Here is a 55,957-nt window from a genome sequence, read left to right on the forward strand (position 1 = left end):
GAGGAAGCTGATCGTGCCGGCCGACGCGTTCGCCGTGAAGGCGAGGCTCTCACCCTTCCAGGACTTGTCCTGACGGGCCTGGCGGACAGCCGACTGCAGCGACTCGACAGCCTTGGTGATCGACTTCAGGCCGTTGTCGGCGGCTTCGAGGGTCTTGATGCCGTTCGACATGCCGTCGAGCAGGGCGCCGAGATCGTTCGAACGCGAGTTGAGCGAGGCGGCCGTGAAGAAGTTGGTCGGGTTGTCGAGGGCCGAGTTGACCTTCTTGCCCGAGGCCAGGCGGCCCTGGATCGTCTCGCGACCGGAGGCGATGTTCTGGAGAGCGAGGAGGTTCGAACGAACGCCGCGCGAGATGGTGATGTCAGACATTTCAGATCCCTTTCCTAGGGTCCCCTGCTTCTGAGGGGAGGACGATGACGCCTCCCGATCCTGGGAGGGCCTTCAGTTCTCGAAGGCATGGCGACTGTCCTCGACGCGACTTAAGGAATGCTTTTTTCTGGTCTGAACTTTGACAAACCGGAATTAATGGTAAACAGAACCAAAATACTACTATATTAACTGAACATTAACCTTGACAAATTACTTACAAAACCAATTCGAGCCCTCAGGTGATTCATGGCCGACATCGTCGCAGACACCGCCCTCCCCGCCCTGGCCGATGGCCCCGGGGCGCAGGAACTTGGCGTCCTCCTGCAGCTCGAGGACGTAGACACGGTGGGCAAGAGCATCGCCTGGCTGGTCCAGGAAATGCTGCTGAAGGGTTTTGACGCCATCAGCCATGCCGATCTTGCTGCGCGGGTGGAGCTGATCCTCGCCGCCATGCCGAGCGCGCGACCGCTGATCCTTGGCATGCAGTTCGCGATCATGGAGGAGGATTTCGCCCTCGCCTTCGATCACGCGGCGCTGCTGGTTGAGCGGGAAAGCGAGCTGATGGCCAGGGCCCTCGCGGCCAAGGCCGGCGGCGGCACCCGCACCTGAGCCCGGTCCATCGGGCGGGGCACCGTCCGGCTCCGGCATCCCTCATTTACCATGCGTTTACCATGTCCGCCCATCCTCCGCCCCATGCGGACCAGGGGCCATTCATGCGGGTTGTGATTCTCGCGGGCGGACGGGGCACGCGGATCTCGGAAGAGACCGACGTGAAGCCCAAGCCCATGGTCGATGTCGGCGGCCGGCCGATCCTGTGGCACATCATGCGCCACTACGCGGCCCAGGGTTTCGACGACTTCGTTATCGCCGCCGGCTACAAGGCCGACGTCATCAAGCGCTTCTTCCTCGACGAGATGCGCCTCGCCGGTGACCTGCTGGTCGATACACGTCACGGCCAGGTCACCCGCACTGGCCCGGTCTTCGACAACTGGCGCGTCCGCATCGTCAATACCGGCCTCGACACCAATACCGGCGGACGCATCCTGCGCCTGAAGCCCCACCTCGACGGCGCGCCCTTCCTCGTCACCTATGGCGACGGCGTCAGCGACGTGCCCGTTCAGGCGGTGGTCGCACAGCACCAGGCCCAGGGCCATCTCGCCACCATCACCGCCGTCCATCCGCCCGCTCGCTTCGGTGGCATCCGCTTCGAGGGCGAGGACGTCTCCGGCTTCGTCGAGAAGCCGCAGATCGGCGAGGGCTGGATCAATGGCGGTTTCGCCGTCTTCGAGCCCGGCGTCTTCGACTATCTCGCCCTCGACGGCGACGACGGCTCGCTGGAGGTGGCGCTCTATGAGCGGCTCGCCCGCGACGGCAAGCTCGGCGCCTATCGCCACGACGGCTTCTGGCAGTGCGTCGACACGCTGCGTGAGCTCCGCCTGCTGCAGGGCCTGTGGGACTCCGGCAAGGCGCCCTGGAAAACCTGGATCGACGAGCCCCGCCGCTCCGTCGCCGCAGCGTGAGGCAAGCCATGAAGATCCTGCTCACGGGCCATGCCGGCTATGTCGGCACCGTCGCCACCGCCGTTCTGACGGAAGCTGGCCATGAGGTGATCGGCCTCGACACCGGCTATTTCGTCCCCTGCCACACCGAGGGCCTGGAGCCCGTGGACCCGGTGCGCACCATCGCCAAGGACGTGCGCGACATCACGGCCGAGGATCTCGCCGGCTTCGATGCAGTGGTCCATCTCGCCGCCCTCTCCAACGACCCGATGGGCGACCTCGCTCCCGAACTCACCGCCGCCATCAACCGCGACGCCACCATTGCCCTTGCCCGCATCGCCAAGGCCGCCGGTGTCACGCGCTTCGTCTTCGCCTCCTCCTGCTCCATCTATGGCGCCGGCAACCCGGACCTGCTCCTCGACGAGAGCGCGCCGGTCAATCCGCTCACCGCCTATGCCGCGAGCAAAGTGGAGAGCGAGGCGGGGCTGCTTGCCCTCGCCGACGACAGCTTCACCCCCACTTTCATGCGCAACGCCACCTGCTACGGCCTGTCGCCGCGGCTGCGCACCGACCTCGTCCTCAACAACCTCGTCGTCTCGGCTCTCTCAACCGGCGAGGTGAAACTGCTCTCCAGCGGCCTGTCCTGGCGCCCGCTCCTCCATGTGCGCGACCTTGCCCGCGCCGCGGCTGCCATCCTCGCCGCCGATGCCGACACGGTCCGGGGCGAGGCCTTCAACATCGGCCAGAACAGCGAGAACCACCTCGTCCGCGACATCGCGACCATCGTCGCCGAGGCAGTGCCGGGTTCGCGCGTCACCTTCGCCGAGGGCAATACGATCGATCCGCGATCCTATCGCGTCGATTTCGGCAGGTTCGCCGCCGCCTTCCCCGACTTCCGCTTCCTCCACACCGCGGCCTCCGGCGCCAAGGAGCTGGTGGCCGCCCTCGCCGGCCGCACCACCGCAGACGACCTCAGTGGCCAGCGCTATGTGCGCCTCGCCCGGCTGAAGAGCCTCATGGCGGCAGAAAAGCTCGCCGAGGACCTCACATGGCGCACGGCGCGCGAGACCACCCCGCTCGGCGTCAAGCGCGAGCGCGTGCCGGTGGCTGGGCCCTCCATCACACAGCGCGAGGTCGACCTGACGGCCGAGGCGGCGCGTCACGCATGGTTCGAGAACCACGCCAAGTACAACCAGCGCTTCGAGGCGATGGTCGCCGCACAGACCGGCCGCAAGCACGCCATCTCGCTCGCCCACTGCACTTCGGCCATCCACCTCGCCCTGGTCGGTCTTGGCATCGGTCCGGGCGACGAGGTCATCGTGCCCGAATGCACCTGGGTCGCAACCGCCTCGCCGGTGGTGCAGATCGGCGCCAACCCGGTTTTCGTCGACATCGATCCGGTCTCCTGGTGCATGTCGCCGGCGAGCCTTGCCGCCGCCATCACGCCGAAGACCAAGGCCGCCATCGTCGTCGATCTCTACGGCGGCATGCCGGACTGGGCGCGCCTTGAGACCATCGCCCGCGATGCCGGGATCATCCTCATCGAGGACGCGGCGGAAGCCATCGGCTCGCGCTTCCGCGACAAGCCCGCCGGCGCCTTCGGCCGCGCCTCGGTCTTCTCCTTCCACGGCTCCAAGACGGTCACCACCGGCGAGGGCGGCATGCTCGTCACCGACGACGACGCGCTGGCCGAGCGGGTGAACATCCTGCGCGACCAGGGCCGCCATCCCACATCCCGCGCCCTCGTCACCGAGGAGGTCGGCTTCAAGTACCGGATGTCGGCCATGCAGGCCGCCATGGGCATCGCCCAGATGGAGCGCCTCGACGAGCTCATCGCCATGAAGCGCGACATCTTCCGCTTCTATGCCGAGGCCCTCGACGGCACGCCGGGTCTGACGCTCAACGCCGAGCCGCCACACGTCTTCAACACCTACTGGATGGTCACGGCCGTCCTTGATCCGAAGCTCGGCCTCCTCAAGCAGCAGGTCGCGGCCGAACTCGGCGCTGAAGGCATCGACACCCGGCCTTTCTTCTATCCGCTGAGCTGGCAGCCGGCCTTCCGGAGCCAGCCATCGGCGGCGGGCGCGAGCGCCCGCAATACCAACGCCTATGGGATCTCGCCGACGGGCATCAACCTGCCGAGCGGCTACAACGTCACCCGTGACGTCGCCGCCCGCGTCGCCCGCGGCCTCAAGTCCATCCTCGCGCGCCACGCCCGCCGCGTCGCCTGATCCGGAGCCGCTTCATGGCCGCCAGCGCCGTCGCCTCGACCACGATCGCCCCCGCAGAAGCGCGGCGGCCGCTGGTCACCATCGCGCTGCCGACCTACAACCGCGCGCAATATCTCGACCGCTTCTTCACCCACCACATCCAGGCCTTCGAGGCCCGCGGGATCGATTTCGAGATCCTCGTCTCGGACAACCGGTCGACCGATGACACGCCTGCCATCGTCGCGCGCTGGGCCGCGGCCGACCCGCGCATCCGTTCCGTGCGGCAGGTCGAGAATATCGGCGCCTACGGCAACTTCCTCTACACCTGGCGCCAGTCGCGCGGCGAGTTCGCCATATGGGTCGGTGACGACGACCTGCTCGTGCCGGACGTCGTCATCTCCTATCTCGGCCGCCTCGCTGCCGATCCCGACCTCGTCATGGTCCAGGCGCCGTGGATGCTCATCGACGAGACCCGCGACAATGCGGAGATGGGCACCTTCTACCGCATCGCCGGGGAGCGCCTCTTCCGGCAGGGCGAGCACGCGGCCTGCCTCGACTACATGCTGACCCACCACATCTTCCCCGAATGGTTCATCATCCGGACGAGCGTGGTTCACGACGTCATCGAGCCGGTCACCCCTTACGCCTTCCACTATTTCGCCCATCTCGCCCGCGCGCTCACCGTCGGCTCGGTGCTCTTCGCGCCGGAGCCCTTCGCCCGCGTCACGGCCATCTCCAAGGGCGGCGTGAACCATTCCGGCAACAGCGAGACGATGGACGGCTGGGACCGCTTCCGCGGCGGCGTCGAGTTCTTCGCCTCCTTCATCGAGCCGGCCCCGCTCGCGGACCCCGTGGCCTCGGGGCCCCTGCTCCGCCGTTTCCAGGATTTCACCATTCAGCGGATGCAGGTGGCCATCAAGCTGCACATCTTCGCCGGCAACTGGAGCCACGCCTATCATCTCGACCGCCGCGTCCGCGCCTATGGCCAGCCCGGCTGTCACCCCGACATGCGTCCGGTCGTGGCCGGCCTCTGCGCCCTGGAGACGCTGGTGGCGGAAGCCCGCGCCCAGGCCCGCCATCTCGTCGTGCTGGACGACCTCATCGCCGATGACACGCTGGAGAGCCTGACGCCCAAGGTTCGCGAGGCCTTCATCCGCCGCCGGGACCCGCGTGCCGCCTCGCCGACGCCCAAGGCCTTCGCGCTGATGTCGCCGCCCTCCGCCGACCTCCTCGGGCCGGACGACATCGTCATCGACCTCCACGCCGCCTTCCGGCGCACGCCCGCCTGACATGAGCTGGACGCTCGCGGGCAATTCCGGCGCGCGGCTCGTCATCCGGCCGACGCCCTGGGACGCTCGCGCCCTCGGCCGGCCGACCCTCGACATCACGGAGGCTGCGCTGGCAGGCGATGAAGGCATCACCGACGATGCCGATGTCATCACCGCCTTCCACCGCCTCTGCGGCGAAGAGCAGGCGGGGCTGGTGACCTGCCGCCTGCCCGCCGAGCGCCGCGCCGCCATCGCCCGGCTCCAGGCCATCGGCTTCCGCTATGTCGAGACGGTCCAGACCCTGCGCTTTCCCAACCTCGCCCGCTTCGCGCCGTCCTGCCGGCCGGCGCCGTTGCGGACACCCACCGCCGAGGATCACCCCGCTTTGATCGCGCAGGCCGCCGAGACCTTCCATTTCGGCCGCTTCGCCGAGGACCCGGCCATCCCGGCGGAGGTGAACCAGCTCCGGCAGGTCGACTGGATGGAAGGGCTGCTCGCCGGCCGCGCGACGGTGCTCGTCACCGGCGCCGCGCAGCGCCCTGGCGCCTTCATGGCCTTTACGACCGCGGACGGCTCGGCCGACCTCGTGCTCGGCGGAACGCAGCCCGACCAGGCCGTGCTCGCCCTGCCCTTCTGGACGGCGGTTCTGTTGCACCTTAAGGACCAGGGCGTCCGCCGCATCGACACGGTCGTCTCCGCCGCCAATATCGGTGTCGCCAACCTCTATGCCCGCCTCGGCTTCCAGCTGACCGGCACGCTGGTCGGCCTGCACCTGCACCGCCCCTGACACCGGCGCCGAAACGAAACGGGCGCCTACAGGCGCCCGCTCCCCTGTCTCAGCCAGGTCGCCTCACTGCGGCGCCTGGGTGTTCTGCTGATTGAGCAGGTCGGTGATCCGGCGCAGCGTCACGCGCCGGTTCTCCGCCGAGGGCCCCTGCGTCTGCACCTTAAGGTTCTGCTCGCCATAGCCCTGGGTGGTCAGGTTCTCCGGCGGGATGTTGTAGGTCTGGGTCAGGGCCGTCGCGATGGACTGGGCGCGCCGGTCCGACAGCGACAGGTTGTCGACATCGTTGCCCACCGCATCCGTGTGGCCCTCGACGAGGAAGACCTCGTTCGGATTGGCGGTGATGGCCCGGCCGAGCGCCGCCGCGATCGTGTCGAGGCGCCGGACCTGGTCGGGCTTGATTTCCCACGACCCGGTATCGAAGGTGATCGTGTTGACGTCGACGCTGCGGGTATAGGCGCGCACCGTCGGGCTGTAGCGCACCTCGTCGAGCGTGTAGCGGCGCGGCGGACGCTGCACCAGCGGCGCACTCAGCGTCTCGTAGATCACCTCCGGCGTCGCCTCCTCGGCATCGACGATGTAGCGGTTGCGCGGGAACGAATATTCCGGAGGCGGCAGCTCGATGATCTGTTCCTCGAAGGTGCGGGGACGCGGCCGGAACGAGTTGTCGATCAGGATCACCTCGCGCCCGTCGGGATAGCGGCGGATGCGGCGCACCAGCTCGCCACTCTCGTCGGTGACGGTGATGACACGCACGCCGTCCGGCCGGTCGAAGACCGACACCATCTCATTGCCGCGGCGCTCGGAGCGGAAATTGCCGCCGAGCTCGCGGAAGCGCGCGGTCTCGTCGTGACGGATGAAGGTGCCCTCGCCGTCCCGGATGATGGTGCGGCCGGGCTCGTGAATGACCGTGACGCCGTCCTGGGTGAACTCGCGGCGACTGTCGCGGATCTCATCGACACGCTCGGCGCGCGCGCCCCGGCTCAGCATGAAGCCGCCGACAAGGCCGGCGCCGATGCCGATGGCGGCGGCACCCGCCGGGCCGATGCGCGAACCGCGCCGCTGCTCGGGCGGCCCCTGGCGCGGCGGCAAGCCGGTAAAGCCTCCGGGCACGCCCGTACCGGGCTGGCCGGGCTGGCCCTGGAAGCCGCCGGGAGCCCCGGGTCCACCGGGCCGCTGCTGGCCAAAGCCCTGGCCCGGAATGGCGGGAGACGGAGCCGGACCACCGGTCTGCGGCTGGTTGGGAAGACCGGGCGGCTGGGCCGGACCGCCGATCTGCGGCTGACCGGGCTGGCCGGGCGGCCGGGCGGGACCACCGACCTGCGGCTGGCCGGGCTGGCCGGGCGGCTGGGCGGGACCACCGATCTGCGGCTGACCGGGCTGGCTGGGCGGCTGGGCGGGACCACCGACCTGCGGCTGGCCCGGCTGGCTGGGCGGCTGGGCGGGACCACCGACCTGCGGCTGGCCCGGCTGGCCAGGAACGACGCCAGGCGGGCGCTGTCCGATCGGCGGCTGGCCGGGCGGCAGGGCCGGACCACCGGTCTGCGGCTGACCGGGCTGGCCGGGCGGCTGGGCGGTGCCACCGACCTGCGGCTGGCCCGGCTGGCCGGGAACGACGCCGGGCGGGCGCTGGCCGATCGGCGGCTGGCCGGTCGGCGGCTGCTGCGCGCCACCGGTCTGCGGCTGGCCCGGCTGGCCGGGAACCACGCCCGGAGGGCGCTGTCCGATCGGCGGCTGGCCGGGCGGCTGGGCCGGACCACCGGTCTGCGGCTGGCCCGGCTGTCCTGGAACCACGCCCGGCGGGCGCTGTCCGATCGGCGACTGCCCCGTCGGCGGCTGCTGGGCGCCACCGGTCTGCGGCTGAGCGGACTGGCCGGGGACCACGCCCGGCGGGCGCTGCCCGATCGGCGGCTGGCCGGTCGGCGGCTGCTGCGCGCCACCCGTCTGCGGCTGACCGGGCTGGCCGGGGACCACGCCAGGCGGGCGCTGGCCGATGGGAGGCTGGCCGGCAGGCGGCTGCTGCGCGCCACCGGTCTGGGGAACGGCGCCCGGACGCTGCACAGGCGGCTGTGCCGACTGGCCGGGCGAATTGCCGCCGAAAGGCGGGCGGCCGTCCTGCGGCCGGATGGCACCCGGCGTTGGGCGCTGGCTCTCGCCTGAGGTGGCGGGCGGGACGGGACGGCCCTGCTGCGGCTGCCCCAGGCCCGGGCGCGGCGGCTGGCCGGCGCCGGGCTGCTGACCCTGGCCTGGCGGCTGGCCGGTGAAGCCGGGGCTGCGCGGCGGCTGCGCACCGGCCGGGGGGTTCACCCGCGGCGCCGTCGGCTGGGTCGGCTGGGCGATCGGTGGTGCGGTCCGTTGGGGCTGCTGAGACTGGACCGGGGGCGCAAGCCGCTGCTGCTGCGGCGGCTGGGCCTGGACGGGCGGACGCTGCTGAATGGGCGGACGCTGCTGGATGGGCGGCGCCTGCCGCTCCGGCTGCACCTGACGCTGCGGCTGCTGCATCGGGGCGACGGGCGGGCGCGGCTGCTGAACCTGACCGCCACCGCCCATGCCGCCCTGGGGCGGGCGCGGTTGCTGGACCTGACCGCCGCCACCGGGCGCGCGGCCCTCCGGCGGACGGCCCGGCTGGCCCTGTCCTCCCGGCCGCTGCTGGCGCGGATCGCGCTCCTGCTGCGGGTTGAGCTGAGCGACCTCAAGGCGCCCCGACGGCAGGGTCTCGGCGAGGCCGGGAGCCATGGCGAGAACCGGCAGGAACGTGCCGGCCAGCAGGGCGCGCTTCAGGGCGTTCATCAGTCACTCCACGGAATCAGCGACGGCCCGAAAGCCGCTCGGCCCCCATGGCAACCGCAAATGACGGCACAATCGCGACGCTCGCAAGGGAACGGCGCGGCATTTGGCTTAAACGCCGTTCATCTGCCGCCGTTCCGCAGGACCGCCGTCAGGCCGTCAAAGCGGTTTCTTCAGCCACTTGCCGATGACGCCGACAATGCCTTCGCGGAAAACGAGCACGCAGATCACGAAGATCACGCCCTGGACGATGGTCACCCAGGCGCCGAGGCCGGCGAGGAAGTTCTGCATGGAGATGATGACCGCGGCCCCGACAATGGGACCGAAGACGGTGCCCATGCCGCCAACCAGGGTCATCAGCACGACCTCGCCGGACATGCTCCAGTGCACATCGGTGAGGGAGGCAAGCTGAACCGCCACCGCCTTGGTGGCGCCCGCAAGGCCCGCCAGCGACGCCGAGAGCACGAAGACCGCCAGCTTGTACTGGTTGACCCGGTAGCCGAGCGACACCGCACGGGCCTCGTTGTCACGGATCGCCTTCAGCACCTGCCCGAAAGGCGAGTGGATGATGCGGTAGATGAGCAGGATACCGGCCATGAAGATGGCGGCGACCAGATAGTAGGTCACCGTGTCATTCGACAGCGGCAGGACGCCCAGCAGCGCGTTGCGCGGCACGGCCTGGATACCGTCTTCGCCGCCGGTGAAGCGCGGCGTTTGCAGCGAGAAGAAATAGACCATCTGGGCGAGCGCCAGGGTGATCATGGCGAAGTAGATGCCCTGGCGACGGATGGCGAGCGAGCCGAAGGCGAGGCCAAGGATGGCGCCCGAGGCGGTGCCGAGGAGGATCGAGGCCTCGGGGGTCAGGCCCCAGTGCTTGGCGGTGTAGGCCGAGACATAGGAGGCGAAGCCGAAATAGGCGGCATGGCCGAAGGACAGGAGGCCGCCATAGCCGAGCATCAGGTTGAAGGCACAGGCGAAGAGCGCGAAGCACAGCACCTTCATCAGGAAGAACGGATAGCCGATCACCGGGATGAAGGGCAGCACCACCAGCAGCGCCGCGAGCGCGATGAACAGCGTCCGGTGCAGTGCGGCGTGATCGGCGGCCTCGGTGGGGCTGGCGGGGGGAGCGGCGATGGAGATCTCGGCCATCAGGCGGCCCTCCCGAACAGGCCGGCCGGCTTCACGAGAAGCACGATGGCCATGATAATGAAGATGACGGTGGCGGAGGCTTCCGGATAGAAGACCTTGGTCAGGCCCTCGATCAGCCCGAGGCCGAAGCCGGTGACGATGGCGCCGAGGATCGAGCCCATGCCGCCGATGACCACCACCGCGAAGACGACGATGATGAGGTCGGCGCCCATGTTCGGGTTGACCGAATAGATCGGTGCGGCGAGCACGCCAGCGAAGGCGGCAAGGCCGACGCCGAAGCCATAGGTCAGCGTGATCAGCAGCGGAACATTGATGCCGAAGGCCTGGGTCAGGGTCGGGTTCTCGGTGGCGGCGCGCAGATAGGCGCCGAGCCGCGTCTTCTCGATGACGAACCAGGTGGCGAGGCAGACGACCAGCGAGGCGACGACCACCCAGGCGCGGTAGTTCGGCAGGAACATGAAGCCGAGGTTCTGGCCGCCGCGCAGCTCCGCCGGGATCTGATAGGGCAGGCCGGAGGAGCCGAACTGGTTGCGGAAAAGACCCTGGATGATGAGGGCGAGGCCGAAGGTCAGCAGCAGGCCATAGAGATGGTCGAGATGGTAGAGCCGTTTGAGCAGCGTCCGCTCGATGATGACGCCGGAGATGCCGGCGATGATCGGGGCGAGAAGCAGGGCCGGCCAATAGCCGACGCCCGCCCAGTTGAGCAGCATCCAGGCGATGAAGGCGCCCATCATGTACTGGGCGCCGTGGGTGAAGTTGATGATGTTCAAGAGGCCGAAGATCACCGCGAGCCCGAGGCTCAGGATGGCGTAGAATGAGCCGTTGATCAGGCCGAGCAGGAGCTGGCCGAACAGGGCTTGCGGCGGAATGCCGAGAAGCTCGAACATCGATGCGGACCTGGCTGAGGCGGACCTGGCTAAGGGAGGTGGGAAGCGCCGCGGACGGCGCTTCCCGGATCAGGCTTTAGGCGCGGACCAGCGGGCAAACGCCAGCGTTCAGCGGCCGGAAGGCCTCCTCGCCCGGAATGGTGGCGAGCAGCTTGTAGTAGTCCCAGGGGCCCTTCGACTCCGAGGGCTTCTTGACCTCGAAGAGATAGGCCGGATGGATCTTGCGGCCGTCCTGGCGGATGGTGCCCTGGCCGAACAGCGGATCGTCGGTGCCATTGGCCTTCATCCAGGCCATGACCTGCGCCGGGTCCTTGCTCTTCGTGGCGGCGACGGCCTTCAGGTAGTGCAGCGTCGAGGAATAGACGCCAGCCTGCACCATGGTGGGCATGAAGCCGTTGCGCTGCGCGCCGAAGCGACGCGACCAGGCGCGGGTGTTGTCGTTGAGATCCCAGTAGAAGGTCTCGGTCAGCACCAGGCCCTGGGCCGTCTGCAGGCCGAGGGCGTGCACGTCAACGACGAAGACCAGGAGGCCGGCGAGCTTCTGGCCGCCCGCAGTGATGCCGAACTCGGCCGCCTGCTTGATCGAGTTGACGGTGTCGCCGCCGGCATTGGCGAGGCCGATGACCTTGGCGCGCGAGGCCTGGGCCTGCAGCAGGAAGGACGAGAAGTCGGTGCCGGGGAAGGGCGTGCGCACGCCGCCGAGGACGCGGCCGCCGGCGCGCTGCACCACGGCGGTGGTGTCACGCTCCAGCGCATGGCCGAAGGCATAGTCGGCGGTGAGGAAGAACCAGGTGTCGCCACCGGCCTTCACCATGGCGCCACCGGTGCCCTGCGACAGCATGTAGGTGTCGTAGGTCCAGTGGATGGTGTTCGGCGAGCACTGCGCGCCGGTGAGGTCGGAGGTGGCCGAGCCGGAGTTAAGGTGGATGCGGTTCTTCTCGCGGGTGATCTGGTTGACCGCGAGGCCGACCGAGGAGGTCGGCACGTCGGTGATCACGTCCACGGCGTCGTTGTCGTACCACTGGCGGGCGATGTTGGCGCCAACGTCAGGCTTGTTCTGGTGGTCGGCCGAGACGATCTGCACGTTGATGCCGTTGGCGGCGGCGCGGAAATCCTCGACCGCCATGCGGGCGGCGATGACCGAACCCTCGCCGGTAAGGTCGGCATAGAGACCGGAGCGGTCGTTCAGCACGCCGATCTTGACGTTGATGGGCTGCTGGGCCTGGGCCATCGAGCGGGCCGAGAAGGCGGTGGCGGCGGCACCCGCCATGAGCGAGCGGCGATTCATGCGGAAGGTCATGGTCGTCTCCTCCAGAGAGAACAGATGGGTCGGTTGTTCTTGTTGTTGCGGGCTTACACGCCGAGATGGGCGTGCAGCTTGTCGATGTTCTGGTCGAGTTCGGCATTGAGGATCATGTCGACGACACGCCCCTGCTCGACCAGATAGTGGCGGTCGGCGACCGTCTGGGCAAAGCGGAAGTTCTGCTCCACCAGGATGATGGTGTAGCCCTCGCGCTTCAGCCGGGCGATCGTCCGGCCGATCTGCTCGATGATGACGGGGGCGAGGCCCTCGGTCGGCTCGTCGAGCAGCAGGAACTTGGCGCCGGTGCGCAGGATGCGGGCGATCGACAGCATCTGCTGTTCGCCACCCGAGAGCTTCGTGCCCTGGCTGGTCAGCCGCTCCTTGATGTTGGGGAAGAGCTCGAAGATCTGCTCGACGCTCATGCCGCCGGGCCTGACCTGCGGCGGCAGCATCAGGTTCTCCTCCACCGACAGCGAGGAGAAGATGCCGCGCTCCTCCGGCACATAGCCGATGCCGAGCTTGGCAATGGCGCGCGACGACATGCCGATGGTCTCGCCACCCTCGAAGGTGATGGAGCCCGTCCGCTTGCCGATGATGCCGATGATCGACTTCAGCGTCGTCGTCTTGCCGGCACCATTGCGGCCGAGAAGCGTGACGACCTCGCCCTCGCCGACGTCGAGATTCATGCCGTGCAGCACGTGGGATTCGCCGTACCACGCGTTGAGGTCGCGGACGGCGAGCATCGGCCGGGGGGCCGTGGTGGCGGCGGGCGTTGCGAGGGCGGCGTCAGCCATGACCGGCTCCGATATAGGCTTCGATCACCCGCGGGTCCTTCGACACGGTGGCGTAATCGCCTTCCGCGAGCACCTTGCCGCGGGCGAGCACCGTGATGCGGTCGGACAACGAGGCGACGACCGAGAGATTGTGCTCCACCATGAGGATGGTGCGGTTGGCCGAGACGCGGCGGATGAGCTCGGCGATGCGGTCGACGTCCTCGTGGCCCATGCCGGCCATGGGCTCGTCGAGGAGCATCATTTCGGGATCGAGGGCGAGCGTCGTGGCGATCTCGAGGGCGCGCTTACGGCCATAGGAGAGCTCGACCGCCTGGTGGCGCACGAAGTCCTTGAGGCCCACCGCCTCGACCAGGCGCTCGGCCTCGGCATCCAGCGCGGAAAGAACCGCTTCCGAGGTCCAGAAGTCGAAATTGTCGCCGCGCTTGCGCTGCAGCGCGATGCGCACATTCTCCAGCACCGTCAGATGCGGGAAGACGGCGGAGATCTGGAAGGACCGCACGAGGCCGAGCCGGGCAATGTCCGCCGGCTTGGCTTGGGTGATGTCCTGCCCCTTGTAGGTGATCGTTCCCCGGGTCGGGATGAGGAACTTGGTCAGCAGGTTGAAGCAGGTCGTCTTGCCGGCGCCGTTCGGGCCGATAAGCGCGTGGATGGAGCCCCGGCGCACGTCCAGGTCCACCTCGCTGACAGCCGTAAAGCCTTTGAAATCCTTCGTCAGACCACGGGTCTGGAGGATGATCTCGTCCGACGTTCCCACCATGCACTCTGTTCTTTTGCCGTGCGTTGGCGGCATTGCTGCATGGTGCAGTCAGCATAGTCAATCGAAAACCTGACTGGCACGTCATGTCCTAAGGACAGAGGGTGCGGCCTCTCCGCGCAGCTGGGGCGTCACGGCGAAGCGCGGGCCGCGCACCGGGCGCGCGGTGCAGATCATCGCTCAGGCCATGCGCTGACGGCCAATGGAAAGGGCGTCCCGCCGGGGCGCCCTTTTCGCATGGGCTGTCGCCGCCGCCCGTCCTTGCGCCGGCCCGGACCGCGTCCGACACTTGATCGCCCGCCGGAAGAGCGGATGCGAGGAGGTGCGCATGTGGGAGCCAAGCCCGATCTATCCCGACCCGTCCATCGAGATCCTCGATCCGCGGTTCCTGAAGTACCGTCTGTTCAATGCCGCCGTCGAACGCCTCGCCACCGGACTGCGCTGGGGCGAGGGTCCGGTCTGGCTCGGCGACCAGCGCTGCCTTCTCGTCAGCGACATCCCCAATGACCGCATCCTGCGCTGGGACGAGGAGACCGGCGCCGTCACGGTCTTCCGAAAGCCCAGCCACAAGGCCAATGGCAATACCCGGGACCGGCAGGGCCGCCTCGTCACCTGCGAACATGGCGGACGGCGGGTCATCCGCACCGAATATGACGGGTCCATCACTGTGCTGGCGAGCCATCACGAGGGCCGCCGCCTCAACTCCCCCAACGACGTCGTGGTGAAGTCGGACGGTTCCATCTGGTTCACCGATCCGCATTTCGGCCTGCTCAGCCATTACGAGGGTGAGCCGGCTGAGCAGGAACTGCCGCAGAACGTCTATCGCATCGACCCGGACGGCCTCGGTATCGCCGCCGTTGCCGAGAACGTCACAGGCCCCAACGGTCTGTGCTTCTCACCCGACGAGCGCACCCTCTACCTCGTCGAGTCACGTGCCACGCCCCATCGCCTCATCGTCGCCTATGACGTCACGCCGGACGGCCGTGGCCTCGCCAATCGCCGCGTCTTCGTCGATGCCGGCCCCGGCGGCACGCCGGACGGCATCCGTTGCGACGTCGACGGCAATCTGTGGTGCGGCTGGGGCATGGGCACGCCGGACCTCGACGGCGTCATGGTCTTCGCGCCCGACGGCACCGCCATCGGCCGCATCCGCCTGCCTGAGCGCTGCGCCAATGTCTGTTTCGGCGGCCGCCACCGCAACCGCCTGTTCATGGCCACCGGCCGCGGGCTCTATGCGGTCTATGTGAACACCCAAGGGGCGCCCGGCGGCTGAGCCCCTGAAACGGAAACCGCCGCGCCCCTTGCGGAGCGCGGCGGCTGAACCGGTCCTGCGGCCTGCGTCAGAGGACGCGGCGCGGATCGAACGTGTCGCGCAGGCCATCACCGATGAAGTTGATGGTCAGCACGGTGATGAAGATCGCCGCGCCCGGGAACAGCGCCCAGTGCGGCGCATAATCCAGGAAGTCCTTGGCATCGAAGAGCAGGCGACCCCAGGTCGGGATATCCGGCGGGAAGCCGAGGCCGAGGAAGGACAGCGTCGATTCCGCGATGATGGCGGCAGCGACGTCGATGGTCGCCGCGACGATCACCGGCCCCATGGCATTGGGCAGGATGTGCCGCACCACCTGGCGCATCCGCGAGGCGCCGAGGGCGTGGGCCGCCTCGACGAACTCCTTCTCGCGCAGCGACAGGAACTGGGCGCGCACAAGCCGGGCGACGGGCATCCACCTCAGGCCGCCGATGACGACGACAATGAGGATGAAGACGCCCATCTCCACGCCGAAGGCATCCTTCAGCACGTCGCGGAACAGGTAGATGATGAGCAGCAGCAGCGGCAGCTGCGGCAGCGACAGGAACAGGTCCGTCACCCACATGAGCGCCGCGTCCACCGGACCGCGCGAGATGCCGGCGATGGCGCCGACCACCACGCCGACGATGATGGCCACCAGCATGGCGGCAAGGCCCACCGCGAGCGAGATGCGCCCGCCATAGATCATGCGCGCCAGCAGGTCCTGCCCCAGGTCATCCGTGCCGAAGGGGTGCTTCGGCGACGGCGGCGCGAGGCGCGCGGTGAAGTCGATCTCGTTGATCGGCACCGGCCAAAGCCACGGGCCGACGATCACCGCGAGGATGATCGTCCCGAGAATGACGCTGCTTGTCACCGCCAGCTTGTGGCGGCGGAACTTGCGCCAGGCGTCGAGCCAAGGTGGGACGTGTTCGGACCGAATGACGGCTCCGATCTCGGCCACCGGATCAACGGAAGGCGATGCGGGGGTCGAGCCAGCCATAGAGGACATCTGCAAGGAGGTTGAAGAACACGACGAGGCACGCGAACACGAAGGTCACGGCCATGATGACGGGAGTATCATTGGACAGGATGGCGCTGATCAGCAGCGAGCCGATGCCCGGCACGCGGAAGATCTGCTCGGTGACGATGGCACCGCCGAAGACGGTGGGCATCTGCAGCGCGACCAGCGTCACCACCGGGATGAGCGCGTTGCGCACCACGTGCTTGACGATGACGCGCTTCTCGCCGAGGCCCTTGGCGCGGGCCGTTGTGACGAAGTCAAGCCGGATGACGTCGAGCACCGCCGACCTGACATAGCGGGTGTAGGACGCCGCCTGGAACAGGCCGAGCACCATGACCGGCATGATCGCCTGCCGCACCTGTTCCCAGTACCAGCGCCAGCCGGTCGCATCGATGTCGGACCGGTAGACGAAGGGCAGCCAGTCCAGCCAGATCGAGAAGACCAGGATGAAAAGCAGGCCGGTGAAGAAGGTCGGCAGCGAGAAGCCGATGAAGGCGAAGGTGTTGGCGATCTGGTCGAACACCGAATACGGCCGCGTCGCCGCATAGATGCCGACGGGAAGCGCGATGGCGAGCGCCAGAACCTGCGACGAGCCGATCACGAAGATCGTCGCCGGCAGGCGCTGCAGGATGAGATCGTCGACATTGACGCGGCTGGCGAAGGAGAAGCCCCAATCGCCCTGCAGCATCGCCGTCAACCAGCGGATGTAGCGGATGTAGACGGGATCATCGATGCCGAACTTCTCCCGAAGCGCGAGGCGCACTTCGGGAGGAATGTTCGGGTTCGTGGCCATCTCCTCGAAGGGATCGCCGGGAGCCAGCGCCAGCACCGTGAAGAGCACGATGCTGATGCCGAACAGGCTCGGAATGGCGATCAGCAATCGCCGGAGGAGGTATGTACCCATAAGTGAACTGCCTGGTTCCTCTTGAGCGGGACCTGAGGTGTTCCGGCCTTAGGAGGGCCGGAACCACGCATTCAGGAGCCACAGGTCGAGGTCCCAGCCCGAAAGGGTGGGCGTGAGCCGGTTGCTGCAGGCAGCCATGCGGGTGCGGGCGAGGACGGGCAGCAGGATGTTCTCACCGCAGAAGATGTCGTTCATGCGGATGAACAGCGCGGCGCGACGGGCCGGATCCAGGGAGTTCTGGGCCTCCTTGAACGCGTCATCGGCTTCCTTGCTGACGAAGCGCGAGATGTTCCGCCCCTGCCACTTGTTGTCCTTGTTTGCGATCTCCCACGAGACCAGCTGGAGCATGAACCGCTCGGGGTCCGGCTGCAGCATGGTGGTCGTGTACATCTGGATGTCGCAGTAGAACTTCGAATAGGTATCCGGATTCGCGACATCGGAGGAGAAGAAGACCGAGGCCGTCACCGACTTCAGCTCCAGGTCGATGCCGGCGCGCTGGGCGGCCTGCTTGATGATCGCCTGGGTCTTCTGGCGCGGCGCGTTGATGGACGTCTGATAGACGAACTTCAGCTTCTTGCCGTCCTTCGCGCGGATGCCGTCGGAGCCGCGGACCCAGCCGGCGTCGTCGAGGATCTTGTTCGCCTTGTCGACGCTGAACTCGTACTTCATGTTCGGCGAGGTGAACTTCGCCGGAGCGTTGACGAAGTTCGCCGTCGCCCTGCCGCCGCGGCCGTAGATGAACTTCTCCACGGAATCACGGTCGATCAGCAGGTTGAGCGCCTGGCGCACGGCCGGTTCGGTCAGCGTCGGGTGCTTGGTCTTCATGCTCGAACGCTCGCCGTCGACCTCGGTCCACGGATCGGTCACGTTGAGCATGATGAATTCGATGTTGCCGCTGGCGACCGGGATCGCCTTGCCGCGACCGCCGCGCTCCATGCGAAGGAGGATCTCGTCCTCCACCTGCATGTTCCAGGCATAGTCGAATTCGCCGGTCTGGATGACCGCGCGCGCCGCCGACACTGCGTCACCGCCGCCCTTGACCTCGAGCGTGTCGAAGAAGGGCTGGTTGGCGATGTGGTACTCGGTGTTGCGCTCGCCGCGCAGCATGTCGCCCGGCTTGAAGTCGACGAACTTGTAGGGGCCGGTGCCGACCGGCCTGAGGTTGGCCGGCGCGTCGCGCGAGGCGGCGCCCTTGAACGGCTCGAAGATGTGCTTCGGCAGGATCATGCCGGCGGCGCCGACATAGGCGTCGGCCCAGAACGGGGTCGGCTGCGCGAAGGTGATCTTGACCGTGAAGTCGTTGACCTTCTCGACCTTGATGTTCTGGTAGGTGCCGATCGTCGTGGCGGCCGTGGCAGGGTCGCCGGCATACTGCCAGGTGAACAGCAGGTCGTCCGCTGTCAGGGGCTTGCCGTCATGCCACTTCACGCCCTGCTTGAGCTTCCAGGTGACGGACAGACCATCGGCGGACACGGAGCCGTTCTCGCGGCTCGGAATCTCGGCGGCGAGGATCGGCACGAGGTTGCCGTCGGTGTCCCAGCCGGCGAGCGGCTCGTAGAACACGCGCGAGGCTTCCTGGTCCTTGGTGCCGATGGCGAAATGGGGGTTCAGAAGGGTCGGCGCCTGCCACAGCAGGATCTTCAGCGGGCCACCGCCGCCGGCCCTGGTCGGGGTGTAGCGCGGCAGCGACTGGGCGCGGGCGACACCGTGGAAGTCGAGGATGTGCCACGACATCGGCGCGGCGACACCGACGGCGAGCATCCGGTTGACGAAGTCGCGGCGGGAGAGCTTGCCCTCCTTCACCTCGGCGACCATGCCGCGAATCTCTTTTTCCTTCATTGCCCTCACTCCTCGCGCGCCTATGGCGAACCACTCTGTCGGGCCGACTTCGCAGGGGTCGGCTCACGAAGCGGGGATCGGAGCGTTTTCGGTTGCGGAAGTCAACGCGGATTCGCGTGATCTCCACGGCAACGGCACAGTCTGACCGCAATCACGGCAAGCTGCACAAAGGCTGCGGGTATTCTGCCGAAGGGGCGGGCACAGGTGGTGCGACGCGCTGTCTCATGCCGCTACGGCACGTGGATACCGGCCCCATCGAGCCTATTCCGCCGCCTCCGTGAGGTCGGCGAGGAAGCTTCCGGACTGTCGCGCCCAGAGCTGGGCATAGAGGCCGCGGCGGGCGATGAGGGCGTCATGGGTCCCCTCCTCGACGATCCGTCCGCCGTCGATCACGACCAGCCGGTCCATGATCTTCAGGGTCGACAGCCGATGGGCGATGGCAAGCACGGTCTTGCCCTCCATGAGGTCACCGAGGCTCTCCTGAATCGCCGCCTCCACTTCGCTGTCGAGGGCCGCCGTCGCCTCGTCGAGGACCAGGATCGGCGCGTCCTTGAGGATGACGCGGGCGATGGCGATGCGCTGGCGCTGGCCGCCGGACAGCTTGACGCCGCGCTCGCCGACATGGGCCTCGTAGCCGCTGCGCCCGGCACTATCGCGCAGGCCGGGGATGAAGCTGTCGGCATGGGCCTGGCCCGCCGCCGCCTCCAGCTCCGCCTCGCTCGCATCGGGCCGCCCGTAGAGAATGTTGTCGCGGATCGAGCGGTGCAGCAGCGATGTGTCCTGCGTCACCACCGACACGGCCTGCCGGAGACTCTCCTGCGTCACCTCCCGCACGTCCTGGCCGTCGATGCGGATGGCGCCGGCCTCGACGTCGTGGAAGCGCAGCATGAGGTTGACCAGCGTCGACTTGCCCGCGCCGGACCGGCCGACAAGGCCGACCTTCTCGCCGGGCCGGATCGACAGCGACAGGGTGTCGATCACCGGCCGGTCCTTGCGGCCATAGCCGAAGGTGACGCGGTCGAAGACGATGCCGCCGCCGGTGACCGCGAGGGGGCGCGCCTCCGGCGCGTCGCGCATGGTGATGGGGCGCGCGATGGAGCCCATGCTTTCCTGCACCACGCCGACATTCTCGAAGATGCCCTGGATCTCCGCCGCGACCCAGCCGGACATGCTGATGAGCTGGATAGTCAGCGGCAGCACCATGGCGACCGCGCCGATCTCGACGCGGCCGGCCTGCCACTGCACCACGGCAAGCGTGCCGACCGCCGCCAGGAGCGCAGCGTTGAGCAGGTTCAGGAGCACCGTGAACAGGGTGTTCACCCGGTGCTGGGCGAGGAACGCCGTGTTCATCTCCAGCATGGCGTCGCGGATGTAGCGATCCTCGTCCGCCGTGCGGGCGAAGAGCTTCACTGTCTGGATGTTGGTGTAGCCGTCCACGACCTTGCCGGTGACGGCCGAGCGCTTGGCGGAGGCCTCGCGCGAGCGGTCGCGCAGCTTCGGCACCATGGCGGTGAGCAGCGTCACATAGAGCACGACCCAGACGAGGATCGGCATGGCGAGGCGCCAGTCCTGCGCCAGCATCAGGGCGGTGGCGGCGACGCCATAGAACAGGATGTGCAGCACCGACCGCATGGTGGCGAGCGCCGTCTCGCGCACGCCGCCGCCCGCCTGCATCACATGGTTGGCGATGCGGCCGGCAAAGTCGTTCTGGAAAAAGCCGAGCGACTGGCGGATGACGTGATGGTGGCTCTGCCAGCGCGTCAGCGTGTTGAGGGGCCCCGAAATACCGTGGTTGGAGATGGCGCGCTGGACGAAGAGGATGGCGGGACGCGCCACCAGCACGACGAACAGCATGGTCGCGAAGGTCGGCCAGGTCGTGTCGAAGAGCTGATCGCGCGGCGTTTCCGTGAGGATCGCGACGAGCCGGCCGATGAAATAGGGAATCGCCGTCTCGACCAGCGCCGCCGCGATGCCGACGACGAACAGCGCCGCGAAAAGCCATTTCGCCTGCGAAATGAAATACCAGAAGAAGGCGATGAGTCCCGGGGGCGGGCCCTCGCCGGGCGGCGCGGCGACAGGATCGACGCGGGTTTCGAGATAGCGGAGCATGAACACCTTGGGAAAAACGGCGGCTGCCCCTGCGGCCGGGCCGGCGGGACGAAGAATCGGACGCGTGTGATGAGCTTCCAATGTGGTGCGGCAAGGGTGCGGCGTCGACCCCTTTGCGGCCTTCGCTCACGGATTGCTGACATGCCCCGGCAGCACCCCGAACGCCGAAAGCCCCGGCCGTGTGGCCGGGGCTCCGAGGCATCTGCACTGAAGGGGACGGATCAGTGGCAGACGCGGATGGTGCGGCGCTCCGGACCGTAGGGGCCGTCGACCCAGCGGCGGGTCAGGTAGCAGTCCGAGGCGTAGCCGTAGCCGGCATGGGCGCGGGACGATGCGAGCGCGCCGCCGATGATGAGGCCGGTGGCGAGGCCACCGACGCCCCAGGCGAGGTGGCGGCGATGCCAGGGGCCGGCCTCGGCCTGGGAGGAGATGCCGACCGTCAGGGTGGCGGCGGCGGCGGCGGCGAGAGCGAGGGTCTTGAAGCGGTTCATGGCGGTGGTCCTTCTGGAAGGGGGCTCCTGTCGCCCCGGATATCCATGGGTTGCGCTGACCGCCGAAAAGGTTCGGGCCCGCCGCGATTTTTTTCGCAGGCGGGCCCAGGAGGCTGAAACGAGGGAAAAGCGAGATCAGGCCGCGGCGACGAGCCGGCCGAAATCGGCGACCTCGCTGATATGGTGGTCGGCATCGCCGAACAGGGTGTCGATCATGGTCAGCCGCTTGAAATAGTGCCCGGCCTTGTACTCCATGGTCATGCCGATGCCGCCATGCAGCTGGATGCCCTGCTGGCCGATGAACTTGGCGGAGCGGCCGATCTGCACCTTGGCGGCGGAGGCCAGCGCCCGGCGCTCGCGGGCATCCTCGGTCGCGGCGGTCATGGCCGCGAACATGGCCATGGAGCGCGCCTGCTCCAGCGCCACGAACATCTCGGCGGCGCGGTGCTGCAGCGCCTGGAACTGGCCGATATTGATGCCGAACTGCTTGCGCTGCTGGAGGTAGTCGACGGTGACGTCGGTGAGTTCGCTCATTGCCCCGACCGCCTCGGCGCAAAGCGCCGCGATGGCCTCGTCGGCCACGGCCTCCAGCACGGGCAGGCCGCCCTCCGGATCACCCAGCACATGCACCGCATCGACGCGCACGCCGGACAGGGTGACCTCGGCGGCATGGGTGCCGTCCTGCGTCGGCGAGGAGCGGCGCGACAGGCCCGCCGCATCCGCCGGCACGAGGAAGAGGCCGATGCCGCCCTTGTCGCGCCGGGCGCCGGCCGTCCGTGCCGAAACGACCAGATGATCGGCCGTGCCACCATGGACGACGACGGCCTTCTCGCCGTCGAGCACCCAGGAGCCGCCGTCCTTCTTCGCCGTGGTGGTCACGTCGAAGAGGTCGTAGCGCGAATGGCGCTCGGTGGTGGCCAGCGCATAGGTGCTGGACCCGCCCGCGATGGCGGCGATGTGGGCGGCCTTCTGCTCGGCCGAACCGGCGCGCTTCAGCACGCCGCCGGCGAGCACCACCGTTGCGAGATAGGGCTCGAGCACCAGGTGCTTTCCGAAGCTCTCGAAGACCAGCATGGTCTCGACAGCGCCGCCGCCGAAGCCGCCATCCTCCTCGGCAAAGGGCAGGCCGAGAATGCCCAGCTCGGCGAACGTGCCCCAGACCTCGGGGCTCCAGCCGCCGGGCAGCGCGGCGATCTTCTTGCGCTCCTCGAAGCCGTAGGTGTCGGAGAGGAAGCCCTCCACCGAGTCCTTCAGGAGCTGCTGTTCTTCGGAGAGATCGAAATCCATGGCGGGAGCCTGTTGATGGCGGTTCGGGATGGAGGCAGTGCGTCGCGGCTCTTCGGAATTGCGTCCTTCGAGGCTCGCTTCGCTCGCACCTCAGGATGAGGAGGGAGGCGTCTGGCCCCGGCGGCAGCGCCGAGGCCCTTTGTCATCGTCCGTCGTGCCAGGCACCACCCGACCTCATCCTGAGGTGCGAGCCTTGGCGAGATGCGGACGCATCTCGCGTCCGCTCGATGCTAGGGCGAGCCTCGAAGGACGCACTACCGGAGTGCAATCTCGAGCTCAGAGACCCAGCACCGCCTTGGCGATGATGTTCTTCTGGATCTCGTTGGAACCGCCATAGATCGAGACCTTGCGCACGTTGAAATAGGTCGGCGCGATGGTCTGGGCCCATTCCGGCCCGATCGGCGGCTCGTTGGAGCCCGGCTCCTCCGGCGCGTAAGGCGCCGAATGGGGGCCGATCACCTCCATGAGCAGCTCGGTCGTCGCCTGCTGCAGCTCCGAGCCCTTGATCTTCAGCACGGAGGAGGCCGGATCCGGCTTGCCCTTCTCGCGCTTTTTCTCACCGGCGATGACGCGCAGCTGGGTGATCTCCAGCGCCTTCAGCTCGACCTCCACCTCGGCGATCTTCTCGCGGAAGCGCTGGTCCTCGATCAGCGGACGACCGGCGCGCTGCTCGATCGCCGCCATCTCCTTGATGCGGCGGATGCGCTGCTTGGAGATGCCGACGCGGGCGATGCCGGTGCGCTCGTTGCCGAGCAGGAACTTGGCATAGTCCCAGCCCTTGTTCTCCTGGCCGACGAGGTTCTCCAGCGGCACCTTGACGTCGTCGAAGAACACCTCGTTGACCTCATGGCCGCCGTCGATCGTCTGGATCGGCTTCACGGTGATGCCCGGCGTCTTCATGTCGACGAGGATGAAGGAGATGCCCTCCTGCTTCTTCACGCTCGCGTCGGTGCGGGCGAGGACGAAGATCCAGTCGGCATATTGGCCGAGCGTGGTCCAGGTCTTCTGGCCGTTGATGACCCAGTGGTCGCCGACCTTCTCGGCGCGGGTCTTGAGACCCGCGAGGTCGGACCCGGCGCCGGGCTCGGAGAAGCCCTGGCACCACCAGTCGTCGAGATTGGCGATGCCCGGCAGGAAGCGCTTCTTCTGCGCGTCCGAGCCGAAGGTGTAGATGACCGGGCCGACCATCGAGGTGCCGAAGGCGAGCGGCGGCGGGGCCGGCGCCATCATCATCTCCTCGAGGAAGATGTACTGCTTCACCGCGTCCCAGCCGGTGCCGCCATACTCGACCGGCCAATGCGCGACGCCCCAGCCCTTCTCGTTCAGCGTCCGCTGCCAGAAGACGATGTCGTCGCGGGTCGGGTGATGACCGGCGGCGAGCTTCTCGCGCAGCGCGCGCGGCAGTTTCGCGTCGATGAAGGCCTGGACCTCCTTGCGGAAAGCGACCTCCTCGTCGGTGAACCTCAGTTCCATCTGAGCCTCCTCAGCGCCGGGACGATACCCGGCATCAGCATTTCCTCGTCGCCCGAAAACATACCGGTGCGAATGTTTCTTGGGCGCATTCAATCGCTGCCCGGGACGGAAGGCAACAGGAACCTGCGGGCCAGCGCTTCCGTCGAAGGACGGGCGGCGCATGGCAGGGTCGGTGCCCCGGCGGGAGCGGGGGCCACGGCCCCGTGCGATGCTACGGGCCTCGGCAAGCGGCCGGATCATGAGGGATCGACCATGGCATTCGACTTCAAGGGCAAGCGCGTCGTCGTCTGCGGCGGCAGCCGCGGCATCGGCCGCTCCATCGCGCTCGGCTTCGCCGCGGCGGGGGCCGGGGTGTCCATCTGCGCCCGCGGCGAGGAGGCCCTGAAGGCCACAGCCGCCGAGATCGCCGCCCATGGTGTCACGGCGCATTATGCGCCCTGCGACCTCGCCGACGGCGACGCGATCGCCGCCTATGTGCCCGCCGCGGCCAAGGCCCTCGGCGGCATCGACATCCTCATCAACAACGCCTCGGGCTTCGGCCTCGGCGACACCGAGGAGGGCTGGCAGAAGGGTCTCAATGTCGACGTCATGGCGACGGTGCGGGCGAGCCACGCCGCCATGACCTATCTGGAAGCCTCGAGCGGTGCTTCCATCGTCAACGTCGCCTCGATTTCCGGCTACCGCCCGTCCATCCGCACGGCCGCCTATGCGGCGGTGAAGGCGGCGGTGATCCAGTACACGACCAGCCAGGCGGCGGCGCTGGCCCCCAAGGGCATCCGCGCCAATTGCGTCGCCCCCGGCTCGATCGAGTTTCCCGGCGGCAGCTGGGAGCAGCGCAAGACGTCGGACCCCGCCCTCTACAACCGCATCCTCGGCTCGATCCCCTTCAAGCGGCTCGGCACGCCGCAGGAAGTGGCGAATGTCGTGCTCTTCCTCGCCTCGCCCTATGCCGGCTGGGTGACGGGCCAGACCGTGGTGGTGGATGGCGGGCAGTTGCTGGGCTGAGGTCAGCGGGGCCGCGGATGATCCGCGGCCCCCTCCCCGTCAGGCCAGCGTGTAGGCGGTCTTCACCGTGGTGTAGAACTCGCGGGCATAGGCACCCTGCTCGCGCGGACCATAGCTCGAGCCCTTCCGGCCGCCGAACGGCACGTGATAGTCGACGCCAGCCGTCGGCAGGTTGACCATCACCATGCCGGCCTCGGCATTGCGCTTGAAGTGCGAGGAGTACTTCAGCGAGGTCGTGCAGATGCCCGCCGACAGACCGAACTCGGTGTCGTTGGCGATCGCCAGCGCCTCGTCATAGCCCTTGGCGCGGATCACCGCCGCGACCGGCCCGAAAATCTCCTCGCGGGCGATGCGCATGGTGTTGGCGACGCCGGTGAACAGAGCCGGCTGCAGGAAGAAGCCGGGATTGTCGCGGTTCAGCCGCTCGCCGCCCCAGTGGAGCTTGGCGCCCTCGTCGCGGCCGATGGCGATGTACTTCTCGTCCTGGTCGAGCTGGCTCTGGTCAACGACCGGGCCGATATGGGTGCCGGACTTCAGCGCATCGTCGACGACGAGGCCCTTCAGCCGCTCGGTCAGCGCATCGACGAACTTGTCGTGGATGCCATCGGTGACGATGAGGCGCGAGGAGGCGGTGCAGCGCTGGCCGGTGGAGAAGAAGGCGCCGTTGGCGGCGCATTCCACCGCCACCGCAAGGTCGGCGTCATCCAGCACCACGAGCGGGTTCTTGCCACCCATCTCCAACTGGACCTTCTTCATCGGGTTGGCAGCGACGCAGGCCGCGGCGATGCGCCGGCCGGTCGAGACCGAGCCGGTGAAGGAGATGGCGTGGACGTCCGGATGCTCCAGCATGGCCTGACCGACCACCGAGCCGCGGCCCATGACGAGGTTGAGCACGCCCTTCGGCAGGCCGGCGCGGTTGAGGATGTCGACCAGCGCCCAGGTCGAGCCCGGCACGAGGTCGGCCGGCTTGATGACGACGGTGTTGCCGTAGGCGAGCGCCGGGGCGATTTTCCAGCAGGGAATGGCGATGGGGAAGTTCCACGGCGTGATCATGCCGATGACGCCCACCGCCTCGCGGGTGATCTCGATGCCGACGCCCGGGCGAATCGAATTCACCAGCTCGCCGTTGAGCCGCAGAGCCTCCGCGGCGAAGAAGGACAGGATCTGGCCGGCGCGGGCGACCTCGCCGATGCCCTCGGGCAGGGTCTTGCCCTCCTCGCGGGAGAGCAGCGCGCCGAGCTCTTCCTTGCGCGCCATGACCTCGTTCGAGGCCTTCATCAGCACATCGTAGCGCAGCTGAGGGTTCGAGCGGCTCCAGGCCGGGAAGGCTTCCTTGGCGGCGGCGACGGCGGCGTTCAGGTCCTCGACCGTGCCCTGGGCGTACTCGCCGACCACCTCGGTGGTGTTGGACGGGTTGAGGTTCGGCGCCGCCTTGGCGGGGGAGACGAACTCGCCGGCGATGAAGTTGCGGAAGACGGTGGTCATGGGCGGGGCCTCCTCGGATCGGCATGGCGGATGGTGCGGCGCGGGCCGCCCGTCCGTTCGGGGGCGGCACAGAACCACACTCGCCGCGTGCCGACCAGCCGCCCCGTCGCATAACGGGAGGGCGGGCTTTGCAGGCGCTTCAGGCCCCTGACGCACCCAGCGTGCGGAAACGGGTCTCAAGCCTCGCCACGCCCTCGGTTCCAAGCCCGTCGACTCCGCCGATGACCGTGTCGCGGATGGGTCCGACGCCAATGAAGCCGAGGATGTTGCGCTTGAGGGCCTTCAGGCTGTGGGCCCCGTAGAACCAGCGATAGACGAAGCCGGGCATGCCCATGGTGACGACGACATGGGCGCTGCGGCCAGCCATCAGCTTCTCGGGAAATCCCTTGTCGCGGTAGCGGAACGCGAAGCCGGGGCGGCCGACCTGCTCGAAGAAGCCCTTGAGAAGGGCGGGCATGGAGCCGAGCCAGAGCGGATAGAGGATGAGCCAGTGCTCGGCCCAGGCCAGCGTCTCCTGCGCGGCGCGGGCCGCATCCGGGGCGGTACCGGTCTCGAAATCGGTCTTGGTGGCGAGCAGCGGCAGGTGCAGCGTCGCGACCTCGATGACGCGGACCTCATGGCCCGCCTCCGCCGCGCCGGCCGCATAGGCCGCACCCAACCGGCGGCACAGACGCTCCGGCGCAGGGTCCGGATGCCCCTGGATGATGGCGATACGCCGTCCCATGGCCGGCCCTCACCCGCGCGATGGCGGGGCGGCGACCTCGGCGGCGGTGCGGGCGACGTCCTGCAGGTGCATCGCCTCGTCGGCATAGGCGCCGAGGGTCTCGGCGGCGAAGCGCAGCTCGATGTCGATGAAGTCGAGCGGCGAGCGGATCGAGGACCAGGCGCGGATGCGCTCGCCCTGGGCCTTCAGCCGCTCGGCGGCAAAATCGCGCAGTTCGGCGCCAACGGCCGTCGCGACCGCCGGCAGGGCGGCGGCATAGGCCGCGAGATCGGCGGGGCCGGGAGCGGATGCGGGCGAGGGAGTCCGTGCGAGCATGGGAACCTCCTGTGTGACCATGTAGCGAGAATGAACGTTTCCGACCTGCCGGTCGCTGCGCTGGATCAACTGGCCGACGGCCTGTCATGCCGGCTGTCCCCTTTCCGTCGGCGGCGGAACCGCCCTAGTCTGCGGACCCTTCTGCACCCGGCCCCGGACAGGACATGCCCAGACCGCGCCCCTCGACAGCGCTCGACCACATCCGCGTCCTCGATCTCACGCGCGTGCGCGCAGGGCCAACATGCTGCCGCGTGCTCGCCGATTTCGGCGCCGACGTCATCAAGATCGAGGCCCCGCCCGGCGTCGATCCGAACGAGAACATGTCGGGCGACCGCCACGGCTTCGACATGCAGAACCTGCATCGCAACAAGCGGTCGCTGGCCCTCAACCTCAAGACGCCCGAGGGCCGCGCGGTGTTCCTCAAGCTGGTCGAGACCGCCGACGTGGTCGTCGAGAACTACCGGCCGGACGTGAAGGACCGCCTCGGCATCGGCTACGAGGCCCTCAGGTCTGTGAACCCGCGCATCATCCTCGCCTCGGTCTCCGGCTTCGGCCAGACCGGCCCCTACCGCACCCGTGCCGGCTTCGACCAGATCGCGCAGGGGATGGGTGGCCTCATGGCCATCACCGGACATCCCGGCGAGGGGCCGATGCGCGCCGGCATCGCCGTCGCCGACTCAGCCGCCGGGGTCTATGCCGCCACCGGCATCCTCGTGGCGCTGGCAGAGCGTGAGAAGTCCGGCGAGGGCCAGTGGGTGCAGACCTCGCTGCTCCAGGCCATGATCGCCATGTGCGACTTCCAGGCAGCCGTCTACACGGTCGAGGGCAAGGTGCCGCCGCAGAACGGCAACGACCACCCCCATTCCACGCCCATGGGCGTCCTGCCCACCGCCGACGGCTACATCAATGTCGGCGTCGGCGGCGAGGGCCAGTGGAAGAGCTTCTGCAAGGCCATCGGCCGCGACGACCTCGCCGACCATCCCGACTATGCCGACGCCAAGCTGCGCTTCACGAACCGCCCGGCCCTGATGGGCCTGCTCGGCGACCTGTTCCGGACCCAGTCCACGGCCCATTGGCTGGACCTGCTGGAGAGCGAGCGCGTCCCGGCAGGGCCGATCTACACGATGGACGAGGTCTTCGCCGATCCGCAGGTCGAGCATCTCGGCATGGCCGTGCCGATCCATCACCATGCCCGCGGCGACATCCGCCTCATCGCCCAGCCGCTGGTCATGTCGCGCACGCCCTGGTCCATCGAGACGCCCGTCGCCGAGCCCGGCGAACATACCGACGAGGTGCTGGCCGAGGCCGGCTTCTCACCCGACGAGATCGCCGGCCTGCGCGCCGCACGCGTCGTCTGACCCCACGCCCTTTTCGAGACCGAAGGACTCATCCGTGACCGAAACCGCCCACACCCCCTCCGTCCGCTATGCCGTCGCCAATGGCGTCGCGACGCTGACCATCAACCAGCCGGCGAAGATGAACGCCATGACCTTCGACATGTGGTCGAGCGTGCCGGGCCTGGTGAAGCGCGCCGAGGAGGACCGTTCGGTCCGCGTGATCGTCGTCACCGGTGCGGGCGACAAGGCCTTCTGCGCCGGCGCCGACATCTCGCAGTTTGGCGAGAAGCGCACCGGCGAGGAGGCCGTGCGGGCCTATGACATCGCGGTGGCGGACGGCATGGCGGCGATCCACGATGCGGCGAAGCCCACCATCGCCGTCATCCGCGGCATCTGCTTCGGCGGCGGCTGCGCCCTGGCGCTCACCTGCGACCTGCGCTTCGCCACGGCGGATTCGCGATTCCGCGTGCCGGCGGCACGCCTGGGCCTCGGCTACGGCTTCTCCAGCGTGAAGATGATGGTGAAGAAGCTCGGCGTCGCGGCTGTGGCCGACATCCTCATCTCCGCCCGCATCCTCGATTCCACCGATGCCGAGCGCGCCCGTGTGGTCCACCGCGCCTGGCCGCGCGAGAGCTTCGATGCCGAGGTGAAGGCCTATCTCGACACGGTCGCCGCCAATGCGCCGCTGACGCTCGCCGCCATCAAGCGCTCGCTGGTCGAACTGTCGAAGCCCGAGGCCGAACAGGATGCCGACGCCGTCGACGCGCTCGTCGCCCGCTGCTTCGCCTCCGCCGACTACAAGGAGGGCCAGAAGGCCTTCCTCGAAAAGCGCCTGCCCGACTTCAAGGGCGAATGAGGAGAAAGGTCATGGATCTCGGCCTCGCGGGCAAGAAGGTCATCGTCACGGGCGCCTCGAAGGGGATCGGGCGCGCCTGCGCTGAGGTCTTCGCCGCCGAGGGCGCCCATGTGGTCATGGTGGCGCGCGATGCGGCGCGGCTGAAAGCGGCTGCGGCGGAGATCCAGGCCCGCCACCAGGGGCCGGTCGAGATCACCACGGCCGACCTCTCTCGCCCCGCCGACCGCGAGGCGCTCTGGGCGAACCACACCGACGCCAACATCCTCATCAACAATGCCGGCGCCATCCCCGCAGGCGGCCTCCTCGACATCTCCATGGAGACCTGGGAGGAGGCCTGGGCGCTCAAGGTGATGGGCTACATCCACCTCACCAAGCTTGCCCTCGGCGGCATGAAGGAACGGGGTGGTGGCGTCATCGTCAACATAATCGGCATGGCCGGCCGCCTGCCGCGCTACAGCTATGTCTGCGGCGGCGCCGGCAATGCCGCACTCATGGCCTTCACCGGTGCCGCCGGTGGCAAGTCGCAGGAATGGGGCGTGCGCATCTTCGGCATCAACCCCGCCGGCACGCGCACCGACCGCATCATCTCGCTGTCCAAGAAACGGGCACTCGATGCCTTCGGCGACGAGAGCCGCTGGGAAGAGATGCTGACCGACCTGCCGCTCGGCCGCCTCATCGACCCGAAGGAAATCGCCAACGCGGCGGCATTTCTCGCCTCTCCCGCCTGCGGATACGTCTCGGGCGCGACCCTCGACATCGACGGCGGCCTCGCCTTCAAGGGCTGAGCCGAGGCGCGACAAGGCGCCTCGCTCACCCTTGCCGACTTGGCTCATGTCTTGCTTATGATACAAGCCTCTCCGGAGGCACCCCTTCGCCGCGCGCGGCAAGGGCCTGGAAGGAAGACCCCAGCATGGCTCGTTTCACCACCCGGCCGGAGATCGACGGCACGTTCGGCGTCGTCGCCACGACGCACTGGATCGCCTCGGCCGTCGCCATGGGCATCCTGGAGCGCGGCGGCAACGCTTTCGATGCCGGCTGTGCGGCAGCCTTCACCCTCCAGGTGGTCGAGCCGCACCTGAACGGCCCCGGCGGCGACGTGCCGGTAATCCTCTATGACGTCAGGAAGGGCGAGGTGGAGGTCATCTGCGGCCAGGGCCCTGCCCCCGCCGGCGCCACCATCGACCATTACCACTCGCTTGGCCTCGACCTCGTGCCCGGCACCGGACTCCTCGCCACCTGCATTCCCGGCGCCTTCGACACCTGGATGCTGATGCTGCGCGACTACGGCACGATGCGCCCGCGCGACGTGCTGGAGGCCGCCATCGGCTATGCCCGCCATGGCTATCCGCTGGTCGAGCGCATCACCGACACGATCAAGACCGTGGAGAGCCTATTCCGCGAGCACTGGGCCTCCTCGGCCGCCGTCTATCTGCCGGGCGGCGCCGTGCCAAAGCCCGGCGACCTCTTCACCAACGTCAAGCTCGCCGAGACCTATGAGCGCATCCTCCGGGAATGCGAGGGCGGCACGCGCGAGCAGGAGATCGAGCGCGCCCGCAAGGCCTGGTCCCAGGGCTTCGTCGCCGAGGCCATCGACCGCTACTGCCGCACCGAGGCCGTCTTCGACGTCACCGGCCAGCACAATCGCGGCGTCCTCACCGGCCAGGACATGGCGACGTGGGAGGCCAGTGTCGAGGCGCCCATCCACTACGATTACGGCCGCTACCGCGTCTTCAAGCCGAGCACCTGGAGCCAGGGCCTCGCCTGCCTGCAGCAGCTCGCCCTCCTCAAGGGCTTCGATCTCGATGGCATCGACGTGGCCGGCCCCGACTTCGTCCACCTCGTCACCGAGGCCGCCAAGCTCGCCTTCGCCGACCGCGAGGCCTTCTATGGCGATCCGGCCTTCGTCGACGTGCCCATCGAGACGCTGCTCTCCGAGGCCTACAATGCCGAGCGCCGCAAGCTGATCGGCGACACCGCCTCGCTGGAGCTGCGCCCTGGGACCATTGCCGGCGCAGGCGGCAAGGTCGATGCCCGCGTCGCCTCCGGCAAGCGCGTGGCGGTCGGCGCGACGGGCGCCGGCGAGCCGACCGTCGGCGATATCGACACCGATCCGAACGGCGTCACCCGCGGCGACACAGTCCATTTCGACATCATCGACCGCTGGGGCAACATGGTCTCCTCGACCCCCTCGGGCGGCTGGCTGCAATCCTCGCCGGTCATCCCCGAGCTCGGCTTCTGCCTCGGCTCGCGAGCCCAGATGTTCTGGCTTGACGAGACCCACCCGGCCGCCCTCGTCCCCGGCAAGCGTCCGCGCTCGACGCTCACCCCGACCATCGCCTTCCGCGATGGAGCGCCCTATCTCGCCTGGGGGTCGCCCGGCGGCGACCAGCAGGACCAGTGGATCCCGCAGATGTTCCTTCGCCACGTCCATGCCGGCATGAACATCCAAGAGGCCATCGATGCGCCCGCCTGGCACACCGAGCATTTCCCCGGCTCGTTCTGGCCGCGCACCTCGCGCCCGGGCGTCATCGTGGTGGAGAGCCGCTTTCCGCAGGCGACCATCGACGAGCTGCGCCGTCGCGGCCACGAGGTCGAGGTCGGCGGCGCCTGGTCGGAGGGCCGCCTCACCGGCGCCCGCAAGGATGGCCTGCGCCTCAAGGCCGGCGCCAATCCCAGGGGCATGCAGGGCTACGCGGTGGGCCGATGAGCGACGCGCGCGCAAAGGTGTCGGCATGACCTGGTCGCTCATCGCCCGGGACGAGGCCACGGGGGCCATCGGCATCGCCGTGGCGACGCGGTTCTTCGCCGTCGGCGCGCTGCTGCCGCATATCGACCCGGCGGGCGGCGCCGTCGCCACCCAGGCGCTGCTCAACCCGACCTATGGCCCGCGCGGCCTGCGCCTCCTGCGCGAGGGCGTGCCGGCCGACGAGGTCCTGCGGTTCCTGATCGCCGCCGATGCCGGGGCAGACCATCGCCAGCTCCATGTCATGGATCGCGCCGGGCGCTTTGCCGCCCATACGGGCGGGGCCTGCGTCGACTGGTGCGGGCATGCCATCCACGACGGCTTCTCGGTCGCCGGCAACATGCTGGCGGGCCCGGAGGTCATCGCCGAGACCGCCCGCGCCTTCCGCGACGGGGCCGGAACCCCCTTCGCCTGCCGGCTCATCGCGGCGCTCAAGGCCGGCGAGGCGGCCGGCGGCGACAAGCGCGGCAAGCAATCCGCCGCCATCCTCATCCACGAGGGCCAGGAATACCCGGCCCTGTCGCTGCGCGTCGACGACCATGCCGATCCGCTCGCCGAGCTCGAGCGGCTGGAAAAGGTCTCGCGCGAGCGCTTCGTCCATTTCGCCCGCTTCTTCGCCACGGCGGAGGACCCGAGCGGCACTTTCGACCGCGACGTGATCAACGCCGCCATCGAGGCCGCCGTGGCCCGAGAGGCCGGCGGCTGATCCCCTTCACCCCCAACCACCAGAAGCGCCCCAGGCGCCGACATCACCAGAGGACGACACGGATGACCAAGTTGAAACTCCTGACCGCCGCCCTCCTCGCGGCCGGTGCCCTGACCGCCGCAGCGCCCGCCTCCCATGCCCAGCAATCCGTTCTGCGCATCGGCCTGGCCGAGGACCCGGACGTGCTCGACCCCTCGCGCGGGCGCACCTATGTCGGCCGCATCGTCTTCGCGTCGATCTGCGACAAGCTCTTCGACATCGACGACAAGCTGAACATCGTGCCGCAGCTCGCCCTGTCGCACGAGACCTCGGCCGACGGCCTGACGGTCACCATCAAGCTGCGCCCCGGCGTCAAGTTCCACGACGGCGAGCCCATGGACGCCGAGGCGGTGAAGTTCAGCCTCGACCGCCACCTGACCATGCAGGGCTCCTTCCGCCGCCCCGAGATCTCCGCCATCGACAAGGTCGAGGTCGTCGATCCGCTGACGGTGAAGCTGACCCTCAAGCAGCCTTTCTCGCCGCTCCTCGCCCAGCTCACCGACCGGGCCGGCATGATGGTCAGCCCCAAGGCGGCGCGTGAGGCCGGCGAGCGCTTCGGCTCGGCCCCGGTTTGCGCGGGCCCTTACCGCTTTGTCGAGCGCGTCCAGCAGGACCGCATCATCGTCGAGCGCTTCGCCGACTACTGGGACAAGGACAAGGTCACCATCCAGCGGATCGAGTATCGGCCGATCACCGATGCCACCGTGCGCCTCGCCAACCTGCGCTCCGGCCAGCTTGACCTGATCGAGCGCGCGCTCGCCACCGACATCCCGCAGATCCGCACCAATGCGCAGCTGCGCATGGCGGTCGGCGTGGACCTCGGCTATCAGGGCATCACCCTCAACATCGCCAAGTCCGATGCCGGCCGGCAGGCCTTTGGCCGGGACCCCCGGATCATCCAGGCCTTCTCGCTCGCCATCGATCGGCAGGCGCTCAATCAGGTGGTCTTCAACGGCTCGGCCATGCCGGGCAACCAGTGGGTGAACCCCGAGAACCCCTACTTCCAGTCGCGCCATCCCGTGCCGCAGCGTGACGTCGCCAAGGCCCGCCAGCTGATGCAGGCGGCCGGCGTGCGCGGGCCGCTCGCCATCGACTTCATGGTGCCGAACAACCCTGAGGTCCGTCAGGTCGCCGAGGTGCTGCAGGCCATGACGGCGGAAGCCGGCTTCGACCTGAAGATCCGCGTCACCGAATTCGCGACCTCCCTCCAGGAGGCCGAGCAGGGCCGCTACCAGGCCTATATGCTGAACTGGTCGGGCCGCACGGATCCGGACGGCAACTCCTACTCGTTCCACGCCTGCAACCAGCCGCTGAATTATTCCGGCTATTGCAGCCAGGCCGCCGATGCCCTGCTCAACGAGGCGCGGACCAAGACGAGCCAGGCCGAGCGCAAGGCCATCTACGAGAAGCTCAGCGACATCCTGCTGGCCGAGGGCGGCATCGTTTACCTGTACCACCGCCCGGTCGTCATCGTGCACTCGGTCCGCCTGGAGGGCTTCAAGGCCCTGCCGGATGGCCTTGTCCGCGTCGTCGGCCTGCGCTTCCGCGGCAACTGATCCTGTAGCGACCCATGTTCACGCTCATCGCCCGGCGCCTGATCCAGCTCATCCCGACCATCTTCTTCGTGTCGGTGATGATCTTCCTCCTGCAGCAATTGCTGCCGGGAGACCCCGCCCTCGTCATGGCGGGTGAGGAGAAGGACCCGGCGGTGATCGAACAGATCCGCCAGCGCTACCGCCTCGACCAGCCGCTCCCCGTCCAGTATCTCGCCTGGATCGGGGGCGTGCTGCGCGGCGATCTCGGCGAGAGCATGCGCCTCGCCGAGCCCGTCTCCACCCTCGTCGCCCAGAAGCTTCCCGTGACGGTGCAGCTCGCCATCATGGCGATGATCTTCACCCTCGGCATCGGCATCCCCGCCGGCATCATCTCGGCGGTGAAGAAGGACACGGCCTGGGACTACGTGGTCAACGTCGTCGCGCTGTGGGGCATTTCAACGCCGAACTTCTGGCTCGGCATCATGCTGATCTTCCTGTTCTCGGTGCAGCTCGGATGGCTGCCCGCCTCGGGCTATGTCTCGCCCTTCGAGGATTTCTGGGCCTCCATGGCGGCGACCATCATGCCGGCCTTCGTGCTCGGCAATTCCTTCGCCGGCGTCATCATGCGCCACACCCGCGCCGCCATGCTCCAAGTGATGGAGAGCGACTATGTGCGCACGGCGCGGGCCAAGGGCCTCGATTCCCGCACCGTCATCCTCAAACACGCCCTGCGCAACGCGCTCACCCCGGTCATCACGCTGGGCGCGCTGGAATTCGGCACGCTGCTGTCGGGCGCGGTGCTGACCGAGCAGATCTTCTCCATACCCGGCTTCGGCAAGCTCATCGTCGATGCGGTGTTCAACCGCGACTACGCGGTGGTGCAGGGCGTCGTGCTGATCACCGCGACGACCTATATCGTGCTGAACCTCCTCGCCGATATCGGCTACATCCTCGCCAATCCGCGGCTGAGGAGCTGACCCATGGCCGCAACCTCCACCCTCGCCGCGCCTGCCGCGGATGTGCCCCACGAGAGCCCCGGCGCCCGCGCCTGGCGGCGGCTGAAGAAGCGCCGCACCGCCATGGTGGCGCTCGGCATCCTCGTCGTGCTGACGTTGCTCGCGGTCTTCGCGCCGCTCATCGCCACCCATGACCCGACCCAGCAGAGCTGGCGGGCGGTCCGCCAGGCCCCCTCCTGGATGCACTGGTTCGGCACCGACGAGGTCGGACGCGACATCTTCTCCCGCATCGTCTACGGCACCCGCGCCTCGCTCTCGGCCGGCGTCATCTCGGTCGCCATCGCCATTGCCGCCGGCGTGCCGCTGGGCCTGCTCGCCGGCTATGCCGGCGGCTGGGTGGATGCGCTGATCTCGCGCATCACCGACGCCATGCTGGCGAGCCCCTTCCTCATCCTCGCCATCGCGCTCGCCGCCTTCCTCGGGCCCTCGCTGCAGAACGCCATGATCGCCATCGGCATCACCGCGACGCCGGTCTTCGTGCGGCTCACCCGCGGCCAGGTCCTGTCGATCAAGATGGAGGACTATGTCGAGGCGGCGCGGGCCGTGGGCAACACGAAGCTGCGCATCGCCTTCACCCACATCCTGCCGAACGTCATGCCGCAGCTGCTCGTCCAGGGCACGCTGACCATCGCCACCGCCATCATCGCCGAGGCCTCGCTGTCCTTCCTCGGCCTTGGCCAGCAGCCGCCCGCGCCCTCCTGGGGATCGATGCTGAACGTCGCCCAGCGCTTCCTGTCGAACGCGCCGTGGATGGCGGTCTTCCCCGGCATCGCGATCTTCCTGACGGTGCTGAGCTTCAACCTGCTCGGCGATGGTCTGAGGGACGCGCTCGATCCCAAGGCGAAGTAGTCACCCCGGCAGGAAGGCCGTCCGCCCGCCGGGCTCCACGACCGTCTCCACCGGGGCGCCGTAGAGCGCCGCGAGCCGCTCCTGCGACAGCACCTCGCCGACCGGCCCGAGGGCCATGACCCCGCCGTCGCGCAAGAGCGCCACGCGGTCGGCATGGCCCAGCGCCTGGTTCGGATCATGGGTCGTGAACAGCACGCCGAGCCCGTCGGCTGCGAGGCTGCGGATCTGCCGCATGACCTTGCCCTGGTTGCCGAAGTCGAGGCTCGCGGTCGGCTCGTCCAGCACGATGAAGCGCGGTTCCTGCGCGAGCGCGCGCGCCACCAGCACCAGCTGCCGCTCACCACCGGAGATCATCGTCACCGGCCGCTCGGACAGATGCGCGATGCCGAGCCGCTCCAGCATGGCCGCCGCCACGGCGCGATCCTTCGCTCCCGGCCGGGCGAAAAGCCCGCCATGGGCGGTGCGGCCCATCAGCACCACGTCGAAGGCGGTGAAGGCGAAAGTGCCGTGATGGCTCTGCGGCACATAGGCGACAAGGCGGGCGCGCTCGCGCACCGGGATCACCGCGAGGTCACGCCCGTCGAACACGACGCTGCCCGCCTGCGGCGGAAGGAGGCCCAGCAGCGTCTTGAGAAGCGTCGTCTTGCCCCCGCCATTCGGCCCGAGCAGGGCCAGCACCTCGCCGGCTGCGACGGCAAGGCTGACGCCCTGCCCGACCGGATGGCCGCGATAGCCGAAGGCGAGATCCTGGGCGCCGAGCGTCACGACCAGCCCCCGCGCGAGGAGGCGAGCAGCCAGATGAAGAAGGGCGTGCCGATCACCGCCGTGAGGATGCCGAGCGGCACCTCCACCGGCCCGAGCGTGCGGGCGAGCGTGTCGATGAGCAGGAGATAGCCGCCGCCGAGCAGGGCCGAGGCCGGAATGAGCCGGCCGAAATCCGGCCCGACGAGAAAGCGGGCGAGATGCGGCACGACGAGCCCGACCCAGCCGATGATGCCCGCCGCCGCGACGCTCGCGGCCGTGGTGAGCGTCGCCGCCACGACGATGACGATGCGCAACAGGCCGGTCGGCAGACCGAGGGCGCGGGCCTCCTCTTCGGGCAGCGACAGGGCGTTCATCCGCCAGCGCAGCGCCACCAGCACGGCCGCACCAATGACCACGGGACCAGCGAGCGGAAGGAGGTCGGCGGGGCTTGCCGCCGACAGGCTGCCGAGCAGCCAGAAGGTCATGGCCGGCAGCTGGTTATAGGGATCGGCCAGCACCTTCACGAGGCCGACCCCGGCCCCGAGCAGCGCTCCCATGACCACGCCGGTCAGCACCAGCGTCAGGATCGGATCGCCGGAGCGGATGGTGGAGCCGACCGCATAGACGGCGGCAACCGCGACCAGCCCGCCGACGAAGGCGGCCGCCTGGATGCCGAAGATCCCGAAGGAGAAGAGGATGGCGATGACCGCGCCGAGCGCTGCCCCCGACGACGCCCCGAGGATGTCGGGGGAGACCAGCGGATTGCGGAACAGGCCCTGGAAGGCGGCGCCGGCAATGGCCAGCGCCGCGCCGCAGGCAAGCGCTGCGAGGACCCGCGGCCCGCGGATCTGGAAGATCACCGCCTCCACCGCCGGCGACAGGCCGGACGGCGTGCCCGTCAGCCGCGACCAAAGCGCCACGGCGATATCCGTGAGGCTGACGGGAAAGCGCCCCACGGCGAAGGCGACGCCAAGGCCGAGGACAAGCACCGCCACCGCGACGGCCCCGCCGCTGAAGGATCGCACCGGGCTCATGGTCAGTCGCGGCCGGCGAGGACGCGGTCGATCTGCGCCTCGGTGGGAGTGACGTGGTAGAACAGCGTGTGGAAGTCGCGCGTCAGCGTCCGGATGTCCTCGCTGACAAGCGCGGGATAGAGGATCTTGGCGAGCCACCAGAGGCCGGCGAGACGGTTCACCGAGGGCGGGAAATCCACCCAGCCGAAAGGGATCTTCGGCGAGAGATGCACCCGCCCATCCGCCACAGCCCTCACCCCGCGCCAGGCCGGATCGGAGCGCACATTGGCGGCAAAGGTCTGGTCGATGGTGACGATGACCTCGGGGTTCCAGGCCAGCACCTGTTCGAGCGAAACCTGCGCGAGCCCGCCGCCCATGCCGTCGCGGGCGACATTGACCGCGCCGAGGAACTCCACCGTCTCGACATTGATGGAGCCGGCAAGGCCCGTCTCCAGGCCGCGCGGCCCGCGGGCATAGTAGACGCGGGGGCGGCGCTCCCGCGGCACGGTCTCGGTGCGCGAGAGCAGCGTCTTCATCGTCTCCTCGGCCCAGTCCGACAGGAGCTTCGCCCGCCGTTCAAAACCGGTGAGCTGGCCGAGCGTGATGTAGCTGCCGGGAATGGCGTCGAAGCGACCGTCGAGCAGGGCATAGGGAATGCCGGTCTGGCCCTGCACGCGGTCCGCGAGTTCGGCGAAGGTGCGCCGCGTCGAGCCGGAATCGAGGATCAGGTCGGGGCGGAGCGCCAGCACCAGTTCGAGATTGGCGGTGTTGCCGCGGCCGGTGATGCGGCCGACCTCGGGACGGGCGCCGACCTCGGGCAGCAGGAATTCGCGCTCTTCCGGGCGGTTGGCGCGCGGCCAGCCGATGAGGAGGTCGGGGGCGAGCGTGTAGAGGAGGATCGCCGCGGGGGGACCTGCCGGGAAGACACGGCCGACGCTCGCCGGGATCGGCACCTGCCGGCCCGCCCCGTCGATGACGAAGGGCGTGCGCGCGAGCGCCGGCGCGGCGAGGCCTGCCGCCAGCGTGCCGAGAGCCAGCCGCCTGTCGATCCGCAGGCTCATGCCGAGGCCACCCTTGAGATCATGCCGCATCCCGCGACCTTCATGACGCGTCTCCTTCGGTGTAGAGGTCGGCGCGACCATGCCTCGTCGTCCCATCGGCGTCGAGGGCCAGCAGGACGCATCCCCCATGACCCTCCTGAACCTCGACGGCTATACGGACCTGCCGGCCGGCAAGATCGCCGCGGTGGTGACCTATCTGGAGATGCTCGAGCGGCCGGCCAGCCCGCCTGCGGACCTCTTGCCGCTCCGCGCCGTGACGTCTCCCGACCTCGCCTGGTATCGCCGCCTTTACGCCGCCATCGGCCTCGACTGGCTGTGGACCTCGCGCCTCTTGATGGAGGATGCGGCACTCGCCGCGATCCTCCACCATCCCGCCAATGCGCTCTTCGTCGCCGAGGGCACAGGCGGCGAGATCGGCATCGTCGAGCTTGACCGTCGAAACCCCGCAGATGTCGAGATCAGCTTCTTCGGTCTCGTGCCAGGAGCCACCGGCCAGGGCCTCGGCCCCCGGATGATGGCCGCAGCCCTTGCCGAGGCCTGGCAGCCTGAGACGCGGCGCGTCTGGCTGCACACTTGCACCCTCGACCATCCCGGCGCCGTGACCTTCTACCGGCGTTGCGGCTTCACGCCCTACAAGCGCGCCATCGAGGTGATGGACGACCCGCGGCTCACCGGCGCCATCCCGCGCGAGGCGGCGCCGCGCGTGCCCCTCATCTGACGGCGTCCGGGACGGGTGTCCAGACCACATCCTCGATGTGGCGGGCGCCGGCGGCGAGCATCACGAGACGCTCGAAGCCGAGCGCGATGCCGGCAGTCGGCGGCATGAGGGCGAGGGCTGCGAGAAGCTCCTCGTCGATCGGATAGGCCTCGCCATAGACGCGCTGCTTCTCCGCCATCTCCGCCTCGAAGCGGCGGCGCTGCTCGGCAGGGTCGGTCAGTTCGCCGAAGGCATTGGCGAGTTCGACGCCGCAGGCATAGAGCTCGAAGCGCTCGGCGACCCGCGGATCGGCCGCCTTCGGGCGGGCCAAGGCCGCCTCCGACACAGGGTATTCGCACAGGATCGTCGCGCGGCCGAAGCCGAGATGCGGCTCGATTCGCTCCACCAGCACCTTCGAGAAAATGTCGGCCCACGTGTCGTCCTCGGACACGCGGATGCCGGAGACCTTCGCCTGCGTCGCGAGGCCATCGCGGTCGGTCGCACCGGAGGCAGCGACGGACGCCAACAGGTCGATGCCGGCATGGCGGCGGAAGGCTTCGGCGAGGGTCAGGCGCTCGGGCTCCAGCGCCGGATCGCAGTCGCGCCCGCGCCAGGTCAGGCTATCGCGGCCGGCGGTGGCGCAGGCAAGGCGCAGGAGGTCGACGCAGTCCGCCATCAGCTGCTCGTAAGCCTCACCCACCCGGTACCACTCGACCATGGTGAACTCGGGATGGTGCAAAGGCCCGCGCTCGCGGTTGCGGAAGACCCGGGCGAAATCGACGATCCGCGTCTCGCCGGCGGCGATGAGCTTCTTCGCCGCGAACTCGGGCGAGGTGTGGAGGTAGAGCGGCTGCGCACGCCCCTCAATGGTCAGCGCCTCGGTCGCGAAGCCGTGGAGATGCGCCTCGTTGCCGGGCGAGACCTGCAGGATGCCGGCCTCGACCTCGGTGAAGGCGCGGTCCGCAAACCAGCCGCGCAGCGCCGCCTTGATGCGGTTGCGAGCCAGCAGGAAGGGGCGGCGGTCAGCGTGGCGGTCGCGGTCCCACCAGGGCGAAGCGGTCATCGTTCGGCACCCATGACCTTCGGCATCATTGCCGAAGCACGGCCCCCCTCATAGGCTCCGCCGCCTCACGAGAAAACCTCCCCCCGAGTGCCCCATGCCCGATGCCCTCCACCCGCTCGACGCCGCCCTTGCCTTCACGCCGGCCGCCGACGGGGCCCTCGAAGGCCGGACCTCGCCGGCCTACTGGAATATGGTCGGGCCCTTCGGCGGCATCACCGCGGCGCAGCTTCTGAAGGCGGCGCTCGACCATCCCGCCCGCATCGGCGAGCCGGTCGCGCAGACGGTCAACTTCTGCGCCCCAATCGCCGAGGGTGACTTCACCATCCGGGTGAAGGAGGTGCGCTCCGGCCGCTCGGTCCAGCATTTCTATGCCGAGTTGGTGCAGGGCGAGACCATCGCCGCCAGCGCCACCATGGTCTTTGCCAGGCGCAGCGAAACCTGGGGCCACCACACGGTCCCTATGCCCGAGGCCCCACCCGCGTCGCAGGTGCCGGTGCTCACAAAGAAGCCGCCACTCGCCTGGCTCGGCGCCTATGAGTTCCGCTATGTCTCGGGCCTGCCGATCATGGCGAGCGAGGCCTTCCCGGAGCCGCAGAGCGCGAAGTCGCTCATCTGGGTCGCCGACCAACCGCCGCGGCCGCTCGACCACGTGGCGCTCGCATCCCTCTGCGATGTCTTCATCGTCCGGGTCTTCCAGGTCCGCGGTCTCAGGACCCCCGCCGGCACCGTGTCGATGACGTCCTACTTTCACGCCAGCGCCGAGGAGCTGGCACGGCAGGGCACGCGCCCCCTTCTCGCAAGGGTCGATTCGACCCGCTTCGGCGACCAGTTCCACGACCAGCAGGCCGAGCTCTGGTCCGACGAGGGCAAGCTCCTCGCCACCACCACGCAGGTGGTCTGGTTCCGCGAGTAAGTCGCGGGGGTGGCGCTTTCGGCCAACTTCGTCTATGCGACGGCGCGACAGATCACGCGGGTCAAACCCGCCAATCCCCAAGGACCCATCCCGTGCCGAAGGTCATCGCCTCCTCCGTCCGCAAGGGCAACATCCTCGAAGTCGACGGCAAGCTCTACCTGATCGTCTCCGCCCAGAACATTCATCCGGGCAAGGGCACGCCGGTCACCCAGGTCGACATGCGCCGCCTCTCCGACGGCGTGAAGGTGTCCGAGCGCTGGCGCACCACCGAGATGGTCGAGCGCGCTTATGTCGAGGACCGTCCCTACACCTACCTCTACACGGATGGTGACGGGAACCACTTCATGAACAAGGAGACCTACGAGCAGATCGCGGTCCCGGACGACATCCTCGGCGACGCCAAGCCCTATCTCCAGAACGAGATGGAAGTGAAGCTGTCGGTCTACGAGGGCAATGCCGTGGGCATCGAGCTGCCGCAGCGCGTCACCCTCGAGGTCGTCGAGACCGAGCCGGTGACCAAGGGCCAGACCGCCTCCTCCTCCTACAAGCCCGCCATCCTCTCCAACGGCGTGCGCACGCTGGTTCCGCCGCATATCGGCGTCGGCACCCGCATCGTCGTCATGACCGAGGACGGTTCCTATTCCGAGCGCGCCAAGGACTGAGCGGTCCTTCTCGCGATCGACGCCTTGAAGGCCGGGCCCGCGCCCGGCCTTTTGCTTTATTGCACGCCGGACCAACCCGTTCCGGACGCCCACCGGAACCACTCACCGTCATGCCCGGGCGTGGCCCGGGCATCGACGAATTCTCATGGGGCGGTGGTCAAGTCGTGGAAGCCCGCCACAAGGGCGGGCATGACGGACAGTGCGGTGCTCTTCCTTGAGAACGGCCTAGGCCTTCGCCATCGCCGTGGCGAAGCTCCAGCTGTCCGGATAGACCTCATAGGCCGCGACGCGGTCGCCCTCGAAGCGGAAGAGGTTCGCCGCGCGAACCTTCAGCTCCTCGCCGGTGGCGCGCACACGCCAGTGGCCCTCCAGCACGATGCAGACACCGCCCTCGCCCTCGATGCGATGCACCGTGTCGATGGCGAGGATCTCCAGATGCTCGGCGACCCGCTTGAAGAAGGTCAGCACCTTCGGCCGCCCCTCCCAGACACCGGCCCAGGGCACGATGCCCACAGGCCCGTTCCAGCGCACCACCACATCGTCGGTGGTCACGGCGGCGAGGGCGCCGGCGTCCCCCGCGCGCAGCGCAGCATACCAGCGGTCGAGAATGGCCTGGGTCATGCCGCCTTCATGCCGGCCACTCGGCCTCAGCGCAAGATGCGGATGAGGCGGGTCAGGTCGAGCAGCGTCACCAGCGCCGAGGCGACATAGGTCAACGCCGCCGCACGCAGCACCGAGCGCGCCGCCGGCACGTCCGTCTCGTGGAGATAGCCGCCGCCTTCGAGCACCGGCAGCGCCTTGCCGAAGCTGGCGTCGAACTCCATCGGCAGCGTCACCACATGGATGGCGAGGCGTGAGCCGAGCAGCAGCAGACCGACCGCGACCTGCACCACCAGGATCACCGGCGAGCGGACGAAGGCCAACACCAGCGGCGCGGTGGCGAAGAGGATGGCGGCGCCGACCTCAAGCCGCTGCGCGATCTGCGCCATGCGGATACGGGCGAGGAACAGCCGGTCGCCATCGCGGTGCTGGATGGCATGGCCTACCTCATGGGCGGCCACCGCCACCGCGGTTACCGACCGGCCGCCATGAATCTCCGGCGACAAGCGGATGACGCGGTCGATGGGGTCGTAATGGTCGCCTTGATCAGTGACCTCGACCGTCACGTCGGTGAGCCCTGCCTGTTCCAGCAGATGCTCGGCGAGCTCGCCGCCGGTGCCGGGGAAATCCTCGCGCTCGACGCCATGGCGGCGCATCTCCCGCTTCACCCACCATTGCGGGCCGAAGATCAGGGCGAGCAGGGCGACGACGCCGAGGACAATGAGAAAGGGCATGACGGGGGTTAAGTCGTCATGACCCGTGCTGGAGTTCAAGAGCCGCGTCGACGCGCCGCGGCCGGCCTGCCGGCATCACGCCAGCCAGCGCTTGCGGCGCTTGTAGCTTTTCACGTTCCGGAAGCTCTTCTTGTCGCCCTCGGCGACGCCCAGATAGAACTCCTTGACGTCCTCGTTCTCGCGCAGCGCCTTGGCATCGCCGTCCATGACGATGCGCCCCGTCTCCATGATGTAGCCGAAGGTGGCGTAGCGCAGCGCCATGTTGGTGTTCTGCTCGGCGACGAGGAAGGAGACGCCCTCGCGGGAATTGATGTCGCGGACGATCTCGAAGATCTGCTCGACGATCTGCGGCGCGAGACCCATGGAGGGCTCGTCGAGGAGGATCATCTTCGGCCGGCTCATCAGCGCCCGGCCGATGGCGCACATCTGCTGCTCGCCGCCCGAGGTGTAGCCGGACATGGAATTCCGCCGCTCCTTGAGCCGCGGGAAATAGGCGTAGATCTTCTCGAGGTCGTCGCGGATGGCCGCCTTGCCGTCGCGCCGGGTGAAGGCGCCGGTGAGCAGGTTCTCCTCGATGGTCAGGTGGCCGAAGCAGTGCCGGCCCTCCATGACCTGGATGCAGCCGCGGCGCACGAGGTCGTTAGGCGAGAGCGCCTGCACCTCCTCGCCCTCGAACAGGATGGAGCCCTTGGTCACCTCGCCGCGCTCGGCGTGGAGGAGGTTCGAGATGGCTTTCAGCGTGGTCGTCTTGCCGGCGCCATTGGCCCCGAGAATGGCGACGATGCCGCCGCGCGGCACGACCAGCGACACGCCCTTCAGAACGAGGATCACGTGGTCGTAGATGACCTCGATGTTGTTCACGGCGAGGATCAGGTCCGCAGCGGCCTCGGGCGCTGGCGTCACGTGGGTCGGCGCGGATGTCGTGCTCATGGGGTCGGGTCCGTTCGCAAGCGGGCCGGAGGGGAGCCGCCGATGGCGACTCCCCCGTTGTCAGGCGGTCAGGACCGCTGGTCGCAGCTCTCGCTGCGCGCCGGCCAGCCGGCATTGGACGTCGCGAAGGCGCGGGCCGCATCTTCCAGCAAGGGCCGGATACGGGCGCGATCCGGACGGATCCAGTCCGAGGCACGGTTCCACTTGGTGCCGTCCCACTGGATGACGAAGGCCGCGTGATGGCCGTTGTGATCCTCGCAGGACAGGGCCACCGGCGCCGCGAAATCGGGGGCGCCGAGCTCGGTCCAGCGGGCGGCCGTGATGTTCAGCGCCTCGAAGCCGCGGCGCACGTCCTCGCCGGTGACGACGCGCTTGCCGCTGAGGCGCTGGGCGTTGCGGATCGCCTCGGCGATCAGCATGCCCTGGTAGACACCACGGTTGTAGAGGTTCTCGCCGATCTTCTCGCGGGCCGAGTTGGACTGGCCACGGTCGACCACATGGCGAAGGATGTCCTGGATCACGGGGAAGTTGGTTCCCACCTGGTGCCAGGACAGGGCGAGATAGCCGCGGGCGTCGGGACCGGCCGGACGGGCGTCGTCGTCACCGCCAGCCCACCAGATGCCGATGACCTTGTCGCGCGGGAAGCCGGTGCGGCCGGCCTCGCGCACGGCGGTCGGGTTCATCGCGCCCCAGCCCTGGACGAGGACCCAGTCAGTGCGGTCGCGCCGGATGGCGAGCCAGGTCGAGGACTGGTTCTGCATTTCCGCAGGCGGGATCGGATAGGTCTTGAGCGTGAAGCCGTGCTCGCGGGCGAGAGCCTCGAGCACCGGGATCGGCTCGCGGCCGAACGGCGCGTCGAGCAGGACAAGGCCGATGGTCTTGCCGCGGAGGTTGGCGAGGCCGCCCTCGCGCTGGGCGATGTACTGGATCCACACCGAAGCGCCGTCCCAGTAGGTCAGCGGCGGGTTGAACACCCAGGGGAACGTGCCGCCCACAGCCGAGGCCGAGAGACCGTAGGCCATCGAGAAGATCGGCATCTTGTCGATATGGGCCCGCGGGATGGTGGCGAGCGCCGCGCCGGTGGACCAGGGCACGTAGACGACCGAGTTCTTCGCCTTGGCCTGCTCCCAGCACTCGACGGAGCGACGGGTGTCATATTGCGTCTCGCACTCCTCGAAGTTGATGCGAACGCCGCCGATGCCGCCGTCGCGGTTGTTCAGCATGGTGAAATAGTCGCGGACGCCATCGGCGACCGGAATGCCGGAGCCGGAGAAGGCGCCGGTCCGGTAGGTGTTGTGCACGAAGTTGATCGATTCCTGTGCGCCGACCGGCGACACCGCGGCGAACCCGGCAACGAGGCCGAGCCCGAGCCCGAGGGCCAAACTGGTGGTCTTCATGGCGTTCTCCCTTTGGAACGTTCCCCTGGAACGGGTTTTCTTCAAGGCTGCCGGGCGTATGGCGCCCGATCGTTCTGGATGGATGTCAGTATGGGAAGGGCCAGACCCGGAGCTTCTGTTTGGCGATTTGCCAGAGCCGGGCCAGCCCATGCGGTTCGACGATCAGCAGGAAGATGGTGAGCGCGCCGATCACCATGACGACGATCTTCTCGGCGATCGCGCCGGTGATGGCGATGCCGATGGCGGGAAGACCGAATTTCAGGATGGTCGGAAGGGCGACGATGAAACCGGCGCCGAAGAACGAGCCGATCATCGAGCCGAGCCCGCCGATGATCACCGCAAAGAGGATGATGAAGGAGAGGCGGATGCCGAATTCGGTGCCCGCCTCGGCGCCGCCGAGATAGATGAACACGAAGAGCGCGCCGGAGACGCCGCAGTAGAAGGACGACACGGCGAAGGCGAGGAGCTTGGTCTCCAGCAGCTTGATGCCCATCAGCTGCGCGGCGATGTCCATGTCGCGCACCGCCATCCACGAGCGGCCGATGCGGCCGTGGACGATGTTCGAGGCGACCCAGGTCAACACCACGACGAAGGTGAGGGCAATCAGGTACTTGACCTCGATGGCCGCAGTTGGCCCGGTGACGGGCACGCCGAACACGGTGCGCAGCGGCACCTCGATGGCCCCCGAGGGGTTGTAATTGTAGAGCCAGGGAATGCGCACGAAGGCCCATTGCAGGAAGAACTGCGCGGCGAGCGTCGCCACCGCGAGATAGAGGCCCTTGATGCGCAGGCTGGGAAGGCCGAACACCACGCCGATGGCCGCCGAGAAGAAGCCGGAGACGAGGATCCAGACGAGGATGTTCACCTCGGGAAACAGCGTCGTCAGCTTGTAGCAGGCATAGGCGCCGACCCCCATGAAGCCGGCGGTTCCCAGTGAGATAAGGCCGGTATAGCCGGTGAGGATGTTGAGCCCGACCACCGCCAGCACCAGCGCCAGGAAGGGCAGCATGATGGTCTTGAGGATGAAGTCGCTCGCCATCAGCGGCACGGCCACATAGGCCAAGGCCAGGATGACGAGGATGCCGATGCGATCCTGCCGCAGCGGGAAGATCGCCATATCGGACTGGTAGGTCGTCTTGTACTGGCCGGCATCGCGATAGAACATGAGACGCTCCGGTCAGATCCGCTCGATGATCTTCTCACCGAACAGGCCTTGCGGCCTGAACATGAGGAACATCAGCGCGATGATGTAGGCGAGCCAGCTCTCGATGCCGCCGCCGAGCAACGGCCCCCAATAGAACTCGCCGAGCTTCTCGCCGACACCGATGATGAGGCCGCCGACGATCGCACCGGGGATGGACGTGAAGCCGCCGACGATCAGCACCGGCAAGGCCTTCAGGGCGATGATTTCCAGCGCGAAGGAGACGTCGGAGCGGGCGCCCCACATGATGCCGGTGAGCAGCGCCACGATGCCGGCGGTGAACCAGACGATCACCCAGATCTGGTTGAGCGAGATGCCGACCGACAGGGCGGCCTTGTGGCTGTCGGCCACGGCCCGCAGCGCCCGCCCGATGCGGGTGTACTGGAAGAAGAAGCCGAGCACGCCGATCATCACCGCGGCGATGACCGCCGCAGCCACGTCGAGATGCTGGATGTTGATCCGGCCGCCGGCGAAATCCAGCATGGTCGAGCCGGTGGGCAGGCCCAGCTGGGACGTGATCATCACCTTCGGGCTGCCGCCGAAGATGTACTCGCCGAAGCCGATGAGGAAATAGGTCAGGCCGACGGTCGCCATCAGCATGATGATGTCGGGCTGGTTGACCAGGGGGCGCAGCACGATGCGCTCCACCGCGACGGCGAGGACGAACATGATGCCGAGTGCGCCGGCCATTGCCACGATGGCCGCGACGAAACCCGGCGGCAATCCCATCGTGAGCGTCAGGAACTCGTAGAACCCGACGAGGGACAGGGCGGCGAAGACCACCATGATGCCCTGGGCGAAATTGAAGACGCCCGAGGCCTTGAAGATCAGCACGAAGCCCAGTGCGATCAGCGAATAGAGCACGCCGGCGACGAAGCCCTCCCAGACGGTCTGGACGAGGAGATCCGGCATGTCGACCATCGACACGAAGGGGTCGACGAAGATCTTGTAGATCCAGTCGTTGCGCGTGATCGTCCCGGTCTGCGTGGCCACGACCAGCGCGGCGATGAAGAGCGCGAGCACGCCGCCGGCGATCAGGCCATTGCGCTGGCCCTCGCTCAGGAACGGCTTGCGTGTCGCCAGGGTGGCATCCGTCATGACACGTCCCTCAATGCCCGACGCCGAGATAGGCGTCGATGACCCGCTGGTCGCGCTTCACCTCGTCCGGCGTACCGTCGGCGATCTTCCGGCCGTATTCCAGCACCACGACGCGGTCCGACAGGTCCATGACCACGCCCATGTCGTGCTCGATCAGCGCGATGGTCGTGCCGTACTGGTTCGACACGTCGAGAATGAAGCGGCACATGTCCTCCTTCTCCTCGAGGTTCATGCCGGCCATGGGCTCGTCGAGCAGCAGCACATCCGGCTCCATCGCCAGCGCCCGGCCAAGCTCGACCCGCTTCTGCAGGCCGTAGGGCAGCTTGCCGACCGGCACCTTGCGGATGTGCTGGATCTCCAGGAAGTCGATGATCTCCTCAACGGAGCGACGATGCGCGATCTCCTCGTCCATCGCCGGGCCGTAGCGCAGGACGTGCCAGAAGAAACCGCGCTTCATCTTCAGCGTGCGGCCGGCCATGATGTTGTCGAGCGTCGACATGCCCTTGAACAGCGCGACGTTCTGGAACGTGCGGGCGATGCCGCCGGCCGCGGCCTCGTGCGGGCGCATCTTCGGCCGCGTCTTGCCCTTGAAGGTGATGCGGCCTTCGGTGGGGTGATAGAAGCCATTGATGCAGTTCAGCATCGATGTCTTGCCGGCGCCATTGGGGCCGATGATGGCGCGCACCTCGCCCTTCCTGATGTCGAAGGAGACGTCGGTCAGCGCCTTCACGCCGCCGAAGCCCAGCGAGACGTTCTCGACGGCGAGGATCACCTCGCCCGCAGCGATGTCGGTCGGGGACGGCGCCCTCATTCCGCGGCCTCCCGGAAAGCGGTTCCGGTGGCTTGGTGCACCGGCATGTCGATAATCTCCACATCACCCTCGATGACGCCCTTGCGGCCGTCCTCGAAGGTGACCTCGGTGCGAATGCGCCCACGCGGCGAACCGTCGTAAAGCGCGGCCACCAGCGGCCCGTAGCGGTCGGCGATGAAGCCGCGGCGGACCTTCTGGGTGCGGGTGAGTTCGCCGTCGTCGGCGTCGAGTTCCTTGTGCAGGATGAGGAAGCGACGGATCTGCGAGCCAGCCATCATCGGCTCGTCGGCCAGCGACCGGTTCACCGCGTCCACATGGGCGGTGATCATCTTCAGCACCTCGGGATGCCCGGCCAGCTCCTGGTAGGAGCTGTAGGAGACGGTGTTCCGCTCGGCCCATGAGCCGACGGCGGTCAGATCGATGTTGAGGAAGCAGGTGACGAAGTCGTGGTCCTGGCCGAAGGCCACCGCTTCCTTGATGTTGGGGTAGAACTTCAGCTTGTTCTCGATGTATTTCGGCGCAAACAGCGCGCCCGAGCGCAGCTTTCCGACGTCCTTGGCCCGGTCGATGATCTTGAGGTGCCCGGTCTTCGGGTCGAAGAAGCCGGCATCGCCCGAGCGCACCCAGCCGTCCGGCGTCTTGGTCTCGGCGGTCTTTTCGGGGTCCTTGTAATAGCCGACGAAGACGCCGGGCGAGCGGTAGAGCACCTCGCCATTGTCGTCGATCTTCACCTCGACATCGATATTGGGCTTGCCGACCGTGTCGGCATAGATCTCGCCGTCCGGCTGCGCCGTGATGTAGACGCTGGCTTCCGTCTGGCCGTAGAGCTGCTTCAGATTGATGCCGAGCGAGCGGAAGAAGCGGAAGATCTCCGGCCCGATGGCCTCGCCCGCGGTGTAGCCGACGCGGATATTGGTGAAGCCGAAGCGGTTCTTCAGCGGCCCATAGACCAGCACCTCGCCGAGCGCATATTGCAGCCGCGCGGTCAGCGGCACAGGCTCCTTGTTGAGGATCTTCTCGCCCCACTGCCGCGCGACGCCGAGGAAGTGGTGGAACATCCTCTTCTTCAGCGGGCCGGCATCCTCCATCCGCACCATGGTCTGGGTGAGAAGGGTCTCGTAGACCCTGGGCGGCGCGAAGGCATAGGACATGCCGATCTCGCGCCGGTCTTCCATGGTGGTCTCGGCGCTTTCCGGGCAGTTCACGCAGAAGCCGAGCACATAGGACTGGGCATAGGAGAAGATGTTGTCGCCGACCCAGGCCAGCGGCAGGTAGGCGATGGTCTCCTCGGTCTCGGTCAGGTGGTCGAAGAGGCCGCCATTGCGGGCGGAGATGATGACATTGTCATTCGACAGCATCACGCCCTTGGGCCGACCGGTCGTGCCGGAGGTGTAGAGGATGATGGCGAGGTCGGCGCCCTTGCCCTCGGCGATGGCCGCCTCGAGCGCCGCCGCCTTGGCGGCGTCCTCGCCCGCCTTGCGGCCCATCGCCTGCACATCCTCGAAGGCATGGAGGCGGGAATGATCGTAGTCCCTGAGGCCCCTCGGCTCGTCATAGATGAGGTGGGTCAGGTGCGGCAGGCGATCGGAGACGGAGAGGATCTTGTCGACCTGCTCCTGATCCTCGACCACCGCCATGCTGGCCCCGGCATGTTCGAGCACATAGGCCATCTCGTCGGCGACGGAATCCGAATAGACCGGCACGGGAATGCCGCCCCAGGCCTGGATGGCGGCCATGGACCAGTAGAGCTTCGGCCGGTTGCGGCCGACGATGGCGACGCGGTCGCCGCGCTTCAGGCCGAGCTCGCCGAGGCCGAGGGCGAAGGCGCGCACCGCCACCGCCACGTCGCGCCAGGTCCAGGTGCGCCAGATCCCCAGATCCTTGTGGCGCATGGCGGGACGGTCGGCGAAACGCGTCGCGTTCAGCGCCAGAAATTTCGGAAACGTGTCCTGCGCGGCAGACGCGCCGCGCGGCTCGGCGTGGGTGTCCACGACCGGCATCCTCCCTGGTCCTCGTCCGGGCGATGCGCCCGTTATCTCGTCCACCCCTCGTGTCGGGGGCTTTTGTCCCTTCGGGCGGGTTTGTACCGCCTCTCGGGACGGCGGAGTGTTCATGGACGGAGGCGCGAAATCAAGGGGACCAAAGGCTATGATCGCTTAGGCCGGACGGCGGATGGCACGTCGCGAGGCCGAAAGCCGCCCAAACAGGGCGATTTTGTTCAAGAGGCCCTCGCCACCCGTGCTAAGAGGTCGCGGATGACCGGCGCGACCGACCCCAGCGACGCGATGAGCCTCGGGCCGCTCTCGGCTGGCGAGACGGCGCGCTTCTTCGCGGCCCACCGGCTCGACGGCATCGACTGCCTCAGCGCCACCTTCCGCACCCATGTCTATCCGCCGCACATGCACGAGACCTACGTCATCGGCACGATCGAGAGCGGCCGCGAGAAGGTCTCGGCCCTCGGCATGAAGGGCCATGCCGGCCCCGGTGACCTCGTCTTCGTCATGCCGCAGGACGTCCACGACGGCGCTCCGGCCGATGGCGGCTATTCCTACCGCATGACCTATCCGGGCGAGGCGTTCCTGCGCGACCTCGCCGAGGCCGTGAGTCGCCGACCGGCAGCGGCAGCCCCCTTCTTCCGCGATCCGGTGGTGCACGATCCCGAGGGTGCGCGCCTCTTCTCCGCCGCGCACCATGCGCTGGAAGCAGGCCGCGACGGCCTCGCCGGCGAGGAACTGCTGCTGCGCGCCTATGCCCGCACCCTCGTGCTCCATGCAGGTGTACGCCCGGCCGGCGAGGGCTGTGAGGTCGGTCCGGTGCGCCGCGTCCGCGACCTGATCGAGGCGCGCCACCAGGAGGATCTCTGCCTCGCCGATCTCGCCGCCGAGGCCGGCTGGTCGCGCCACCATCTCATCCGCGCCTTCCGCCGCGAGGTCGGCATGACGCCCCATGCCTATCTGGTCGATGTGCGCGTGCGCCGCGCGCAGGAGCGGCTGCGCACCGGTCTTCCCCTGGCGGCGGTGGCGGCCGAGACCGGCTTTGCCGACCAGGCCCATCTGACGCGCGCCTTCAAGGCGCGGATCGGGGTCCCGCCCGGCGCCTATCGCCGCGCGATCATCGGCGACCGCGCCGCCGCCTGACGACACCGGACCGGGTCCATTTCGTTCAAGAGAACGATCGCCGCCTCTGGCATTGAGGACCCATGACCGAGGCACCCCCCGATTCCGCCGCGAGCCCCCTCTCCGAATGGCGCGACGGCGTTGCCGAGCTCGCACCCGCCATGATCGCGGCCATGCCTCTCGCGCTGCTCTATGGCGCAGTTGCCGCGGGCAAGGGTCTGTCGCCCTTCGCGGTGGCGCTCTCCTCCGGCCTCGTCTTCGCCGGCGGGGCGCAACTCGCCGCCATCGAGATGTGGACGAGCCCGGTGCCGATCGCCGGCATCATCCTCTCGACCGTGCTCATCAATGCCCGCTACGTGCTGATGGCCGCCTCGCTCGCCCCGAAGGTCGGCCACATGCCGCTCTGGGCGCGGCTCCTCGGCTTCCATGTCCTCGCCGATGAGAACTGGGCGCTGGCCGAACGCCGCGCCGCGGCGCGCCGGCTGACCCTTGCCTATTTCCTCGGCGCCGGCGCGGTCTTCTGGGTCAACTGGGTCTTCTGGTCTTGGCTTGGCGCCATTGTCGGCCCGTTGATCGGCGACCCACGCCGCTTCGGCGCGGATTTCGCCTTCACCGCCATCTTCATCGGCCTCGTCGCCGGCTTCGTGACGACGCGCCGCCATGTCGCCGTGGTCGTCGCCAGCGCTGCGGCGGCAACCCTTGTCCATCAGACGTTCGGCTCTCCCTGGCATGTGCTGGCCGGGGCCTTCGCCGGCATGGCCATGGCGGTCATCGTCTGGCGCCCCGAGCCGGAGACCGCCGCATGACGATGGATGCGACCACCCTCCTCGCCATTCTCGGCATGGCGATCGGCACCTATGCCTGCCGCCTCACCGGCCTCATGGTCGGTGCGCGGCTGGCCCTCACCGGCCGGGCCAAGGCGGCGCTCGACGCCATTCCTCCGGCCGTGCTCACGGCCGTCATCGCACCGACCCTCTTCGCCACTGGCTGGCCGGAAACGATCGCCGGCGCGATCACCATCCTGGCAGCGATGCGCCTGCCGCTGCTCGGCGTCATCCTGACCGGCGTCGTCAGCGTCGTGGTGCTGCGGGCGCTCGCCGGCTAGGCGCCTCGCCCTCGGCGACCGCCTCCGCCACCCATCCGATGACGCGGCGGTGCAGCGCGCCGATCTTGTCGATGTTCAGGTGATTGATGCCGGAAGCATCGCGCAGGTCCTCGTTGGCGAAGCGGCCGGCGAAACTGGCGCTCCGGTTCACCGGCACCGCCCAGCCATTGTTGGACTGGTAGAGGTTCACGACCCGCCGCGCCCCGCCGCGCAATTCCTGGCGCGAGGTCGGATCGAAGGTGACGACGAGGGCGAGCGGGGCCGCGCCGGCCGCCGCGACGCGATTGGCGGTGCGGATGGCCGCATCCGCCCCGAGCGAATGGCCGATGACGACGACGGTCTCCTCCGGCATCGCCTGCCGGCGGCGGATGATCTCGGCAGTGAGGGCGTCGGCGCTGGCGACGCCGAGAACGGTCGCCCTGTGGCCCTCACGGCGCAGGTGGCTCGCGAGCCGGTCCATGCCGAGGGAGAAGACATCGAAGAGGCCGCGCATGAGATAGATGCGGGCAGGTGCCGCGGCCTCGGCCGGGCGTATGGCTGCCAGCCAGGGGAGGGCGGCGAGGAGGGCGCGGCGATGGATCGGCGTCATCGGGGGGCTCCGGCGGCACTGGGCCCCTCCCCTGCCGCGGCCAGCCTGAACCGGTGCTGAACTCAGGCCCTGGGACGACCGAGCCCCGCGGCGATGGCGATGCCGGACAGGACGACGAGGCCGATACCGGCCGCGGTGATGAGGTCCGGCCGCTCGCCGAAGAAGATGATGCCGATGACCACGGCGAAGGCGGTCTTGGTATAGTTGAACGGCCCGACCTGCGAGACCGGCGCCATGCGCAGCGCAGTGATGATCGCCGCCTGGCCGGCCGCGAGCAGAAGCCCCGCGAGGCCCAGCATCCCCGTCTGCTTCACGCCCATGGGGCCGAGGCCTTGGATGGTCGCGAGCGCCAGTGCTGCCGCCATGACGACGCTGACCGTCGAGAAGGTGACCGTGGCCGAGGTGATGTGCGGCGGGATGAACTTCACCGTCACGTCGCGCAGCACGAAACAGATGGTCGTGCCGATGACGAGGCCGATGGCCGGGTCGAAGCCCGCCGAGGCGGGCTTGGCGATCAGCACGATGCCGAGGAAGCCGAGGATGACGAGCGCCCATTGCACCGGCGTCACCTTCTCGCCGAGCACCAGAACGGCGATGGGCAGGAGGAACAGCGGCATGGACTGCGAGACCGCCGTGACATCGCCGATCGGCATGCGCCACAACGCCTGGAACAGGAAGAACACGGCGAGCCCCTCGGCGAGCGAGCGCCCGACCACCAGCGGATGCCAGTAGCCGGCAAGCGTCAGGCGCGTGCCCGAGGCCATGAGGAAGGCCGCAACGCCGATGGTTGCGAAGATGCCGCGCACCCCCAGCGCCTGCGCCACCGAGAGGGCCTCCATATGGGCCTTCACCAGCGCATCGTTGGTGGCGAAGAGCAGCATGCCGAGCGTCATAAGCCCCATGCCGCGCCGGATGTCGCGCGGATCGGCTGACGCGCTCACGCCACGCCTGCCCGCAGGAGGTCGTGGAGGTGCAGGATGCCGACGGGGCGGCCACCCTCCACCGCGAAGAGCGCGGTGATCTTGCTGCGGTTCATGAGATCGAGGATCTCGCTGGCGAGCTGATCGGGCCGCGCCGTCTTCGGTGCGCGCGTCATCACCGTCTCGACGGGAAGAGCCAGAAGATCGCCCTTCATGTGACGCCGGAGGTCGCCATCGGTGACGATGCCGGCGAGCAGCCCCGCCGCATCGACGACGCCGCAGCAGCCGAAGCCCTTGGCTGTCATCTCGATGAGCACCTCGCTCATTGCCGTGCCGACCGGCTTCAGGGGCAGGGCTGCGGCGCTGTGCATGACGTCGCGAACCTGCGCGAGGACGGCGCCGAGCTTGCCGCCGGGATGGTAGGTACGGAAATCGGCCGCCGTGAAGCCACGCTCCTCGAGCAGGGCGATGGCGAGA

At 68.4% G+C, this 55,957-nt stretch carries 52 protein-coding genes and 1 pseudogene (1 of these 53 cut by a window edge); 21 read left to right on the forward strand and 32 right to left on the reverse strand.

What is annotated here, in order from left to right; all coding sequences use genetic code 11:
- Positions 1-369 (reverse strand): annotated as a pseudogene (locus O9344_RS14975) (hypothetical protein); the annotation flags it as partial.
- A 246-nt stretch (positions 370-615) separates the two neighbouring features.
- Here O9344_RS14975 and O9344_RS14980 point away from each other — a divergent pair.
- The 5 genes from O9344_RS14980 to O9344_RS15000 all read left to right on the forward strand — a co-directional run bounded on the left by O9344_RS14980 (position 616) and on the right by O9344_RS15000 (position 6,133).
- Complete coding sequence (locus O9344_RS14980; protein WP_298478954.1) at positions 616-978, forward strand: hypothetical protein; 363 nt, start codon at positions 616-618, stop codon at positions 976-978.
- Positions 979-1,082: 104 nt separating this feature from the next.
- Positions 1,083-1,889, forward strand: coding sequence for a glucose-1-phosphate cytidylyltransferase (gene rfbF, locus O9344_RS14985; protein WP_298478957.1), 807 nt, complete (start codon positions 1,083-1,085; stop codon positions 1,887-1,889).
- 8 nt (positions 1,890-1,897) lie between these two features.
- Complete coding sequence (locus O9344_RS14990; protein ID WP_298478960.1) at positions 1,898-4,099, forward strand: bifunctional SDR family oxidoreductase/aminotransferase class I/II-fold pyridoxal phosphate-dependent enzyme; 2,202 nt, start codon at positions 1,898-1,900, stop codon at positions 4,097-4,099.
- Between the two features lie 14 nt (positions 4,100-4,113).
- Positions 4,114-5,367, forward strand: a complete 1,254-nt coding sequence (locus tag O9344_RS14995; protein WP_298478963.1) for a glycosyltransferase family 2 protein — start codon at positions 4,114-4,116, stop codon at positions 5,365-5,367.
- A 1-nt stretch (position 5,368) separates the two neighbouring features.
- Complete coding sequence (locus O9344_RS15000) at positions 5,369-6,133, forward strand: hypothetical protein (RefSeq protein ID WP_298478966.1); 765 nt, start codon at positions 5,369-5,371, stop codon at positions 6,131-6,133.
- Positions 6,134-6,196: 63 nt separating this feature from the next.
- Here O9344_RS15000 and O9344_RS15005 read toward each other — a convergent pair whose 3' ends face one another.
- From O9344_RS15005 to O9344_RS15030, 6 genes are all read right to left on the reverse strand, one after another.
- On the reverse strand, positions 6,197-8,920 hold the full coding sequence (locus O9344_RS15005) for an OmpA family protein (RefSeq protein ID WP_298478969.1): 2,724 nt from the start codon (positions 8,918-8,920) through the stop codon (positions 6,197-6,199).
- Between the two features lie 156 nt (positions 8,921-9,076).
- Complete coding sequence (locus O9344_RS15010; RefSeq protein WP_298478972.1) at positions 9,077-10,066, reverse strand: branched-chain amino acid ABC transporter permease; 990 nt, start codon at positions 10,064-10,066, stop codon at positions 9,077-9,079.
- Complete coding sequence (locus O9344_RS15015; protein ID WP_298478975.1) at positions 10,066-10,953, reverse strand: branched-chain amino acid ABC transporter permease; 888 nt, start codon at positions 10,951-10,953, stop codon at positions 10,066-10,068. The genes O9344_RS15010 and O9344_RS15015 overlap by 1 nt, the downstream gene beginning before the upstream one ends.
- Positions 10,954-11,029: 76 nt before the next feature.
- Entirely contained in the window at positions 11,030-12,184 is a 1,155-nt protein-coding gene (locus O9344_RS15020; protein WP_298479169.1) for an ABC transporter substrate-binding protein, read from the reverse strand.
- A gap of 122 nt (positions 12,185-12,306) precedes the next feature.
- On the reverse strand, positions 12,307-13,050 hold the full coding sequence (locus tag O9344_RS15025; RefSeq protein WP_298478978.1) for an ABC transporter ATP-binding protein: 744 nt from the start codon (positions 13,048-13,050) through the stop codon (positions 12,307-12,309).
- Entirely contained in the window at positions 13,043-13,807 is a 765-nt protein-coding gene (locus O9344_RS15030; RefSeq protein ID WP_298478981.1) for an ABC transporter ATP-binding protein, read from the reverse strand. Before O9344_RS15030 ends, O9344_RS15025 begins: the two co-directional genes overlap by 8 nt.
- A gap of 325 nt (positions 13,808-14,132) precedes the next feature.
- On the opposite strand from O9344_RS15030, the gene O9344_RS15035 reads away from it, so the two are divergent.
- Positions 14,133-15,077, forward strand: a complete 945-nt coding sequence (locus tag O9344_RS15035) for an SMP-30/gluconolactonase/LRE family protein (RefSeq protein WP_298478984.1) — start codon at positions 14,133-14,135, stop codon at positions 15,075-15,077.
- Between the two features lie 67 nt (positions 15,078-15,144).
- Here the strand turns inward: O9344_RS15035 and O9344_RS15040 are convergent, their stop codons facing one another.
- The 7 genes from O9344_RS15040 to pimC form a co-directional block, all read right to left on the reverse strand.
- The gene (locus tag O9344_RS15040; RefSeq protein ID WP_298478987.1) at positions 15,145-16,092 is read right to left on the reverse strand and encodes an ABC transporter permease; all 948 of its coding nucleotides are present in this window, start codon (positions 16,090-16,092) and stop codon (positions 15,145-15,147) included.
- Positions 16,058-17,017: an ABC transporter permease gene (locus tag O9344_RS15045; protein ID WP_298478990.1), complete on the reverse strand. Its 960-nt coding sequence runs from the start codon at positions 17,015-17,017 to the stop codon at positions 16,058-16,060. The genes O9344_RS15040 and O9344_RS15045 overlap by 35 nt, the downstream gene beginning before the upstream one ends.
- 48 nt (positions 17,018-17,065) lie before the next feature.
- A complete protein-coding gene (locus tag O9344_RS15050; protein ID WP_298478993.1) occupies positions 17,066-18,856 on the reverse strand; it encodes a peptide ABC transporter substrate-binding protein in 1,791 nt (596 codons plus the stop codon).
- A gap of 261 nt (positions 18,857-19,117) precedes the next feature.
- Positions 19,118-20,965: an ABC transporter ATP-binding protein gene (locus O9344_RS15055; RefSeq protein ID WP_298478996.1), complete on the reverse strand. Its 1,848-nt coding sequence runs from the start codon at positions 20,963-20,965 to the stop codon at positions 19,118-19,120.
- A 221-nt stretch (positions 20,966-21,186) separates the two neighbouring features.
- Positions 21,187-21,456 carry a hypothetical protein gene (locus O9344_RS15060; protein WP_298478999.1) on the reverse strand — a complete coding sequence of 90 codons (270 nt, stop codon included), beginning with the start codon at positions 21,454-21,456 and terminating at the stop codon, positions 21,187-21,189.
- 135 nt (positions 21,457-21,591) lie between these two features.
- The gene (locus O9344_RS15065; protein ID WP_298479002.1) at positions 21,592-22,743 is read right to left on the reverse strand and encodes an acyl-CoA dehydrogenase family protein; all 1,152 of its coding nucleotides are present in this window, start codon (positions 22,741-22,743) and stop codon (positions 21,592-21,594) included.
- A 276-nt stretch (positions 22,744-23,019) separates the two neighbouring features.
- The gene (pimC, locus tag O9344_RS15070) at positions 23,020-24,216 is read right to left on the reverse strand and encodes a pimeloyl-CoA dehydrogenase large subunit (RefSeq protein ID WP_298479005.1); all 1,197 of its coding nucleotides are present in this window, start codon (positions 24,214-24,216) and stop codon (positions 23,020-23,022) included.
- A gap of 252 nt (positions 24,217-24,468) precedes the next feature.
- Here pimC and O9344_RS15075 point away from each other — a divergent pair, with 252 nt between their 5' ends.
- On the forward strand, positions 24,469-25,221 hold the full coding sequence (locus O9344_RS15075; protein WP_298479008.1) for an SDR family oxidoreductase: 753 nt from the start codon (positions 24,469-24,471) through the stop codon (positions 25,219-25,221).
- Positions 25,222-25,260: 39 nt separating this feature from the next.
- Here the strand turns inward: O9344_RS15075 and O9344_RS15080 are convergent, their stop codons facing one another.
- The 3 genes from O9344_RS15080 to O9344_RS15090 all read right to left on the reverse strand — a co-directional run bounded on the left by O9344_RS15080 (position 25,261) and on the right by O9344_RS15090 (position 27,745).
- A complete protein-coding gene (locus O9344_RS15080) occupies positions 25,261-26,706 on the reverse strand; it encodes an aldehyde dehydrogenase family protein (RefSeq protein ID WP_298479011.1) in 1,446 nt (481 codons plus the stop codon).
- Between the two features lie 139 nt (positions 26,707-26,845).
- Positions 26,846-27,430 (reverse strand): NAD(P)H-dependent oxidoreductase, encoded by a 585-nt coding sequence (locus O9344_RS15085; protein WP_298479014.1) that lies wholly within the window; start codon positions 27,428-27,430, stop codon positions 26,846-26,848.
- Between the two features lie 9 nt (positions 27,431-27,439).
- The gene (locus O9344_RS15090; protein WP_298479017.1) at positions 27,440-27,745 is read right to left on the reverse strand and encodes a hypothetical protein; all 306 of its coding nucleotides are present in this window, start codon (positions 27,743-27,745) and stop codon (positions 27,440-27,442) included.
- A gap of 164 nt (positions 27,746-27,909) precedes the next feature.
- Here O9344_RS15090 and O9344_RS15095 point away from each other — a divergent pair, with 164 nt between their 5' ends.
- The 8 genes from O9344_RS15095 to O9344_RS15130 all read left to right on the forward strand — a co-directional run bounded on the left by O9344_RS15095 (position 27,910) and on the right by O9344_RS15130 (position 36,826).
- On the forward strand, positions 27,910-29,103 hold the full coding sequence (locus O9344_RS15095; RefSeq protein WP_298479019.1) for a CaiB/BaiF CoA-transferase family protein: 1,194 nt from the start codon (positions 27,910-27,912) through the stop codon (positions 29,101-29,103).
- Positions 29,104-29,137: 34 nt separating this feature from the next.
- Positions 29,138-29,938 (forward strand): enoyl-CoA hydratase, encoded by an 801-nt coding sequence (locus O9344_RS15100; RefSeq protein WP_298479022.1) that lies wholly within the window; start codon positions 29,138-29,140, stop codon positions 29,936-29,938.
- A gap of 11 nt (positions 29,939-29,949) precedes the next feature.
- Positions 29,950-30,723 (forward strand): short-chain dehydrogenase/reductase, encoded by a 774-nt coding sequence (locus O9344_RS15105; RefSeq protein ID WP_298479024.1) that lies wholly within the window; start codon positions 29,950-29,952, stop codon positions 30,721-30,723.
- A gap of 125 nt (positions 30,724-30,848) precedes the next feature.
- The gene (locus O9344_RS15110; protein WP_298479026.1) at positions 30,849-32,645 is read left to right on the forward strand and encodes a gamma-glutamyltransferase family protein; all 1,797 of its coding nucleotides are present in this window, start codon (positions 30,849-30,851) and stop codon (positions 32,643-32,645) included.
- 25 nt (positions 32,646-32,670) lie between these two features.
- Positions 32,671-33,387, forward strand: a complete 717-nt coding sequence (locus O9344_RS15115; protein ID WP_298479028.1) for a DUF1028 domain-containing protein — start codon at positions 32,671-32,673, stop codon at positions 33,385-33,387.
- Positions 33,388-33,449: 62 nt separating this feature from the next.
- The gene (locus O9344_RS15120) at positions 33,450-34,982 is read left to right on the forward strand and encodes an ABC transporter substrate-binding protein (protein WP_298479030.1); all 1,533 of its coding nucleotides are present in this window, start codon (positions 33,450-33,452) and stop codon (positions 34,980-34,982) included.
- Between the two features lie 14 nt (positions 34,983-34,996).
- Complete coding sequence (locus O9344_RS15125) at positions 34,997-35,938, forward strand: ABC transporter permease (protein WP_108178008.1); 942 nt, start codon at positions 34,997-34,999, stop codon at positions 35,936-35,938.
- Between the two features lie 3 nt (positions 35,939-35,941).
- Positions 35,942-36,826, forward strand: a complete 885-nt coding sequence (locus O9344_RS15130; protein WP_298479033.1) for an ABC transporter permease — start codon at positions 35,942-35,944, stop codon at positions 36,824-36,826.
- Here the strand turns inward: O9344_RS15130 and O9344_RS15135 are convergent, their stop codons facing one another.
- Genes O9344_RS15135 through O9344_RS15145 form a run of 3 tightly spaced genes read right to left on the reverse strand, consistent with a single transcriptional unit; the run spans position 36,827 to position 39,674 of the window.
- Positions 36,827-37,591, reverse strand: a complete 765-nt coding sequence (locus tag O9344_RS15135; RefSeq protein WP_298479035.1) for an ABC transporter ATP-binding protein — start codon at positions 37,589-37,591, stop codon at positions 36,827-36,829. It lies immediately after the preceding gene.
- Entirely contained in the window at positions 37,588-38,604 is a 1,017-nt protein-coding gene (locus O9344_RS15140) for an iron ABC transporter permease (protein WP_298479038.1), read from the reverse strand. The genes O9344_RS15135 and O9344_RS15140 overlap by 4 nt, the downstream gene beginning before the upstream one ends.
- Positions 38,605-38,606: 2 nt before the next feature.
- Positions 38,607-39,674: an iron ABC transporter substrate-binding protein gene (locus O9344_RS15145; RefSeq protein WP_298479040.1), complete on the reverse strand. Its 1,068-nt coding sequence runs from the start codon at positions 39,672-39,674 to the stop codon at positions 38,607-38,609.
- 49 nt (positions 39,675-39,723) lie between these two features.
- On the opposite strand from O9344_RS15145, the gene O9344_RS15150 reads away from it, so the two are divergent.
- Complete coding sequence (locus tag O9344_RS15150) at positions 39,724-40,362, forward strand: GNAT family N-acetyltransferase (RefSeq protein ID WP_298479044.1); 639 nt, start codon at positions 39,724-39,726, stop codon at positions 40,360-40,362.
- Here O9344_RS15150 and epmA read toward each other — a convergent pair.
- On the reverse strand, positions 40,355-41,404 hold the full coding sequence (gene epmA, locus O9344_RS15155) for an EF-P lysine aminoacylase EpmA (protein WP_298479046.1): 1,050 nt from the start codon (positions 41,402-41,404) through the stop codon (positions 40,355-40,357). The genes O9344_RS15150 and epmA overlap by 8 nt on opposite strands.
- A gap of 94 nt (positions 41,405-41,498) precedes the next feature.
- On the opposite strand from epmA, the gene O9344_RS15160 reads away from it, so the two are divergent.
- Positions 41,499-42,317 carry a thioesterase family protein gene (locus O9344_RS15160; RefSeq protein ID WP_298479049.1) on the forward strand — a complete coding sequence of 273 codons (819 nt, stop codon included), beginning with the start codon at positions 41,499-41,501 and terminating at the stop codon, positions 42,315-42,317.
- A gap of 92 nt (positions 42,318-42,409) precedes the next feature.
- Positions 42,410-42,979, forward strand: coding sequence for an elongation factor P (gene efp, locus O9344_RS15165; protein ID WP_298479052.1), 570 nt, complete (start codon positions 42,410-42,412; stop codon positions 42,977-42,979).
- Positions 42,980-43,204: 225 nt separating this feature from the next.
- On the opposite strand, the gene O9344_RS15170 is transcribed toward efp, so the two are convergent.
- From O9344_RS15170 to O9344_RS15205, 8 genes are all read right to left on the reverse strand, one after another.
- A complete protein-coding gene (locus O9344_RS15170; RefSeq protein ID WP_298479055.1) occupies positions 43,205-43,600 on the reverse strand; it encodes a nuclear transport factor 2 family protein in 396 nt (131 codons plus the stop codon).
- A gap of 26 nt (positions 43,601-43,626) precedes the next feature.
- Entirely contained in the window at positions 43,627-44,313 is a 687-nt protein-coding gene (locus tag O9344_RS15175; RefSeq protein WP_298479057.1) for a zinc metallopeptidase, read from the reverse strand.
- A gap of 75 nt (positions 44,314-44,388) precedes the next feature.
- Positions 44,389-45,243, reverse strand: a complete 855-nt coding sequence (locus O9344_RS15180; RefSeq protein ID WP_298479060.1) for an ABC transporter ATP-binding protein — start codon at positions 45,241-45,243, stop codon at positions 44,389-44,391.
- A 68-nt stretch (positions 45,244-45,311) separates the two neighbouring features.
- A complete protein-coding gene (locus O9344_RS15185) occupies positions 45,312-46,640 on the reverse strand; it encodes an ABC transporter substrate-binding protein (RefSeq protein ID WP_298479063.1) in 1,329 nt (442 codons plus the stop codon).
- 85 nt (positions 46,641-46,725) lie between these two features.
- Complete coding sequence (locus O9344_RS15190) at positions 46,726-47,805, reverse strand: branched-chain amino acid ABC transporter permease (RefSeq protein ID WP_298479067.1); 1,080 nt, start codon at positions 47,803-47,805, stop codon at positions 46,726-46,728.
- A gap of 12 nt (positions 47,806-47,817) precedes the next feature.
- On the reverse strand, positions 47,818-48,762 hold the full coding sequence (locus O9344_RS15195) for a branched-chain amino acid ABC transporter permease (protein ID WP_298479170.1): 945 nt from the start codon (positions 48,760-48,762) through the stop codon (positions 47,818-47,820).
- 187 nt (positions 48,763-48,949) lie between these two features.
- Positions 48,950-49,750: an ABC transporter ATP-binding protein gene (locus O9344_RS15200; protein WP_298479069.1), complete on the reverse strand. Its 801-nt coding sequence runs from the start codon at positions 49,748-49,750 to the stop codon at positions 48,950-48,952.
- Positions 49,747-51,750 carry an AMP-binding protein gene (locus tag O9344_RS15205; protein ID WP_298479071.1) on the reverse strand — a complete coding sequence of 668 codons (2,004 nt, stop codon included), beginning with the start codon at positions 51,748-51,750 and terminating at the stop codon, positions 49,747-49,749. Before O9344_RS15205 ends, O9344_RS15200 begins: the two co-directional genes overlap by 4 nt.
- Positions 51,751-52,005: 255 nt before the next feature.
- Here O9344_RS15205 and O9344_RS15210 point away from each other — a divergent pair, with 255 nt between their 5' ends.
- The 3 genes from O9344_RS15210 to O9344_RS15220 all read left to right on the forward strand — a co-directional run bounded on the left by O9344_RS15210 (position 52,006) and on the right by O9344_RS15220 (position 53,971).
- Positions 52,006-52,887: an AraC family transcriptional regulator gene (locus tag O9344_RS15210; RefSeq protein ID WP_298479073.1), complete on the forward strand. Its 882-nt coding sequence runs from the start codon at positions 52,006-52,008 to the stop codon at positions 52,885-52,887.
- A 62-nt stretch (positions 52,888-52,949) separates the two neighbouring features.
- Positions 52,950-53,672 carry an AzlC family ABC transporter permease gene (locus tag O9344_RS15215; protein WP_298479075.1) on the forward strand — a complete coding sequence of 241 codons (723 nt, stop codon included), beginning with the start codon at positions 52,950-52,952 and terminating at the stop codon, positions 53,670-53,672.
- On the forward strand, positions 53,669-53,971 hold the full coding sequence (locus tag O9344_RS15220) for an AzlD domain-containing protein (protein ID WP_298479102.1): 303 nt from the start codon (positions 53,669-53,671) through the stop codon (positions 53,969-53,971). The genes O9344_RS15215 and O9344_RS15220 overlap by 4 nt, the downstream gene beginning before the upstream one ends.
- Here the strand turns inward: O9344_RS15220 and O9344_RS15225 are convergent.
- The 3 genes from O9344_RS15225 to O9344_RS15235 all read right to left on the reverse strand — a co-directional run.
- A complete protein-coding gene (locus O9344_RS15225; RefSeq protein ID WP_298479104.1) occupies positions 53,937-54,560 on the reverse strand; it encodes a hypothetical protein in 624 nt (207 codons plus the stop codon). The genes O9344_RS15220 and O9344_RS15225 overlap by 35 nt on opposite strands.
- A gap of 62 nt (positions 54,561-54,622) precedes the next feature.
- Entirely contained in the window at positions 54,623-55,501 is an 879-nt protein-coding gene (locus O9344_RS15230; RefSeq protein ID WP_298479106.1) for a DMT family transporter, read from the reverse strand.
- Positions 55,498-55,957, reverse strand: the final stretch of a protein-coding gene (locus O9344_RS15235) for a KpsF/GutQ family sugar-phosphate isomerase (protein WP_298479108.1). The gene runs 524 nt beyond the window's last position; 460 of the gene's 984 nt are visible here — the last part of the coding sequence; the start codon falls outside the window, past its right edge — the gene reads right to left on this strand; it ends in the stop codon at positions 55,498-55,500. Before O9344_RS15235 ends, O9344_RS15230 begins: the two co-directional genes overlap by 4 nt.

It is taken from the genome of Phreatobacter sp. (assembly GCF_027532945.1).
Taxonomy (GTDB): Bacteria; Pseudomonadota; Alphaproteobacteria; order Rhizobiales; family Phreatobacteraceae; genus Phreatobacter.

What these genes read in the sequence shown, in the direction of transcription:
- O9344_RS14980 (WP_298478954.1), top strand. Translation starts at nt 616, where the DNA reads ATGGCCGACATCGTCGCAGACACCGCCCTCCCCGCCCTGGCCGATGGC.
- rfbF (WP_298478957.1), top strand. Translation starts at nt 1,083, where the DNA reads ATGCGGGTTGTGATTCTCGCGGGCGGACGGGGCACGCGGATCTCGGAA.
- O9344_RS14990 (WP_298478960.1), top strand. Translation starts at nt 1,898, where the DNA reads ATGAAGATCCTGCTCACGGGCCATGCCGGCTATGTCGGCACCGTCGCC.
- O9344_RS14995 (WP_298478963.1), top strand. Translation starts at nt 4,114, where the DNA reads ATGGCCGCCAGCGCCGTCGCCTCGACCACGATCGCCCCCGCAGAAGCG.
- O9344_RS15000 (WP_298478966.1), top strand. Translation starts at nt 5,369, where the DNA reads ATGAGCTGGACGCTCGCGGGCAATTCCGGCGCGCGGCTCGTCATCCGG.
- O9344_RS15005 (WP_298478969.1), bottom strand. Translation starts at nt 8,920, where the DNA reads ATGAACGCCCTGAAGCGCGCCCTGCTGGCCGGCACGTTCCTGCCGGTT.
- O9344_RS15010 (WP_298478972.1), bottom strand. Translation starts at nt 10,066, where the DNA reads ATGGCCGAGATCTCCATCGCCGCTCCCCCCGCCAGCCCCACCGAGGCC.
- O9344_RS15015 (WP_298478975.1), bottom strand. Translation starts at nt 10,953, where the DNA reads ATGTTCGAGCTTCTCGGCATTCCGCCGCAAGCCCTGTTCGGCCAGCTC.
- O9344_RS15020 (WP_298479169.1), bottom strand. Translation starts at nt 12,184, where the DNA reads ATGGCCCAGGCCCAGCAGCCCATCAACGTCAAGATCGGCGTGCTGAAC.
- O9344_RS15025 (WP_298478978.1), bottom strand. Translation starts at nt 13,050, where the DNA reads ATGGCTGACGCCGCCCTCGCAACGCCCGCCGCCACCACGGCCCCCCGG.
- O9344_RS15030 (WP_298478981.1), bottom strand. Translation starts at nt 13,807, where the DNA reads ATGGTGGGAACGTCGGACGAGATCATCCTCCAGACCCGTGGTCTGACG.
- O9344_RS15035 (WP_298478984.1), top strand. Translation starts at nt 14,133, where the DNA reads ATGTGGGAGCCAAGCCCGATCTATCCCGACCCGTCCATCGAGATCCTC.
- O9344_RS15040 (WP_298478987.1), bottom strand. Translation starts at nt 16,092, where the DNA reads ATGGCTGGCTCGACCCCCGCATCGCCTTCCGTTGATCCGGTGGCCGAG.
- O9344_RS15045 (WP_298478990.1), bottom strand. Translation starts at nt 17,017, where the DNA reads ATGGGTACATACCTCCTCCGGCGATTGCTGATCGCCATTCCGAGCCTG.
- O9344_RS15050 (WP_298478993.1), bottom strand. Translation starts at nt 18,856, where the DNA reads ATGAAGGAAAAAGAGATTCGCGGCATGGTCGCCGAGGTGAAGGAGGGC.
- O9344_RS15055 (WP_298478996.1), bottom strand. Translation starts at nt 20,965, where the DNA reads ATGCTCCGCTATCTCGAAACCCGCGTCGATCCTGTCGCCGCGCCGCCC.
- O9344_RS15060 (WP_298478999.1), bottom strand. Translation starts at nt 21,456, where the DNA reads ATGAACCGCTTCAAGACCCTCGCTCTCGCCGCCGCCGCCGCCGCCACC.
- O9344_RS15065 (WP_298479002.1), bottom strand. Translation starts at nt 22,743, where the DNA reads ATGGATTTCGATCTCTCCGAAGAACAGCAGCTCCTGAAGGACTCGGTG.
- pimC (WP_298479005.1), bottom strand. Translation starts at nt 24,216, where the DNA reads ATGGAACTGAGGTTCACCGACGAGGAGGTCGCTTTCCGCAAGGAGGTC.
- O9344_RS15075 (WP_298479008.1), top strand. Translation starts at nt 24,469, where the DNA reads ATGGCATTCGACTTCAAGGGCAAGCGCGTCGTCGTCTGCGGCGGCAGC.
- O9344_RS15080 (WP_298479011.1), bottom strand. Translation starts at nt 26,706, where the DNA reads ATGACCACCGTCTTCCGCAACTTCATCGCCGGCGAGTTCGTCTCCCCC.
- O9344_RS15085 (WP_298479014.1), bottom strand. Translation starts at nt 27,430, where the DNA reads ATGGGACGGCGTATCGCCATCATCCAGGGGCATCCGGACCCTGCGCCG.
- O9344_RS15090 (WP_298479017.1), bottom strand. Translation starts at nt 27,745, where the DNA reads ATGCTCGCACGGACTCCCTCGCCCGCATCCGCTCCCGGCCCCGCCGAT.
- O9344_RS15095 (WP_298479019.1), top strand. Translation starts at nt 27,910, where the DNA reads ATGCCCAGACCGCGCCCCTCGACAGCGCTCGACCACATCCGCGTCCTC.
- O9344_RS15105 (WP_298479024.1), top strand. Translation starts at nt 29,950, where the DNA reads ATGGATCTCGGCCTCGCGGGCAAGAAGGTCATCGTCACGGGCGCCTCG.
- O9344_RS15110 (WP_298479026.1), top strand. Translation starts at nt 30,849, where the DNA reads ATGGCTCGTTTCACCACCCGGCCGGAGATCGACGGCACGTTCGGCGTC.
- O9344_RS15115 (WP_298479028.1), top strand. Translation starts at nt 32,671, where the DNA reads ATGACCTGGTCGCTCATCGCCCGGGACGAGGCCACGGGGGCCATCGGC.
- O9344_RS15120 (WP_298479030.1), top strand. Translation starts at nt 33,450, where the DNA reads ATGACCAAGTTGAAACTCCTGACCGCCGCCCTCCTCGCGGCCGGTGCC.
- O9344_RS15125 (WP_108178008.1), top strand. Translation starts at nt 34,997, where the DNA reads ATGTTCACGCTCATCGCCCGGCGCCTGATCCAGCTCATCCCGACCATC.
- O9344_RS15130 (WP_298479033.1), top strand. Translation starts at nt 35,942, where the DNA reads ATGGCCGCAACCTCCACCCTCGCCGCGCCTGCCGCGGATGTGCCCCAC.
- O9344_RS15140 (WP_298479038.1), bottom strand. Translation starts at nt 38,604, where the DNA reads ATGAGCCCGGTGCGATCCTTCAGCGGCGGGGCCGTCGCGGTGGCGGTG.
- O9344_RS15145 (WP_298479040.1), bottom strand. Translation starts at nt 39,674, where the DNA reads ATGCGGCATGATCTCAAGGGTGGCCTCGGCATGAGCCTGCGGATCGAC.
- O9344_RS15150 (WP_298479044.1), top strand. Translation starts at nt 39,724, where the DNA reads ATGCCTCGTCGTCCCATCGGCGTCGAGGGCCAGCAGGACGCATCCCCC.
- epmA (WP_298479046.1), bottom strand. Translation starts at nt 41,404, where the DNA reads ATGACCGCTTCGCCCTGGTGGGACCGCGACCGCCACGCTGACCGCCGC.
- O9344_RS15160 (WP_298479049.1), top strand. Translation starts at nt 41,499, where the DNA reads ATGCCCGATGCCCTCCACCCGCTCGACGCCGCCCTTGCCTTCACGCCG.
- O9344_RS15170 (WP_298479055.1), bottom strand. Translation starts at nt 43,600, where the DNA reads ATGACCCAGGCCATTCTCGACCGCTGGTATGCTGCGCTGCGCGCGGGG.
- O9344_RS15175 (WP_298479057.1), bottom strand. Translation starts at nt 44,313, where the DNA reads ATGCCCTTTCTCATTGTCCTCGGCGTCGTCGCCCTGCTCGCCCTGATC.
- O9344_RS15180 (WP_298479060.1), bottom strand. Translation starts at nt 45,243, where the DNA reads ATGAGCACGACATCCGCGCCGACCCACGTGACGCCAGCGCCCGAGGCC.
- O9344_RS15185 (WP_298479063.1), bottom strand. Translation starts at nt 46,640, where the DNA reads ATGAAGACCACCAGTTTGGCCCTCGGGCTCGGGCTCGGCCTCGTTGCC.
- O9344_RS15190 (WP_298479067.1), bottom strand. Translation starts at nt 47,805, where the DNA reads ATGTTCTATCGCGATGCCGGCCAGTACAAGACGACCTACCAGTCCGAT.
- O9344_RS15195 (WP_298479170.1), bottom strand. Translation starts at nt 48,762, where the DNA reads ATGGTCGACATGCCGGATCTCCTCGTCCAGACCGTCTGGGAGGGCTTC.
- O9344_RS15200 (WP_298479069.1), bottom strand. Translation starts at nt 49,750, where the DNA reads ATGAGGGCGCCGTCCCCGACCGACATCGCTGCGGGCGAGGTGATCCTC.
- O9344_RS15205 (WP_298479071.1), bottom strand. Translation starts at nt 51,750, where the DNA reads ATGCCGGTCGTGGACACCCACGCCGAGCCGCGCGGCGCGTCTGCCGCG.
- O9344_RS15210 (WP_298479073.1), top strand. Translation starts at nt 52,006, where the DNA reads ATGACCGGCGCGACCGACCCCAGCGACGCGATGAGCCTCGGGCCGCTC.
- O9344_RS15215 (WP_298479075.1), top strand. Translation starts at nt 52,950, where the DNA reads ATGACCGAGGCACCCCCCGATTCCGCCGCGAGCCCCCTCTCCGAATGG.
- O9344_RS15220 (WP_298479102.1), top strand. Translation starts at nt 53,669, where the DNA reads ATGACGATGGATGCGACCACCCTCCTCGCCATTCTCGGCATGGCGATC.
- O9344_RS15225 (WP_298479104.1), bottom strand. Translation starts at nt 54,560, where the DNA reads ATGACGCCGATCCATCGCCGCGCCCTCCTCGCCGCCCTCCCCTGGCTG.